Origin of the sequence: Plantibacter sp. CFBP 8775 (genome assembly GCF_014839505.1) — a bacterium.
GTDB lineage: Bacteria > Actinomycetota > Actinomycetes > Actinomycetales > Microbacteriaceae > Plantibacter > Plantibacter auratus.
This window is the reverse complement of the sequence record NZ_JACYNV010000001.1, coordinates 2,205,087-2,262,757: the sequence shown is the minus strand read 5'-3', so window position 1 is coordinate 2,262,757 and position 57,671 is coordinate 2,205,087. Positions and strand designations below refer to the sequence as shown.

The 57,671-nt window shown below is 69.3% G+C and carries 51 protein-coding genes (1 of these 51 only partly in view); 34 read left to right on the top strand and 17 right to left on the bottom strand.

Annotated features, from left to right (window positions below):
- A protein-coding gene (locus IFR14_RS10695) for an extracellular solute-binding protein (RefSeq protein WP_191941055.1) crosses the window boundary here: on the bottom strand, positions 1–219 show its 5' end (the start). Its footprint begins 1,041 nt before the window's first position; only the first 219 of its 1,260 coding nucleotides appear in the window; its start codon is at positions 217–219; the stop codon falls past the left edge of the window.
- 258 nt (positions 220–477) lie between these two features.
- On the opposite strand from IFR14_RS10695, the gene IFR14_RS10690 reads away from it, so the two are divergent.
- From IFR14_RS10690 to IFR14_RS10670, 5 genes are read left to right on the top strand one after another with little or no spacing between them, the layout of a single operon-like run.
- Positions 478–1,476, top strand: a complete 999-nt coding sequence (locus IFR14_RS10690; protein WP_124769272.1) for a LacI family DNA-binding transcriptional regulator — start codon at positions 478–480, stop codon at positions 1,474–1,476.
- Between the two features lie 52 nt (positions 1,477–1,528).
- Positions 1,529–3,739 carry an alpha-galactosidase gene (locus IFR14_RS10685; RefSeq protein WP_191941054.1) on the top strand — a complete coding sequence of 737 codons (2,211 nt, stop codon included), beginning with the start codon at positions 1,529–1,531 and terminating at the stop codon, positions 3,737–3,739.
- 37 nt (positions 3,740–3,776) lie between these two features.
- Positions 3,777–5,312: an alpha-N-arabinofuranosidase gene (locus tag IFR14_RS10680; protein ID WP_191941053.1), complete on the top strand. Its 1,536-nt coding sequence runs from the start codon at positions 3,777–3,779 to the stop codon at positions 5,310–5,312.
- Positions 5,309–6,607, top strand: coding sequence for a glycoside hydrolase family 27 protein (locus IFR14_RS10675; RefSeq protein ID WP_229938819.1), 1,299 nt, complete (start codon positions 5,309–5,311; stop codon positions 6,605–6,607). The genes IFR14_RS10680 and IFR14_RS10675 overlap by 4 nt, the downstream gene beginning before the upstream one ends.
- On the top strand, positions 6,607–8,997 hold the full coding sequence (locus IFR14_RS10670; protein ID WP_191941052.1) for a glycosyl hydrolase family 95 catalytic domain-containing protein: 2,391 nt from the start codon (positions 6,607–6,609) through the stop codon (positions 8,995–8,997). Before IFR14_RS10675 ends, IFR14_RS10670 begins: the two co-directional genes overlap by 1 nt.
- Before the next feature lie 20 nt (positions 8,998–9,017).
- On the opposite strand, the gene trxA is transcribed toward IFR14_RS10670, so the two are convergent.
- Both trxA and IFR14_RS10660 read right to left on the bottom strand, forming a co-directional pair.
- Positions 9,018–9,395, bottom strand: a complete 378-nt coding sequence (gene trxA / locus IFR14_RS10665; protein WP_056006082.1) for a thioredoxin — start codon at positions 9,393–9,395, stop codon at positions 9,018–9,020.
- A gap of 95 nt (positions 9,396–9,490) precedes the next feature.
- Positions 9,491–10,357, bottom strand: a complete 867-nt coding sequence (locus IFR14_RS10660; RefSeq protein WP_191941051.1) for a DUF2510 domain-containing protein — start codon at positions 10,355–10,357, stop codon at positions 9,491–9,493.
- A gap of 143 nt (positions 10,358–10,500) precedes the next feature.
- Here IFR14_RS10660 and IFR14_RS10655 point away from each other — a divergent pair, with 143 nt between their 5' ends.
- The 9 genes from IFR14_RS10655 to IFR14_RS10615 all read left to right on the top strand — a co-directional run bounded on the left by IFR14_RS10655 (position 10,501) and on the right by IFR14_RS10615 (position 20,234).
- Positions 10,501–10,881: a hypothetical protein gene (locus tag IFR14_RS10655; RefSeq protein WP_191941050.1), complete on the top strand. Its 381-nt coding sequence runs from the start codon at positions 10,501–10,503 to the stop codon at positions 10,879–10,881.
- Complete coding sequence (locus IFR14_RS10650) at positions 10,878–11,720, top strand: helix-turn-helix transcriptional regulator (protein WP_191941049.1); 843 nt, start codon at positions 10,878–10,880, stop codon at positions 11,718–11,720. Before IFR14_RS10655 ends, IFR14_RS10650 begins: the two co-directional genes overlap by 4 nt.
- 163 nt (positions 11,721–11,883) lie before the next feature.
- Positions 11,884–12,945: an ABC transporter substrate-binding protein gene (locus IFR14_RS10645; RefSeq protein ID WP_191941048.1), complete on the top strand. Its 1,062-nt coding sequence runs from the start codon at positions 11,884–11,886 to the stop codon at positions 12,943–12,945.
- Positions 12,942–14,051 (top strand): iron chelate uptake ABC transporter family permease subunit, encoded by a 1,110-nt coding sequence (locus tag IFR14_RS10640; RefSeq protein WP_191941047.1) that lies wholly within the window; start codon positions 12,942–12,944, stop codon positions 14,049–14,051. The genes IFR14_RS10645 and IFR14_RS10640 overlap by 4 nt, the downstream gene beginning before the upstream one ends.
- Positions 14,048–15,094 carry an iron chelate uptake ABC transporter family permease subunit gene (locus IFR14_RS10635; RefSeq protein ID WP_191941046.1) on the top strand — a complete coding sequence of 349 codons (1,047 nt, stop codon included), beginning with the start codon at positions 14,048–14,050 and terminating at the stop codon, positions 15,092–15,094. Before IFR14_RS10640 ends, IFR14_RS10635 begins: the two co-directional genes overlap by 4 nt.
- Positions 15,095–15,105: 11 nt before the next feature.
- Positions 15,106–15,894 (top strand): ABC transporter ATP-binding protein, encoded by a 789-nt coding sequence (locus IFR14_RS10630; RefSeq protein WP_191941045.1) that lies wholly within the window; start codon positions 15,106–15,108, stop codon positions 15,892–15,894.
- Positions 15,891–17,543 (top strand): ABC transporter transmembrane domain-containing protein, encoded by a 1,653-nt coding sequence (locus IFR14_RS10625; protein WP_191941044.1) that lies wholly within the window; start codon positions 15,891–15,893, stop codon positions 17,541–17,543. Before IFR14_RS10630 ends, IFR14_RS10625 begins: the two co-directional genes overlap by 4 nt.
- Complete coding sequence (locus IFR14_RS10620) at positions 17,536–19,347, top strand: ABC transporter ATP-binding protein (RefSeq protein ID WP_191941043.1); 1,812 nt, start codon at positions 17,536–17,538, stop codon at positions 19,345–19,347. Before IFR14_RS10625 ends, IFR14_RS10620 begins: the two co-directional genes overlap by 8 nt.
- Positions 19,344–20,234 (top strand): siderophore-interacting protein, encoded by an 891-nt coding sequence (locus tag IFR14_RS10615; RefSeq protein WP_191941042.1) that lies wholly within the window; start codon positions 19,344–19,346, stop codon positions 20,232–20,234. The genes IFR14_RS10620 and IFR14_RS10615 overlap by 4 nt, the downstream gene beginning before the upstream one ends.
- Before the next feature lie 30 nt (positions 20,235–20,264).
- Here the strand turns inward: IFR14_RS10615 and IFR14_RS10610 are convergent, their stop codons facing one another.
- The 4 genes from IFR14_RS10610 to IFR14_RS10595 form a co-directional block, all read right to left on the bottom strand.
- Positions 20,265–21,953 (bottom strand): glycoside hydrolase family 13 protein, encoded by a 1,689-nt coding sequence (locus tag IFR14_RS10610; protein WP_191941041.1) that lies wholly within the window; start codon positions 21,951–21,953, stop codon positions 20,265–20,267.
- A gap of 65 nt (positions 21,954–22,018) precedes the next feature.
- Positions 22,019–22,879: a carbohydrate ABC transporter permease gene (locus IFR14_RS10605; RefSeq protein WP_191941040.1), complete on the bottom strand. Its 861-nt coding sequence runs from the start codon at positions 22,877–22,879 to the stop codon at positions 22,019–22,021.
- Complete coding sequence (locus tag IFR14_RS10600) at positions 22,879–23,790, bottom strand: carbohydrate ABC transporter permease (protein WP_079002413.1); 912 nt, start codon at positions 23,788–23,790, stop codon at positions 22,879–22,881. The genes IFR14_RS10605 and IFR14_RS10600 overlap by 1 nt, the downstream gene beginning before the upstream one ends.
- On the bottom strand, positions 23,787–25,085 hold the full coding sequence (locus tag IFR14_RS10595) for an ABC transporter substrate-binding protein (RefSeq protein ID WP_191941039.1): 1,299 nt from the start codon (positions 25,083–25,085) through the stop codon (positions 23,787–23,789). Before IFR14_RS10595 ends, IFR14_RS10600 begins: the two co-directional genes overlap by 4 nt.
- 226 nt (positions 25,086–25,311) lie before the next feature.
- Here IFR14_RS10595 and IFR14_RS10590 point away from each other — a divergent pair, with 226 nt between their 5' ends.
- From IFR14_RS10590 to IFR14_RS10575, 4 genes are all read left to right on the top strand, one after another.
- Positions 25,312–26,517 (top strand): ROK family protein, encoded by a 1,206-nt coding sequence (locus tag IFR14_RS10590; protein WP_191941038.1) that lies wholly within the window; start codon positions 25,312–25,314, stop codon positions 26,515–26,517.
- A gap of 26 nt (positions 26,518–26,543) precedes the next feature.
- Positions 26,544–27,440, top strand: a complete 897-nt coding sequence (locus IFR14_RS10585; RefSeq protein WP_191941037.1) for an esterase/lipase family protein — start codon at positions 26,544–26,546, stop codon at positions 27,438–27,440.
- Positions 27,441–27,533: 93 nt separating this feature from the next.
- The gene (locus IFR14_RS10580) at positions 27,534–28,016 is read left to right on the top strand and encodes a DUF4396 domain-containing protein (protein ID WP_191941036.1); all 483 of its coding nucleotides are present in this window, start codon (positions 27,534–27,536) and stop codon (positions 28,014–28,016) included.
- 155 nt (positions 28,017–28,171) lie between these two features.
- The gene (locus tag IFR14_RS10575) at positions 28,172–28,846 is read left to right on the top strand and encodes a DUF6766 family protein (protein ID WP_191941035.1); all 675 of its coding nucleotides are present in this window, start codon (positions 28,172–28,174) and stop codon (positions 28,844–28,846) included.
- A gap of 61 nt (positions 28,847–28,907) precedes the next feature.
- Here the strand turns inward: IFR14_RS10575 and IFR14_RS10570 are convergent, their stop codons facing one another.
- From IFR14_RS10570 to IFR14_RS10550, 5 genes are all read right to left on the bottom strand, one after another.
- Complete coding sequence (locus IFR14_RS10570) at positions 28,908–29,621, bottom strand: HAD family hydrolase (RefSeq protein WP_191941034.1); 714 nt, start codon at positions 29,619–29,621, stop codon at positions 28,908–28,910.
- Positions 29,622–29,653: 32 nt separating this feature from the next.
- Positions 29,654–30,886, bottom strand: coding sequence for an allantoate amidohydrolase (locus tag IFR14_RS10565; protein WP_191941033.1), 1,233 nt, complete (start codon positions 30,884–30,886; stop codon positions 29,654–29,656).
- On the bottom strand, positions 30,883–32,037 hold the full coding sequence (locus tag IFR14_RS10560; RefSeq protein WP_191941032.1) for an FAD-dependent oxidoreductase: 1,155 nt from the start codon (positions 32,035–32,037) through the stop codon (positions 30,883–30,885). The genes IFR14_RS10565 and IFR14_RS10560 overlap by 4 nt, the downstream gene beginning before the upstream one ends.
- Complete coding sequence (locus IFR14_RS10555; protein WP_064293700.1) at positions 32,034–33,293, bottom strand: ammonium transporter; 1,260 nt, start codon at positions 33,291–33,293, stop codon at positions 32,034–32,036. Before IFR14_RS10555 ends, IFR14_RS10560 begins: the two co-directional genes overlap by 4 nt.
- A gap of 93 nt (positions 33,294–33,386) precedes the next feature.
- Entirely contained in the window at positions 33,387–34,541 is a 1,155-nt protein-coding gene (locus IFR14_RS10550; protein ID WP_307783395.1) for a tyramine oxidase subunit B, read from the bottom strand.
- A gap of 149 nt (positions 34,542–34,690) precedes the next feature.
- Here IFR14_RS10550 and IFR14_RS10545 point away from each other — a divergent pair, with 149 nt between their 5' ends.
- From IFR14_RS10545 to IFR14_RS10505, 9 genes are all read left to right on the top strand, one after another.
- Positions 34,691–35,596: a LysR family transcriptional regulator gene (locus IFR14_RS10545; RefSeq protein WP_191941031.1), complete on the top strand. Its 906-nt coding sequence runs from the start codon at positions 34,691–34,693 to the stop codon at positions 35,594–35,596.
- Positions 35,597–35,700: 104 nt separating this feature from the next.
- Positions 35,701–36,462, top strand: a complete 762-nt coding sequence (locus IFR14_RS10540; protein ID WP_191941030.1) for an SDR family NAD(P)-dependent oxidoreductase — start codon at positions 35,701–35,703, stop codon at positions 36,460–36,462.
- A 97-nt stretch (positions 36,463–36,559) separates the two neighbouring features.
- The gene (locus IFR14_RS10535; RefSeq protein ID WP_191941029.1) at positions 36,560–37,504 is read left to right on the top strand and encodes a GNAT family N-acetyltransferase; all 945 of its coding nucleotides are present in this window, start codon (positions 36,560–36,562) and stop codon (positions 37,502–37,504) included.
- Between the two features lie 249 nt (positions 37,505–37,753).
- Complete coding sequence (locus tag IFR14_RS10530; RefSeq protein WP_191941028.1) at positions 37,754–38,086, top strand: hypothetical protein; 333 nt, start codon at positions 37,754–37,756, stop codon at positions 38,084–38,086.
- Between the two features lie 194 nt (positions 38,087–38,280).
- Positions 38,281–39,291, top strand: a complete 1,011-nt coding sequence (gene adhP / locus IFR14_RS10525; protein ID WP_191941027.1) for an alcohol dehydrogenase AdhP — start codon at positions 38,281–38,283, stop codon at positions 39,289–39,291.
- Positions 39,292–39,307: 16 nt separating this feature from the next.
- Positions 39,308–39,949, top strand: coding sequence for a hypothetical protein (locus IFR14_RS10520; protein ID WP_191941026.1), 642 nt, complete (start codon positions 39,308–39,310; stop codon positions 39,947–39,949).
- A complete protein-coding gene (locus tag IFR14_RS10515; RefSeq protein ID WP_342365682.1) occupies positions 39,921–41,894 on the top strand; it encodes a heavy metal translocating P-type ATPase in 1,974 nt (657 codons plus the stop codon). Before IFR14_RS10520 ends, IFR14_RS10515 begins: the two co-directional genes overlap by 29 nt.
- A gap of 132 nt (positions 41,895–42,026) precedes the next feature.
- Positions 42,027–42,893 (top strand): universal stress protein, encoded by an 867-nt coding sequence (locus IFR14_RS10510; RefSeq protein ID WP_191941025.1) that lies wholly within the window; start codon positions 42,027–42,029, stop codon positions 42,891–42,893.
- Positions 42,894–43,017: 124 nt separating this feature from the next.
- Positions 43,018–43,878 (top strand): universal stress protein, encoded by an 861-nt coding sequence (locus IFR14_RS10505; RefSeq protein WP_191941024.1) that lies wholly within the window; start codon positions 43,018–43,020, stop codon positions 43,876–43,878.
- A gap of 3 nt (positions 43,879–43,881) precedes the next feature.
- Here the strand turns inward: IFR14_RS10505 and IFR14_RS10500 are convergent, their stop codons facing one another.
- Positions 43,882–44,784: a universal stress protein gene (locus IFR14_RS10500; RefSeq protein ID WP_191941023.1), complete on the bottom strand. Its 903-nt coding sequence runs from the start codon at positions 44,782–44,784 to the stop codon at positions 43,882–43,884.
- Between the two features lie 152 nt (positions 44,785–44,936).
- Between IFR14_RS10500 and IFR14_RS10495 the strand changes: the two genes are divergently transcribed.
- From IFR14_RS10495 to IFR14_RS10485, 3 genes are all read left to right on the top strand, one after another.
- On the top strand, positions 44,937–46,643 hold the full coding sequence (locus tag IFR14_RS10495; protein WP_191941022.1) for a GAF domain-containing sensor histidine kinase: 1,707 nt from the start codon (positions 44,937–44,939) through the stop codon (positions 46,641–46,643).
- Positions 46,633–47,289 (top strand): response regulator, encoded by a 657-nt coding sequence (locus IFR14_RS10490; RefSeq protein ID WP_064293689.1) that lies wholly within the window; start codon positions 46,633–46,635, stop codon positions 47,287–47,289. Before IFR14_RS10495 ends, IFR14_RS10490 begins: the two co-directional genes overlap by 11 nt.
- Before the next feature lie 112 nt (positions 47,290–47,401).
- Entirely contained in the window at positions 47,402–48,268 is an 867-nt protein-coding gene (locus IFR14_RS10485; RefSeq protein ID WP_191941021.1) for a universal stress protein, read from the top strand.
- Here the strand turns inward: IFR14_RS10485 and IFR14_RS10480 are convergent.
- Entirely contained in the window at positions 48,229–48,750 is a 522-nt protein-coding gene (locus IFR14_RS10480) for a BON domain-containing protein (protein ID WP_191941020.1), read from the bottom strand. The genes IFR14_RS10485 and IFR14_RS10480 overlap by 40 nt on opposite strands.
- A 189-nt stretch (positions 48,751–48,939) precedes the next feature.
- On the opposite strand from IFR14_RS10480, the gene IFR14_RS10475 reads away from it, so the two are divergent.
- The 4 genes from IFR14_RS10475 (at position 48,940) to IFR14_RS10460 (ending at position 53,677) form a co-directional block, all read left to right on the top strand.
- Positions 48,940–49,362, top strand: a complete 423-nt coding sequence (locus IFR14_RS10475; protein ID WP_191941019.1) for a pyridoxamine 5'-phosphate oxidase family protein — start codon at positions 48,940–48,942, stop codon at positions 49,360–49,362.
- A 285-nt stretch (positions 49,363–49,647) separates the two neighbouring features.
- Positions 49,648–50,658 carry a universal stress protein gene (locus IFR14_RS10470; RefSeq protein ID WP_191941018.1) on the top strand — a complete coding sequence of 337 codons (1,011 nt, stop codon included), beginning with the start codon at positions 49,648–49,650 and terminating at the stop codon, positions 50,656–50,658.
- Positions 50,655–51,188 (top strand): pyridoxamine 5'-phosphate oxidase family protein, encoded by a 534-nt coding sequence (locus tag IFR14_RS10465; RefSeq protein WP_191941017.1) that lies wholly within the window; start codon positions 50,655–50,657, stop codon positions 51,186–51,188. Before IFR14_RS10470 ends, IFR14_RS10465 begins: the two co-directional genes overlap by 4 nt.
- Entirely contained in the window at positions 51,185–53,677 is a 2,493-nt protein-coding gene (locus tag IFR14_RS10460; RefSeq protein WP_446728081.1) for a phosphoketolase family protein, read from the top strand. Before IFR14_RS10465 ends, IFR14_RS10460 begins: the two co-directional genes overlap by 4 nt.
- Before the next feature lie 45 nt (positions 53,678–53,722).
- Here IFR14_RS10460 and IFR14_RS10455 read toward each other — a convergent pair whose 3' ends face one another.
- Genes IFR14_RS10455 through IFR14_RS10445 form a run of 3 tightly spaced genes read right to left on the bottom strand, consistent with a single transcriptional unit; the run spans position 53,723 to position 57,563 of the window.
- Positions 53,723–55,270 carry a GMC family oxidoreductase gene (locus IFR14_RS10455; RefSeq protein ID WP_342365681.1) on the bottom strand — a complete coding sequence of 516 codons (1,548 nt, stop codon included), beginning with the start codon at positions 55,268–55,270 and terminating at the stop codon, positions 53,723–53,725.
- A 14-nt stretch (positions 55,271–55,284) separates the two neighbouring features.
- Complete coding sequence (locus IFR14_RS10450) at positions 55,285–56,667, bottom strand: alpha/beta fold hydrolase (protein WP_191941016.1); 1,383 nt, start codon at positions 56,665–56,667, stop codon at positions 55,285–55,287.
- Complete coding sequence (locus IFR14_RS10445; protein WP_191941015.1) at positions 56,664–57,563, bottom strand: SDR family oxidoreductase; 900 nt, start codon at positions 57,561–57,563, stop codon at positions 56,664–56,666. The genes IFR14_RS10450 and IFR14_RS10445 overlap by 4 nt, the downstream gene beginning before the upstream one ends.
- Positions 57,564–57,671: the final 108 nt, after the last annotated feature.

Genomic DNA, 57,671 nt, shown 5'->3' with positions numbered 1-57,671 from the left:
CGCCTGGGCGGTCTCCTGCGTGCTGCCGACCTCGGTGAGCTTGACGGTGATGTCGGGGTGCGCTTCCTTGTACTTCTCGACATCGGCCTTCTGGTTGATGCCCGTGAAGGACCAGAACTGGAAGGTCTTGTCATCGCCGCCGCCGGACCCGGAACAACCGGTGACCAGGGCGCCGACCATGACGGCGACGGTTGCTGTTGCTGCAAGACGGAATTTCACTGGAAATCCCCCTCCTATGCGGGATCGTGTTCCGCGGTGTCGCGCTACGTTGCGGTCACCGGCCGGAGATCGCTCTCCGGCTCGCGCCGATGTCGACTGGATCGGGGAGCATCCGGACCGTTCGGGCGTGGTGATCACCATAGGCAGCGGGGTTCCAGGGCACCAGGGCAATATTGCGCAAGTCGGAGACCGCTCTCTCGGATTCTGCGATGCTCGTTGCCAGACCACCGCCAGGTGGACGATCGCAAAGGAGCGAGGATGCGCAAACCGACCCTGGTCGACGTCGCCCGAGAGGCCGGTGTCTCCCGAGCGACCGCGTCGCGGGTCCTCGCCGGTGCCTCGACGGTCGACGCCTCGATGGTCGTCGCCGTGCGCGAAGCGGCCGCGAGACTGGCCTACCGCACGAACGTCGCAGCCCGGTCGCTCGCCGGAGGCAGGACGGGCGCCGTCGCGATCGTCCTCGCGGCGGGCGAGCTCGAACCGTTCTCCGGATCGTTCGTCGCGGCACCGCTGAAGGGCGCCACCGCCGCGCTCCTGTCGGCAGCCCAGCAGCCCGCGCTCTTCCTCGCCGACCCGCGCCAACTCGACGCGCTCGTCGCCTACCTGGCGGCGCACTACGTGGACGGGGCGGTGGTGATCCTGCAGCACGAGATCAGCACCATCACCCAGGCGCTCGCCTCGGTGGACCTCCCCATCGTCTTCGTCGGCCGCCCGATGGGTGAGCACACGGAGGACGTCACCTTCGTCGACTCCGACAACTACGCCGGCGGTCGGCTCGCGGCCGAACACCTGATCGCGCTCGGACGCACGCGGATCGGCGTCATCTCGGGCCCCGCCGACATGGCCGCGTCCAGCGACCGTGTCCGAGGCTGGCGGGACGTCCTCACCGAACGCGGCCTCGACACCCGTGCGGTCGCCCGAGGCGACTTCACCATGCCGAGCGGGTCGTCGGCCATGGCACGGTTGCTCTCCCGGTACCCGGACCTCGACGCCGTCTTCGCGGGCTCCGACCTCATGGCGGTCGGCGCGATGCGCGTCCTCGAGGCCAGTGGACGCACGGTCCCGGACGACATCGCGCTCGTCGGATTCGACGACACGGTCGTCGCGGCAACCGCGGAGCCACCGCTGACCTCGGTCCGTCAGCCGTTGGAGCAGATGGGCAGGGTCGCCGCGGAACTCGTCATGGAGCTCATCGCCGGCCGGACGACCGCTCCGCGCTGGCTCGACACCACGCTCGTCGTCCGGGACTCAGCCTGACCTTCGGCCCACCGGCCGTCACACCCGCTTCACCGACCGCTTCGGAGGAACCATGTCCGACCTCTCAGCGACGTTCGAACACCGCGTCGTCCATCTGCAGTGCGACGGCGTCTCCGTCGTCCTCGTCCAGCACGGCACCCGCCTCCCGACGATCGCGCACTGGGGTGCCGCCGTCGATGCCGACGACCTCGAGTGGCTGGCCGCGGCCGCAGCCACCGTGCGCGGCGACCTCGTCGACGGATCGGACGCGCCGTACGAGCCGAGCCTGTTGCCCGAGCACGCGTCGGGCTGGTCGGGTCTCCCCGGCCTCCGCGCGCATCGCGCCGGGACGGCCTGGTCGTCGCGCTTCGACGTGGCCTCGGTCGAGGTCGACAGTGCGGCCCTCCCGGCCGGCGAGGTGCGGCAGTACGGCGCCGCGCTGGTCGAGGTGACCGCGGTCGACGACCAGACCGGCATCGCTCTCCTCATGGCGATCGAACTGACACCGAGTGGCCTGCTGCGCACGCGCGTGACGGTCACGAACCGGGGCGACGACCTCCTGGAGATCGAGGGTGTCGTGCCGGCCCTCCCGATCCCGACCTCGGCTCGGGAGATCCTCGACTTCGCCGGTCGGTGGGGCAACGAGAAGCTGCCGCAGCGGCTTCCGGTCACGACCGGGACACACCTCCGCGAGTCGCGGCACGGTCGCCCCGGTCTCGACGCCACCGGGGTCACCGCGATCGGAACACCGGGGTTCGACAGCCGGACCGGTGACGTCTGGCTGTGCCACGTCGGTTGGAGCGGCAACCACACGATCGGCGTCGAACGCACCGACGGACACCTCGCGTTCCGTGGCGGCGAGCTGCTCCTGCCCGGCGAGGTCCGACTCGGCCCTGGCGAGGACCACCGGACTCCATGGGTGTACGGGGCCTACGGCGTCGGCCTCGATGTCGCCTCGTCGCGGTACCACCGTTGGCTGCGCTCGACCTCGCGGGCGGCTCGGCGTCCGCGCCCCGTCACCCTGAACGTCTGGGAGGCGGTCCTGTTCGATCACGACCTCGACGTCCTCTCCGAGTTGGCGACCCGGGCCGCGGCCATCGGCGTCGAGCGCTACGTGCTCGACGACGGATGGTTCCGCGGACGTCACGACGACACCCGCGGCCTCGGCGACTGGACACCGGACCCCGAGCGTTGGCCGGACGGTCTCGCGCCGCTCGCCGACCGGGTGCGATCGCTCGGCATGGAGTTCGGGCTGTGGTTCGAACCCGAGATGATCAACGAGGACTCCGACCTCGCACGCGAGCACCCGGACTGGATCCTGCGGGCGAGGGACGAGCTCCCGTCGCCCGTCCGGCACCAGCAGGTGCTCGATCTCGGCAATCCGGCGGCCTTCGACCACATCCTGCAGGCCATCGACACACTGGTCGGCGAGCTCGGGATCGCGTACCTGAAATGGGACCACAACCGCGACCTCGTCGATGCCGGGCATCCGTCGACCGGGCGGGCAGCCGTGCACGACCAGACCGAAGCCCTCTACCGGCTGCTCGACGAGCTCCGATCGCGGCACCCGCACCTCGAGATCGAGAGCTGCGCGTCTGGCGGAGGCCGCGTCGACCTCGGTGTCCTCGAGCGGTCCGATCGCGTCCACACCTCCGACAACCACGACCCGATCGAGCGGGCCCGGATGCTCCGGTGGACGGGGCTTCTCGTCCCGCCCGAGATGCTCGGGTCGCACGTGGCCTCGGCCAGATCGGCCACGACCGGACGCACGCACACGCTCCACACCCGGTGCGCGGTCGCCCTCCTCGGGCATTTCGGCGTGGAGTGGGATCTGCGCGAACTCGACGATGCGGATCGGACGACCCTCGCCAGATGGATCGCCGTGTTCACGCGTCATCGCGGACTCATCGCCACCGGCCGCGTCGTCGGCGACGGCGAGTGGGACGACGACGCTCCGACCCTGCACGGGGTCGTCGCGGAGGACGGTACCACCGCGCTGTACACCCTCGTGACTCCCCCGCGGTCGGCCGACTCCCGTCGTCGGGTCCGCCTTCCCGGACTCCGCCCGGACGGTCACTACCGCCTCGCCGTCGCGCAGGACGACTCCCTCGGCCCGCGCTGGGTGATCCCCCGGTGGCTCCGGGATGCGCCGCCACTCGACGCCGACCCGGCCACGCTCGCGGCGGCGCCCGTGCTGAGCGGTGGCCAGCTCGCCGTGATCGGCCTCGACCTCCCCACCTTCCAGCCCGACCGCGCGATCACGATCCTCGTGACCGCCGTCTGACTCACGACCCGCTGCACAGAACAGGACCACATCACCCATGGACTCCACTGCGACCGTCACCGTCGACCTCGACCGGCCGGGCCCCACGATCAATCGACACGTCTACGGCCACTTCGCGGAACACCTCGGGCGCGGGATCTACGACGGCTTCTGGGTCGGCGAGGACTCGCCCGTGCCGAACATCGGCGGCATCCGGCTCGACGTCGTGGAGGCGCTCCGCGAACTGCGCATCCCGAACCTCCGCTGGCCGGGCGGATGCTTCGCGGACCGCTATCACTGGACGAGCGGCATCGGACCTCGCGAGGACCGCCCGAAGCTCGTCAACACGCAATGGGGCGGGACGAGCGAGACCAACGCGTTCGGCACCCACGAGTTCATGGAGCTGTGCGAGCTCCTCGGCGCCGACGCCTACGTCTCGGGCAACCTCGGTTCGGGCACGGTGCAGGAGATGGCCGACTGGATCGAGTACCTGACCGGTGCCGGGGAGACCCCGATGGCCGAGTTGCGTCGGGCGAACGGCCGGGAGGAGCCGTGGGACGTCCCGTTCTGGGGGCTGGGAAACGAGCCCTGGGGATGCGGTGGCAACCTGCGCGCCGGCGCGTACGCGGACCTGGCACGCCAATTCGGCACGTTCTGCGAGAGCGGCGGGAAGGTCCCGCTCTACCGGGTCGCCGCCGGCGCCGACGGGTTCGACGTGGCCTGGACCAAGACGCTGATGGAGGTCGTCGCCGACGTGGCCACCCACCCGTTCTCGGCGACCCCCTGGGAAGCCGTCTCGGTGCACTACTACACGATCGGCGGCAGCTGGAAGGCGAAGGGCAGCGCGACCGGGTTCGACGCCGCGGAGTACTGGAGCACGATCACCGCAGCACAGGGCGTCGAGCAGCTGCTGTCGTCGCACGCCGCCGTCATGGACGTGTACGACCCGGAGGAACGGTTCGGCATGGTGCTCGACGAGTGGGGCACCTGGTGGGACGTCGAGCCGGGCACGCACCCCGGGCATCTGTTCCAGCAGAACACCATCCGCGACGCCATGGTCGCCGCCTGGCACTTCGACGTCTTCCACCGATTCGCGGGCCGGCTGCGCATGGCCAACATCGCGCAGACGGTCAACGTCCTGCAGGCGATGCTCCTGACCGATCCCGACGGCGGCGAGATGGTCCGGACGCCCACCTTCCACGTCTTCGAGATGAACAGCCCGCACCAGGACGCCACGTCCCTCCCGACGCACGTGGTCGGGCCGGTCCGCGACGCCGACGCCGCACACGCGGGTGGCATCCCGACCGTCTCCGCCTCGGCGAGCGTCAAGGACGGCGTCCTCCATTGCTCGCTGACGAACGTCGACCTCGACGCGCCACTCGTCATCGAGGTCGACGTCCGTGGCGGGTCCGTGGTCGAGCCGCACGGCCGGCTGCTCACCGCTGCGCGGCCCGACGCCCACAACCGTCCCGGTGAGACCGACGCCGTGTCACCGCGACCGCTCACGGGTCTCGACGTCACACCGACGGGTCTTCGCGTCACGCTCCCACCGCACTCGTTCGCAACGATCACGGCTCAGGTCGTCGCGCCATGAGCGAGGTTGAGATTGCGGTCACCGAGGTGCGTGCAGCACGTCGGGCGCGGGCGGACCGCCCGCCGATGGGCTGGAACAGCTGGGACTGCTTCGGAGGGTCCGTCACGGAGGCCGAGGTACTTGCCAACGCCGCGTTCCTGGCCGAGCACCTGCTGCCCGTCGGCTGGGACACGGTGGTCGTCGACATCCAGTGGTACGAACCGGCGCCCGGCGTCGGCGACTACGAGCGCGTCTCCCAGCCGACGCTCGACGCCTGGGGCCGACCGCAACCCGCTCCGAACCGGTTCCCGTCTGCGGCGTCGGGCGGCTTCCGCGCGCTCGCCGACCGCGTCCACGCGCTCGGGCTCCGCTTCGGGGTGCACCTCATGCGTGGCGTGCCGCGTCTGGCCGTCGACCTCGACCTACCGATCCTCGGTTCGACCGCCCGCTGCGGGGAGATCGCCGATCCGTCCAACGTCTGCTCGTGGAACCCCGACAACGTCGGCGTCGACATGACCGCCCCGGGCGCCCAGGCCTACTACGACTCGGTCATGGCACAGCTCGCGGACTGGGGTGTCGACCTCATCAAGCTCGACGACGTGCTCTACCCACCGATCCAGACCGCCGAGATCGAGGCCATCTCGCGGGCGATCGACGCGACTGGTCGACCGATGGTGCTCAGCCTGTCCCCGGGGAAGCGACTCTCGACCGAGCACCTCGACACCCTTCGATCGACGGCGCAGCTGTGGCGGATCTCCGACGATCTTTGGGACGACTGGTCGGCGGTGCTCGAACAGTTCCAGCGCCTGGCCCGCTGGGCGCCCCTCCAGCGTCCGGGGGCGTGGGCCGATGCGGACATGCTCCCGCTGGGGCGGATCGGCATCCGCGCCCACGTCGGTTCGGACCGGCTGAGTCGCCTCACCCTGGACGAACAACGGACGCTCATGACCCTCTGGTGCATCGGCCGGTCGCCGCTCTTCTTCGGCGGCCACCTCCCGGACACCCCGGCGCACACGCTCGCGCTCCTGACCAACCCGGACGTGCTCGCACTGCTCGGCAGCGACGGGAGCCGGGAGATCATCCGCGACGGCGACCTCGTCGTCTGGGCGGCTGAGTTCGGCGAGACCCGGTGGCGCGCGGTGTTCTGGCTCGGCGATGGGGACACGGAGCTGCGGGTGCACCTGGCCGATCTCGGTTGCGCCGATCGATCGTCCGTCACCGAGCTGTGGAGTGGTCGGCCGTTGCCGGTCGTCGACGGCGCCGTCGACACGTCCCTGCCCGCGCACGGTGCCGTGCTGCTCCGACTCGACCACTGATGGACCTCCGACAGCAGCGCGTCGAGCGTCATCGAATCGAACTCGACGGACCGGCCACCCGGTTCGTCGATCGGTTCCTCATCGGGAACGGGACGTTGGGCGCGGCGCTCGACGGTGTGCCCGGACGGGAGGGCATCGACCTCTCCCTGGACACGTTGTGGTCTGGAGGTCCGCGACGTCCTGGCGACGGGCCGGCGGGCCGCTCGCTTCCCAGTCCGCTGGAGTCCGTGCGCCGGGCGATCGCCGACGGCGATCCCGTGGCGGCCGATGCCCGCTCGGCTGCACTGCGCGGGACCACGTTCACCGAGTCCTTCCAGCCGCTCGGGCGCCTCACCATCGACTACGCGTCGCCCGACAGCGGTTCGCGCTCGACACGGACCTCCGATCTCGCGCGCGGCGTCGTCGAGACGACGTCCACGAGCGGTGGCGAGGCGGTCACGCTCCACGCGTTCGTGTCGGCGGTGGACGACGTGCTGGTCGTCGAGCTGCTGGGTGACGGTGTCCGTGAACCGCTGGTCGGGTTCGCGACGCCGCACCCGTCGACGACGGAGGAGCGCACGGTCGGCGACACCCGGTGGTGGTCGGCGACCGGCCGTGCGCCGGCGAGCGTGCGACCCTCATATCTCGGCGGTGACGAGGACGAGGCCGTCCGGTACCCGACCGACGTCCCGGACGCCGAGGGTCTCGTCGACGCCGGCATGGCCTGGGCGCTGGTGGTCGCGGTGCAGCCGATCCCGGGCGGGTTCCGCCTCGTCGCCGGTGCACGTTCCGGGCACCGCGGGTGGCGAGAACGACCGTCGGGCGACCCGTCCACGCTGCTGGAGCACGCCCAGGGGACGGTCTCGCGTGCGTTGCAGCGATCCGGCGAAGCGCTGCTCGATCGGCACGTCGCCGACCATCGGTCGCTCTTCGACCGCGTCGAACTGGACCTCTCGGCATCGGCGTCCGCGTCGGCCGACCTCGCGGAGCGCTACTTCGACCTCGGACGGGCGCTCCTCATCGGCAGCTCCCGACCGGGGAGTGAGCCGGCGAACCTCCAGGGGGTCTGGAACGATCAGGTCAGACCGCCCTGGAGCGCGAACTTCACCACCAACATCAACCTCCAGATGAACTACTGGCCGGCGGAGAGCACCGGCCTGGGTGACCTCGTCGAGCCACTCACCCGGTTCATCGGCGAACTGGTGGACGCCGGACAGCGCACCGGCGGCGAGTCCTACGGCCTCGACGGGGCGGCAGCCCACCACAACAGCGACCTCTGGCGACACACGGACGCCGTGCCGCTCGACGCGCACTGGGCGAACTGGCCGAGCGCGCTCCCCTGGCTCGTCGCGCACCTCCACCGCCGTCTGGACGACGGTGGCGCTGATCACGCCGCGCGCGTCGCCGTCCTGCAGACCGTCGAGCCGGTGGTCTCGTTCGTCCTGGGAATGGTCGTCACGGATGCCGCCGGATCGCTGGTCGTGAGTCCGTCGACCTCACCGGAGAACCGGTTCGTGGTCGACACGGATCACACGGCGGCGATGACGGCCGGCGCGGCGATGGATCAGGAGCTGGCGCACGAGTGCCTCCGCGAGTACCTCGCCCTCGCGGAGCGGGTCGGCGACGGCATCGCGGACGTCGGGCTCCTGGCTCGAGCACGCGACACCGTGGCCACCCTCCGACTGCCGCAGGTCGGCCGCGACGGAACACTCCTGGAGTGGGCCGAGGAGCGGGAGCCGACCGAGCCCGGCCACCGACACCTCTCCCACCTGTACGGCCTGTATCCGGGGACGCGGATCACCGAATCGGCCACGCCCGAGCACGTCGAGGCAGCCCGACGCGCACTGCGACGGAGACTCGCGAACGGCGGGGGCGGAACCGGGTGGAGCATGGCCTGGGTCCTCTGCCTGGCCGCACGACTCCGTGATCCAGGGCTCGCGTCCGAGGCGCTCGACACGCTGCTCGGTCCGCTGTCATCGGCCTCGCTGCTCGACCTGCACCCGATGGGCGACCTCGACGACGTGTTCCAGATCGACGGCAACCTGGGTGGGACGGCCGGTGTCGTCGAGTTGCTCGTCCAGGGACACGGCGGTGTCCTGTCGCTGCTGCCGACCCTCCCGGCCGAGTGGTCGGCGGGACGGTTCCGAGGGTTCCGGGTCCGGGGTGGACACGTCGCGGATGTCGAGTGGAGCCGTCATCGCCCCGTCGCGGCGACCCTGCTTCTCACGGCTGGCGGCGTGCTCGTCGAGCTGCCGGACGACGGCTCGACGATCGCCATCACGGGCCCTGGCGGCGCACTGCCGACACGGCTGGAGGACGGCGCGCCGGCCAGGCGGCTGCGGATCAGGCTCGACGAGCCCGGTGTCCACCGGCTCGAGTTCGCGCGTCCGCCCGGCGATCAGGAAGACTGACCGCCTCCTCAGGACGTCGGCTACTCGGCCTGTGCCTCGGCCTTCGCCGCTGCGATGGCGGCGTGCACCTCGGACATGTCGAGACCGCGCACCTGCGAGATGAGGTCCTCGAGTGCCGGCGCGGGGAGGGCACCGGCCTGCGAGAAGACGAGCACGCCGTCGCGGAACGCCATGAGCGTGGGGATCGACGTGATCTGCATCCCGCTCGCGAGCTCCTGGTTCGCCTCAGTGTCGACCTTGGTGAACACGACGTCCTGGTGCTGCTCGCTCGACTGCTCGAAGACGGGGCCGAAAGCCTTGCACGGGCCGCACCACTCGGCCCAGAAGTCGACCAGGACGATGCCTTCGGCCGACACGGTGTCCTCGAAGTTCGAGATGGTCAGTTCCTGCGTGGTCATCATGTGCCCTTCGGATCGGTGGTCGGACGCTTCGCATCCGACTGACGAGCCTACCCGCGGACGACGGGCCGTCCTCCCCTTGTGCCGCGCCGCGGTCAGTGCCCGGGCGGCTGCTCCGGGAGGAGCAGGAGCCGGCGCTGTATCCGCGACATGATCAGGAGCACCCCGCCGAGGACCGCGAACAGGACGCCGCCACCGACGACGATGCCGCCGATGAACCCTCCGAGGAAGCCGTAGCCGTCGCCGCTGCTGTTGACGAGGATGACCACGCCGACGGCCAAGGCGAGCACACCGATCCCGAGGACGACCCAGGACATGACGAGATAGGTGCGGAACGCGCGCGCTCCATGGAACGTCGGCCGGATGCCGTACTGGGTTCCGACGTACTGGGCCCAGCGTGAGCCGGTCCACCACCTCGTCGCCCGAGACGACACGGAGTACCAACCGGCACCGGGACCGTCCTGCTCACCGGGTAACGGACGGCCCACGTCCGTGACCACCGGGGTGCCGACCGGCTGCGGGATCCGCCGCACGGCGGTCGTCTGGGCGGCGATACCGAACCAGAGCAGCGTCAGGAGGAGCATCGGGAATCCGTTGAACGACAGGTGGGTGGACAGCGCGCCGAGGCTGAACTGCGCGATCGCCAGCACGAGGAAGACCGATCCGAACACCCAGGCCAAGCTCGGCTGCTCGGTGGTCGCCCAATCGGTCCCGGGCTTCCCGTTCTTGACCCTGAGCCCCGTCCAATGCGAGCCGTCCCACCATCGGAGCTGATCCGGCCCCGTCGGATACCAGCCCAGCTGCGGTCCGGACGGCAGCTGCGACGGCGACACCATGGGAGTCGGCGCCTGCTGCTTCACCCGTGGCGCGGCGTCGGCCTCCTGAGCAGTCCACTGCGTTCCATCCCACCAGCGCAGCTTGCCCGGCGTCCCCGCCTCGTACCATCCCGGTGCAGCGGTCATCGCTGCTCCTTCCCCCGAAGATCACGCTCATGACGTCCATGCAGCGACCCCAGTGTCCCGTCTGCGGGTCATCGCGGCAAGCCGCCGTTGTCGAACATCGTGCGAGCCAGGTAGGTTGACGGCGACGCGACGAAGGGACCACCGTGGCCAGACGCAAGACGCCGGAGCAGATCGCCGACGAGGAACGTCGCTACGAGCTCGCGAGATCGGCAAGCACGTTCGAGGAGTTCTCCGTCCTCGCGAACGACCCCAATCAGGCGATCCGCGCCGCTGCGGCGCACAACCCGGCAGCCGACCCAGCGGCGTTGGAGCTCTTCCTCAAGGATCGATTCTGGGGTGCGCGCATCGAGATCGCGCTGCACCCGAACGCGACCGAGGAGCTCTTGCTCCGCCTCCTCGAAGCCGATCCGCGCAAGCGTGGCGTCGTCCACCACGAGGCGGAACACCGTCTGGCCGCGAAGGGCGTCCACTTCGACGACGACGGCCTCCCGCTGATCGGCGACGCCGGCACGAGCGCTCGTTGAGCCCGTACAGCCAGGTCGACTGGGACGCGAGCCCCGAGCATCCGTCGTCCGTCGCCGAACCGTATCTGATGGGCACCGGCGTCGTCACCGACGAGGACACCGGGAGTCGACCGCTCTCGCCACCGCACCGTCATCCGGACGCCATGCTCGCCTGGTGCTACCGCGGCACCGTGTGGGTGCACCTCCCGAACGCGTTGTGGCGCCTCGCACCGGGTCAGGGCGTGTGGATCCCAGCACACACGCCGCACACCGCGCACCACGAGCGCGACTCCACCGGGTGCTACACCTACCTCCCCGCCAGCTCGCTGATCGCGCCCGTCGAGACCGTCACCCAGGTCCTGGTCCCGCGTGCGGTGCAGGAGATGTTGCTCCACCTCGGGATCAACGACATGCCGACCGACCTCCGGGTCCGTGCGCAGGCGGTCCTCATCGAGATGCTGCAGCAGCCCGCGCCGGAGACGGCGGACGGCTGGGGCGAGATCCCGATGCCGTCTGACGATCGTGTCCGTCCGCTCGTCCGTGCGATCCTCGCCGACCCGGGTGACCTCCGGGGCGCGCGCGAGCTGTTGGACGTGCACGGCCTCCACGAGCGCACCGTGCTGCGGATCTTCCAGCACGACACCGGGATGAGTTTCGCCCGGTGGCGGACGGGTGTCCGGATGACGCTGGCGGCGCGGCTGATCATCGACGGCATGCCGATCGGGGCGGCCGCGCACCGGTGCGGGTACGCGTCCTCGAGCGCCTTCTCCGCGAGCTTCCGAGCCCGGTTCGGCATGACCCCGCGGGAGTACGTGGAACGGGTGCAGGCGGACCCCGCCCATCAGCTCTACTGGCGCTGATCCACCCGGGCACGCATCGTCGTGTCGGATCGGCGACAGAACTCGTCGGATACTCGACACTGTCGCGCGCGGAAGCGCCCTACGATCGTTCTGTTAGGACATGCTTACCTAACTTCTGGATCGCCAGCGGTGATCCCACTCCCCCCCTCTTCAAAGGAGCCCCATGCCGCACGCTTTCGCGCGCCCGAACGTCCGCCGAGGATCCACCCTCCTCGCCGCCGTCATCGCCACCGCTCTCGCCCTCGCCGGATGTTCGGCCGCCACCGGCGACACCGGATCGACGACGGCATCGACCGACGGCGTCGTCATCGAACACGCCCACGGTGAGACCGTCATCCCGGAGAAGCCGGAACGGATCGTGGCCCTCGGGTGGATGACGCCCGACATCGTCGCCGCCCTCGGCACCAACCCCGTCGGCATCGAAGAGGTCTGGGGAGCCGGTGAGAGCGGCTACCAGCCCTGGTTCGAGGACTACGTCTCCGAGGCGTACGGCGAGATGCCCGAGATCATCCCCTTCACGGACGACGGCCCGAACTACGAGGCGATCAAGTCGTTGAAGCCCGACCTGATCCTCAGCCTCTACTCCGGTGTCACCGACATCGAATACGAGCGGCTCACCGAGATCGCCCCGACCGTCCCGTACATCGAGGGACCCTGGAACCCGGGCACCTGGGAGGGCATGACCCGCACCGTCGGGAAGGCGATGTCGGAGGAGGCCAAGGCCGAGGAGCTCATCGGCGAGACCGAGGACCTCATCAGCTCCCTCGCCGACGCACACCCCGAGTTCGACGACAAGAGCTTCGTCTGGGGCCTCACCCTGAACGAGGGCGGGACGGACCTCGGCGTCTACCTCGAGTACGACCCGCGGGTCCGCATCACCGAAGCGCTCGGCTTCACCTCGACGTCGGCGATGGACAGCTTCCTCGCGAGCGCCGAGGGCGACAACTGGTACACCGGCGTCAGCCTCGAGCAGCTCTACGACGTGGACGCCGACCTGTTCGCCGCGTGGGGCGGGAGTGCCGAGGAAGGGACGTACACGGTCGAGAACGCCGTGGTGTCGCGCTGGTCGCCGATCGCCGCCGGGTCCTACGTGATCTACGCCGACGCCGCCAAGGCCTCGGCCATCAGCGCGCCGACCGTCCTGTCCCTGCAGTACGTCCTGCCCGGCTACGTCGACGACCTCGCAGCGGCGCTGCAGGGCGAGCCGACCATCGACGGCAAGTGACGTCGGAGATCTCCCGGTCCGCCGCCCCGTCAGCAGCGCCGGCTGCGGGCGGGGCGGCGGACGTCCCGACGCCCGGTGGGGCCGGACGCGCGGACGTCTCGCCCCACCGCACCGGGACCCTCGCCGTCGGGCTCCTCGTCGCCACCGTGGTGCTGATCGCCGCAGCCGTCGCCTCGCTCGCCATCGGCAATCGGGCCATCGATCCACTGACCGTCGTCCGTGCGCTCGCCGCCTACGACGACGCGAACCCCCTGCACCTCATGGTCATGGAGCTCCGCGTCCCACGGACGCTGCTCGGCATCCTGGTCGGTGCGGCGCTCGCCGTCTGCGGCGGGCTCATCCAGGCCTTCACCCGCAACCCGCTCGCCGACCCGGGCATCCTCGGGGTGAACGCCGGTGCGTCGTTCGCCGTGACCTTCGCGGTCGGTGTCCTGGGACTGACGACTCCCGGCACCTACGTCCCGTTCGCCCTGGCGGGTGCGTTCATCCTCACGGTGATCGTCTACACGCTCGGATCCGTGGGAGCCTCGGGCGCGACCCCGATGAAACTGACCCTCGCGGGGGTCGCCCTCGGTGCCGCCTGCACCGGTTTCACCACCGCGATCGTGCTGCGGGACGAAGGCACCCTCCAGGTCATGCGCTTCTGGAGCGTGGGATCCATCGGTGGACGCACCCTCGACCAGCTCACGTGGGCTGCTCCGCTGATCGTCGCGGGCCTCGTGATCGGTCTGCTCTGCGCCCGGTCGCTGAATGCCCTGACCCTGGGAGACGAGCTCGCCCAGGCGCTCGGTGCGCGAGTGCGCAGCACCCGGGTGTGGGTCGTCGTGGCCGTCACCCTCCTGGCCGGCACGGGCGTCGCAGCCGCCGGTCCCATCGCCTTCGTGGGACTCATGATCCCCCATGTCGTGCGGTGGTTCACAGGCCCCGACCAACGCTGGGTGCTGACGTACTCGATGGTGATCGGCCCCGCGTTCCTGCTGCTCGCAGACGTCCTCGGCCGGATCGTGTTGCCGTCCGGAGAGCTCCGGGTGGGGATCGTCACGGCGCTCCTCGGCGCTCCCATCCTGATCATGCTGGTGCGTCGGAAGCGGGTGAGCGGACTGTGAGCGTCATCGACCATGGACGACGGCTGATCCGCGTGGAGACCGCGCACATCGCGACGCTCGTACCCGTGCGGTCCGTCCTCGTGTGCCTCGCTCTCATCGTGGTGATCATCGGAGCAGGGCTGTTCGCGACGACGATCGGAGCGTACGAGATCGGCTTCGACGCGGTGATCCGGGCGATCGTCGACCCCGCATCCGACCCGGACGTCCGCCAGGTCGTGACCGAGTGGCGACTGCCGAGGGTGCTGTTCGCGGTGCTCTGCGGAGCGGCGCTCGCGCTCGCCGGGGGGATCTTCCAGTCGCTCACCCGCAACCCGCTCGGCTCACCGGACATCATCGGATTCGGTGTCGGCGCGCAGTTCGGCGTCACGCTGACGATGCTCGTCCTCGGGCTCAACACCTACCTGTTCAAAGCCGCCGGGGCACTCGTCGGCGGTCTGCTGACCGCCCTGCTCGTCGCCGTCCTCGCGAACCGCCACACCATGTCGTCCTTCCGGCTGATCATCGTCGGCATCGGCGTCTCGGCCGGGCTCGGTTCCCTCACCTCCTGGATCCTCATCTCCGTCAGCGTCGAGCAGGCGATGATGGCGGCCACGTGGGGGGCCGGATCCCTCACCTCGCTCGGCTTCGACCAGCTCCTCCCCGCCGCCACGGCCTTCGTCGTGTTCGCCATGCTTGCTCGGCCACTCCGACGTTCGCTCCCCGTGCTCGAGATGGGCGACGACGCCGCCATGGCCCTCGGCGTGCGCCCTGGACGCACCCGGCTGATCGCCATGGTGGTCGGTGTGGCCCTCGTGGCGCTCGTCACCGCCGCCGCCGGCCCGATCTCGTTCATCGCCTTGGCCGCCCCGCAGATCGCTCAACGGCTCACCCGCTCGAACACCCCGATGGGCCTCGCGCCGGTGATGCTCACCGGAGCCGCCCTGGTCGTCGTCTCCGACGCCGTCGCCCAGCTGCTCGCGGTCCCGGTCGGCGTGGTGACGCTCTCGGTCGGTGGCATCTATCTGACCTGCCTGCTGGCCGCCCAGTTCGTGCGCCGCACGTGAAAGGAACTCCCATGACCACGTCGCTCCTCGCCCGCGACCTCACCCTGGGCTACGGCGATGCTCCGATCGTCTCCGAGCTGTCGCTCGAGGTGCCGGACGACTCGTTCACGATCATCATCGGACCGAACGCCTGCGGCAAGTCGACCCTGCTCCGCGGACTCGCACGGCTCCTGCGCCCGACCGCCGGTGCCGTCCTCCTCGACGGGGCGGACATCCGCGCGTCGAAACCGAAGGACACCGCTCGCCGACTCGGGCTCCTCCCCCAATCCGCCATCGCCCCCGACGGGATCACCGTCGCCGACCTCGTCGGGCGTGGGCGGTTCCCGCACCAGAGCGCGATGCGGACGTGGAGCAGCGCCGACGAAACGGCTGTCTCGGAGGCGATGGCCGCGACCGGGGTCACGGAGCTGTCCCGCCGGCTGGTCGACGAGCTCTCGGGCGGCCAACGGCAACGTGTCTGGGTCGCGATGGCACTCGCCCAGCAGACGAAGCACCTGCTGCTCGACGAGCCGACGACCTTCCTCGACATCGCGCACCAGATCGAGCTGATGGAGCTGTTCACGGATCTGCACCGCAGTGGCACCACCCTCGTCTCGGTCCTCCACGACCTCAACCACGCCGCCCGCTATGCGACGCATCTCGTCGCGATGCGCGACGGCGCGATCGTCGCCCAGGGCGATCCGCAGGAGATCATCACCGCCGACCTCGTGGAGGCCGTGTACGACCTGCCATGCCAGGTCATCACCGACCCCGTCTCTGGTACCCCGCTGGTGCTCCCGCTCGGACGGCGGAGCCGATGAGCAAGACGACGACCAGCACGCCGCGGCGCCTCTTCGGCATCGCGCTGGGAGCGGACGGTCGCGGCGCCATGCTCGTCGCCGCAACCGGCCTCCTCATCGTGCACGCCCTGTCGGAGGCGGCGATCCCCGTGATCATCGGGGCGACCATCGACCGTGCGGTGGTGCCGTCCGATCCGGTCGCCCTCGGGATCTGGATCGGGGTCCTGGTCGGAACCTTCCTCGTCCTGACGGTGAGCTACCAGTCGGCGTCGCGCCTCATGGTGTCGATCTACGGGCACGGCGAACAGGCGCTCCGACACCTCACGCTGTCCCGGATGCTTCGGCCGCAGCTCTCGCGACAGAACCTTTCGGCGGGTGAGGCGCTGACGGTCGTCACGTCCGACACCTACCGGGTGGCCGGGGTCGCCTGGTCGGTCGCGCAGCAGTCGGCGACCATCGCGGCCATCATCGGAGCCGCCCTGGCGATGTCGGTGATCTCGCCGGTGGCGACGATCGTGGTGTTCGTGTCGACCATCGGGATGATGCTCGTCATGCGCGTCGTCTCTCGACCACTGGAACGCCGAGGCTTCGCCGAGCAACGGGCGGCGACCGAGGCCGGAGCGGTGGCCGCCGACTTCATGAGCGGGTTCCGGGTGCTCGTGGGCATCGGCGGGCGTGCTGAGGCCGTTCGCCGGTATGACGCCGCCAGTGACGTCTCACGACGCGCAGCGACGGCCGCCGGGCGGTCCCTCGCCCTCTTCGACGCCGTGAGCGGCACGCTGGCGGCATTCGTCATGGCCGCACTCGTCGGCCTGTCCGCCTGGTTCGCCGCGGAGGGGCGGATCAGCATCGGCGAGCTCGTGACGGTGCTCGGCCTCGCGCAGTTCATCAGCGGATACCTCGCACAGGCGGGTTCCTTCCCCTCGAACTGGATCCACAAGCTCGCGTCCGCCAAACGCCTGGCCGCGGTCGTCGACGCCGACGACCTGCTCGAAACGGGCGGTCGGCTGGGCGAGACATCCGGCTCCGGCCCTGCGACCGACGTCGTGCTGTCCTTCCGCTCCGAACACCAGGCCCGACCGGTGGAGGTCCGTGCTGGTGAACTGCTCGGCGTCCGGCCGCCCGACAGCGACACGGCGCGGGCCCTCTCCCGCCTGCTCGGCATGCGGACCCCCGCCGAGCGCGGCAGCGTCTCGCTCGCCGTCGACGGCAGACTCGTCGACCAGCTGGACCTCGACCCGGTGGCGTACCGCCGTCGTGTGGTCGCGCCACCGCACGGCCAGCGCATCATGAGCGGCACCCTGGCGGAGGCGGTCCGCGGTCATGACGTGACCGGCGACCCGGATGCGGTGTTCGTGGGCATGGCGGCGCTCGACGACGCGGTCGTGCAGCTCGGCGGCTGGTCGTCACCGGTCGGTGAGGCGGGCAGACGGCTCTCCGGCGGGCAGCGCCAGCGCGTCGGCATCGCCAGGGCGCTCCATGCCGGTGCGGACGTGCTCGTCCTCGACGAACCGACGTCGGCCGTCGACGTCCTCACGGAGACCCGCATCGCCCGAGCGCTCGCGGCGCACGACGGCACCGTCGTCGTCATCACCACCTCGCCGGTCCTGTTGAACGCCTGCGACCGGGTCGTCGAACTCACTCCCGGTTCGGAGACCCGCCATGACTGATCCCGCCACGGAGCCCACCACCGCCGAGATGCTCCCCGTCGCCGACGGCTCCCGCGTCCGAACCGTCGTCGGTGCCCTCCTCAGACGCCACGGCGGACGGACCGCCGCCGTGGTGGTCCTCTTCCTCGCAGCCGCCGCACTGGGCGTCGTGATGCCCGCGTGTCTCGGGCGGATCGTGGACGCCGTCGCTTCCGACGCCGGGCTGAGCGTCGTCTCAGGCTGGGTGGCCGCAGCCGCCGTCGGGGCTGTCGGGGCCGTCGCGGTGACGCTGTGGGCGACTCGGGTGCTCACGGGGCTGGTGCAGGACCTGCTCGCCGAACTGCGCGAGGACGTGTTCGCCTCGGCCATGCGGCTCCCGGTGAGCACCGTCGACGACGGTGAGCGTGCCGATCTCCTGTCCCGGGTCACCGGCGACGTCGACGCGGTCGCGGAGGCCGGCGGGAACGTCGCCCCGACACTGCTCTCCGCCGGGTTCGCGATCGGGGTGTCGGCCGTCGCCCTGGCAGCCGTCGACCCGTGGCTCGCGCTCGCCGGTCTCGCCTCGGCGCCGTGCTACGTCCTCGGGACCCGTGCGTTCCTCCGGCGATCCCGCGTGGTGTTCCGCACGGTCAGGATCCGCGAGGCATCACGCAGTCAGGCCGTGCTGGACGCGGTCGACGGCGCGGAGACGCTCGCCGCGTTCACCGGGACGGACCACGCGCTCGAACGCGTCCGGGAATGCGCGGCCGCCTCCATCGACGCGCAGATCGAGGGTGTGCGCGTCGCGAACCGTTTGTTCCGATGGATCAACTCGGGTGAGCTCCTCGGGCTGTCGGCGATCCTGGCGACCGGCTTCCTCCTCAACCTGCAGGGCACGATCACCGTCGGGCTCGTGACCACCGCCGCGCTCCTGTTCCACCGGCTGTTCGATCCGGTCGGCCGGCTCATCTTCGGGCTCGACGACATCCAGCGGGCCACGGTCGGGCTGGCTCGGCTGGTCGGGGTCATCGACCTCGCAGCAGCGTCGTCCGCGATGCCGGAGTCGCCCTCGCCCGTCGGCGGTGCCGCAGGCGGCGTCGCCGCAGCGCCGGCGATCCGAGTGCGCGACCTGACGTTCCGGTATCCGACCACGGACCGTGGGATCGCGGAGGTCACCATCGACGTACCGCCCCGGACGACCACGGCGCTCGTCGGCACGTCCGGCTCGGGCAAGAGCACCCTGGCGCGGGTCGTCGCCGGGCACCATCCGCCGACGTCCGGGCGGGTGCTCGTCGACGACACCCCGTACTACCTGTCGCAGGAGCTCCACCACTTCCGTGGCTCGATCGCCGACAACCTCCGGCTCGGGGCTCCGGACGCCAGCCGGGACGAGATGGTCTCGGCGCTCCGTGCCGTCGGAGCCGAGTGGGCGGTCACCGCGTTGCAGGACGACCCGGCGGCGGACCCGACCGACTCGAGGGAGTCGCCCGTGCCGCTGGACGAGGGACGCATCCAGCAACTCGCGGTCGCTCGGGCGTTCCTGGCGGACCCGGCGATCGTGATCCTCGATGAGGCGACGGCCGACGTCGGCTTGCACCATCGCGACGCCGTCGAAGCGGCGATCGCCGTCCTCCGGACGGACCGGACCGCGCTGCTGATCGCGCACCGGTTGGAGCAGGCCGCCACCGCCGACCGGATCGCGGTCTTCGCGGACGGTCGGATCGTCCAACACGGCACGCACGCGGAACTCCTCGCCTCCCCCGGCCCCTACCGCGAGTCCTGGCTCGCGCACAGGCCGCACCCGACCCAGCACACCGAACCGACCCGAGAGGCCGAGACGCCATGAAGATCCACCGCGGCATCGTGACCGCAGCGACACCCCTGAGTCCGAACCTGATCCGCATCACCCTCGGCGGTCCGGGCGTCGAGGACTTCGTCAGCACCGGCACGGGCGATGAGTACGTCCGCGTCTTCTTCCCCCACGGTGCCGACCCGACGGAGGTCTCGCTCCCGGTACCGGCAGGCGACTGGTGGGAGACGCCGGAGGGCTCCCCGCAGGCACCGATGCGGACGTACACGATCAGCGCCGTGCGGCAGGATCCGGTCGAGATCGACATCGACTTCGTCGTGCACGAGGCCGGGGTCGCGGGGCCGTGGGCGGCTCGCGCCCAGCCCGGGCACGTGCTCGGCCTGAACTCGCCCACCGGCCTGTACGCGCCGCCCGCCGACATCGGTTGGCAGGTCCTCGTCGCTGACCTCACCGGTCTTCCCGCGGTCACGCGCATCGTCGCACAGACACCGCCCGGACTGCGGACCCGCGTGGTGCTCGAGGTACCGAGCGAGCGGGATCGGATCGCGGTCGAGACGAACGACGACGTGACGGTCACCTGGGTGGTGGGCGGCAACGGACACGGCCCGAGCGCCTTGGGTCGGCTCGTCCGGAGTGTCGTGGACGAGCGCCTCCCGCTCGATCAGGGCTACATCTGGGTGGCGGGTGAGACGGTGGCCCTCCGTGACGTGCGCAAGTATCTGCGCAAGGAGCTCGGGCTACCCGCCACCCGCTTCAAGGTGGTCGGGTACTGGACGCCGATCACCGCGTGGGACGAGAAGTTCGCCGCCCTCCCGGCGTCCGTCCAACAGGAGCTCGACGCGATCTGGAGCACCGAGGAGGACGCCGAGCCGGAGGACGTGCAGATCCGGTTCGAGGAGCAGCTCGACCGCCTCGGCCTCTGATCGCGGTGGGGCGTGTGCCCACGGCCACCATCACCCCAGCAGGCCGACCGGCGCGATCCAGACCGTGGACTCCCCCGGAACCGCGCCGGCCTGGAGGGCACCCAGGACGACGGCATCGTGCTCCGCCTCGAGCGGGAACGGCTCGGTACCGAAGTTCGTCACGACCTGCCAACCGTTCGGCCGCACGAACCGGATGACGTCCGCCCGCCCCGTCTCGATCCACTCGAGGCGCTCCTCGGTCTGCAGCAGCCTCCGCAGTCGGAGTGCCTCGCGGTAGAGCGAGAGCGTCGAGGTCGGATCCGCAGCCTCGACGTCGACCGCGTACTCGGCGAACCAGGCTGGTTGCGGCAGGTGCGCGACCGCACCTCCGAAGCCGAAGGCCGGTCGGTCCGCCGACCACGGCAACGGCACGCGGCAACCGTCGCGGCCCAGCCCGTCGTATTCGCCGCCGCGGAAGAACGCGGGGTCCTGACGCTGTTCCGCCGTGATTGCGGCGACCTCCTGCAGGCCGAGCTCCTCCCCCTGGTAGAGGTAGGTGCTGCCGGGAAGTCCGAGGAGCAGGAGCGTCGCCGCTCGCGCGCGTCTGAGCCCCTGGTCGCGATCGATGTCGGCCTCAGGTCCGCCCGCTGCGACCCACTCGGTGCCTTGCTTCACCGGTCGTCCGGCCAGGGGCGGGAGTCCGTACCGTGTGGCGTGACGGGTCACATCGTGGTTGGACAGCACCCACGTCGTCGACGACCCCGTCTCCGCCGCCTGTGCCAGGTTGTCGGTGATGACCGTGCGGAACTCGTCGGCATCGAAGTCCGCCTCGAGCAGGTCGAAGTTGAAGGCCTGGCCGAGTCCCTCGGCCGATGCGTACTTCGCCCGGCGCTCAGGTGAACTCACCCACGCTTCGGCGACCGCGGTGCGCGGCGGGTCGTACTCCTCGAACACCCGCCGCCATTCGGCGTAGACCTCGTGCACGTCGTCGCGGTCGAGCAGCGGGTGGGTGCCGTCCTGCGGCATCCGCTCCAGTTCAGCGCGGGTCGGTAGCGGTTCGGTGAGGTCTTTCGTGAGCATGTGCGCGACGTCGATCCGGAAGCCGTCCACGCCCCGATCCGACCAGAACCGCAGCGTCTTCAGGAAGTCGGCGCGGACCTCGGGGTGGTCCCAGTTGAGGTCCGGCTGCTCGGTGGCGAAGTTGTGGAAGTACCACTGGCCGTCCTCGACCCGCTCCCAGGCGGGGCCACCGAAGACCGACTCCCAGTCGGTGGGCGGTTCCTCCCCCGATGCGCCCTTCCCCTCGCGGAAGACGTATCGGTCGCGTGCCGCCGACCCGCGCCCGGCGGCGAGTGCCTCCTGGAACCACTCGTGCAGATCCGAGGTGTGGTTCGGCACGATGTCGACGATGACCCGGATACCGCGCTCGTGCAGTGCGGCGATCAGTTCATCGAAGTCCTCCAGCGTGCCGAGCCGCGGGTCGACGTCGCGGTAGTCCGCGACGTCGTACCCGCCGTCGGCCAGCGCCGAGGGATAGAACGGACTGAGCCAGATCGCGTCGATCCCGAGGCCGGCGAGATAGTCGACCCGGGAGCGGATGCCGGGCAGGTCGCCGAGACCGTCCCCGTCCGCGTCGGCGAAGCTCCGCGGGTAGATCTGGTACACGGCGGCCTGACGCCACCAGGTGGCGTCGGCGGACTCGGTGTCGGTGTCGGTGTCGACGAGTAGTGCGTCGGTCATGACGGCGTGGTCCTCGATTTCTCTGATGGTGGGTGGATCCGGTGTCGGTCCGTCGGTCGGACGGGTCACCCCTTGACGGCACCCTGGGTGACGCCCGACATCACCCAACGCTGCGCGAACAGGTAGGCGATGATCGCGGGGGCCATCGCCATCAGGTACGAGGCGAAGGCGACGTTGTAGTTGCTGCTGAACTGGGTCTGGAAGAGGTTCTGCCGCACCGGGAGGGTCTGGAGTCCCGCGTCCGAGATGATCAGCGACGGCATCATGAAGTCGTTCCAGGCGTAGAGGAACGCGAAGATGCCGACGGTGGCACTCATGGGAGCCAGGAGCGGGAAGATCAGCTTCCAGAACGTCTGCCAGGTGCTCGCACCGTCGATGCGCGCACTCTCCTCGAGTTCGATCGGGATCGATCGCAGGAACGCGGTGAACAGCAGCACGCTGAAGCTCAGCTGGAACATCGTGGCGAGGATGATCACGCCGAACGGGTTGTCGAGTCCGACACGACCGGTCAGCTGGATCTGCGGCAGGGCGACGACCGGGAACGGGATGAACATGGCGGCGAGCAGGTAGAAGAACGAGAAGCGGAACAGGCGGCGATCCCAGTTGCGCACGATGGCGTACGCGGCGAAGGAGGCCAGGATGATGGTCGCGACCACGGTCCCTGCGGTGACGAGGAGCGACATCGCGAAGCCCACCGGGAACTTCGTGAGGGTCCACGCCTGGACGAAGCCGTCGATGCTGAACGGTGCCGGGAGCGAGAAGGCGTTGCCGTCGACCGTCACGTAGAGCGGCAGGAGGACGGTCACGGCGCAGAGCAGCAGGATGATCGTCGTCGACCAGCTCACCCGCTCTCCCCTCGTCCGCTGTTTCGGGGTGGCGTTCGCCGTGGTGATGGACTGGGTGCTGAGCACGGTTGGCGTGGCCATCAGAGTGCGTTCCTTCCGCGCGTCGCCGAGAGTTGCACGAGGGCGATGATGATCGTGATGATGAAGAACAGGGTGGCCGTGGCCATCTGGTAGGCGTAGTCACCCGTCTGGAACCCGCGGATGATCGTCATCGAGATGCTCCGCGTGGAGGTGCCCGGGCCACCGTTGGTCAGGCCGACGATGATGTCGTAGGCGTTCAGGTAGTTCTTGAAGCCGAGGATCACGTTGATCACGACGTATCCCATGACCAGCGGCAGGGTGATCCGCAGCAGCTGCTGGCGCTTGTTCGCGCCGTCGAGCGACGCTGCCTCGTAGACGTCGCCGGGGACCGCGAGGAGACCCGCGATGTAGATGAGCAGGGTGCCCGGGATCGACTGCCAGGCCGTCACGATCACGATGCCGAGCCAGGCGAGGTCCGGGTTGGAGAGGATGCTCGTCTCGAGGAACGGGATCCCGAGCGCCGAGCCGGCCGCCGGCACCGAGTTCATGAAGAGGAACTGGAACACGTAGGCGATGATGATGCCCGAGATCACCATCGGGATGACGAAGATCCCGCGGAGCCCCATCTTGAAGCGGATCTTCGCGGTCAGGCCGACCGCGAGCAGGAACGCGATGACGTTCACCGCGATGACCGTCACGAGCGAGAACCCGAAGGTGAAGAGGAAGCTCGTGAGGATGGCCGGGTCGCTGAACGCGGCGATGTAGTTCGTGAAGCCGATGAACTCCCAGTCGCCGATCCCGATGGAGTCGGTGAAGCTGAAGAAGATGCCGACGACGCCGGGGAGCGTGATCGCGAGCGTGAAGAGGATGACGGCTGGGAAGAGGAAGAAGTAGTAGATCGGCTCGACCCGTTTGGTGCTGCGTCGGACCTTCGGGTTGCCCCCGGTCACGATCGATGTGGTGGCGCTCATTCGGAACCCTCCTTGCTCGTGACGGGCGGCTGTCGGAACGCGAGTCGTGCCCAGTCCGCGTCCATGGTGCGGAGCATCGACGCCGCGTTGGTGCCGAGGACCAGTGACTGCGCGTAGTTCTCGGTCGGGATGGCGCGGGGGTTGAGCACGCCCGGCCCCTGGTAGAACGCGCCGGCGTCGTAGTACGGGATCATGCCCGCGACGCGCGGGTCGTCGGGAGCCTTGCCGTCGTCCGTCGGGACGAACCCGAGCTGCGATTCGTTGTAGGCCTGGATGACCTCCGGCTGGAAGAGGTACTCGAGGAAGTCGCGGGCACCCTCGGGGTTCTTCGCCTCCTCGGGGATGATGGTGACGAGGTCGAGGTTGACGCGAACCTTGAGGTCCTTCGGGTCTTCGGTCATCGGCAGCGGGAAGGTCCCGAGGTCGAGATCCGGTGCGGTCAGTGCGATCTGGCTGAACGCCCACGGGCCCTGCAGGTACATGGCGCCCTTGCCCTCGGCGAAGGCGACATTGCCGGCGTCGTAGGTGCGACTCGGCGCATCAGCCTGCGTGTACTCCTTGGCGAGCAGCTGCATCTTCTCGATGGGCTCCAGGAAGTCCTTCTCGAACGAGACCGGAGCATCCGGTCCCACCTCGGTGCCTTCCTCCGCGAGCCGGTCGTAGAAGTCCGGGATGTCGACGGCGCCACCGACCGAGTAGTCGAACCAGCCCTGGTTGGCGGTCCAGGCATCGGCGAACGTCGCGTAGAACGGCGCCACGCCGGCCGCCTTCAGCGTGTCGGAGACGGCGATGAGTTCACTCCACGTCGTCGGTACCTCGAGGCCGTACTCGGCGAAGATCGTCTTGTTGTAGATGACGGAAGCGGCCATCACCGAGTAGGGCAGCGCACTCGTGCGTCCCTCGCAGACGCCGTACTGGTCGAGCAACGGCTGGAGGTCGTCGCGGATGGACGCCGCCGCTGTCGTGTCGGACAGGTCGGAGAGCGCGCACCGTTCGACGAAACGCGACACCTCGTGGTTGTAGTTCGAGAGCATGAGGTCCGGCGGGTTGCCACGGACGAAGCTCGCCGCGAGCGGATCGGGCCCCGAGGTGTCCATGACGACCTCGTACTGCTGCTGCGAGGCGTTGTAGTCCGCGACGGCCTGGTTCATGAAGGTGAACGCCTCACGCTTGCTGAACGTGAAGTGGATGGTCTCCCGGCCATCACTCGAGCAACCGACGAGGACGCTGGCCAGGAGCGCCACACCCGCCACTCCGGCTGTGGCGCGTATCGCGCGTTTCAGTGGGTTCGACATCGTTGTCCTTCCGCGGAACCCTCGATGGATCCGCTGACTAAATACAGAGAGTAAATCAACTGATGACGGAAACTCTGCCATCCGTTCGGCGTCTGGTCAAGCACCGGTTCCATCACGACATCCACGGGCCGGACGCCGTGATCGTTCACGGTTCTGCGCACGGTGCAGCGCCTCCCCGGCTCGGCATCCGCGCGCGGTCTGCGGATCGTGGATATCGTTGTCGGTCATGGAAGCGACGACGACGGAGCGGGCAGCGGAGCCGCGCTCCTCCAGCATCACCGCCGTCCTCGATCACGCCTGGGCGACGTCCGCGTTCACCGCGGCCGACGTCATCACCGCCACCGGGTTGTCACGATCGACGGCGATCACGCTCTCCGACGAACTCATCGGACTGGGTTGGCTGACGGAGCTCGATGACGCACGTCAGGCTGGTGCCGCCTATCGGAAAGGTCGCCCCGCCCGACGCTACGAGTTGCGCATCGACGCCGGGATCGTCGTCGGTGTCGACGCCGGAGCCCACTCCATCACCGCCATCGCCGCAGACCTGCGCGGTCGGGAACTCGCGAGATCGCACCACACCGTCGATCCGGCGGCCACCGCTGAGGCACGGGTCGAAGCCGTCGACGCGGCGATCGACGAGGCCGTGCAGCAGTGCGGACCGAGGCCGCCGCTCAGCATCGTGCTCGGCGTCCCGGCCCCCATCGACGCACTCGGACGGTCACCCGAGGGCAACGTCTTCTGGGACCGCATGAACCCTCGGCTCGGTGAGCGCATCCGCGACCACGGCTGCGCGGTCGTCACCGACAACGACGCCAACCTCGCCGCCGTCGCCGAGGGAGCGATCGGCGCCGGCGTCGGCGTCGACTCCTACATCACGGTCGTCACCGGTGAGCGGCTCGGCGCCGGATACGTCGTCGACGGTCGTCTCGTCCGCGGTCGCGGCCGGGCGGGCGAGCTGCACCTCCTCGACCTCGTCGACGGCGTCGGTTCGTCGCGAGGCATCGCCGCACTCCTGCGCGACTGGGGTCGCGAGTACCGCGAGAGCGGCGGGCTCCCGGAGAGCAGCCCGCTCAGTCACATACCGGTCGCGCAGGTGGATGCGCAGTCGGTCCTCGCTGCAGCGGACCATGGCGACACGGTCGCGCTCGACCTGGTGCGCCGGATGGGTGATCGCATCGCGCGGATGAGCGCCATCCTAGGCGGGTTGCTCGACGTCGAGCGCATCGTGTTCGCCGGCGGGATAGCTCCGTCGATGTCGCAGCTGCTCGAGGTCGCGTCGGAGCGCATCCCCGGCTACATGAGCGCGGAACCTCCCGTGCTCGTCGCGTCGGAACTCGGTGCCGACATGGTGGCGCAGGGTGCGGTCGCGACCGCGATCGACGACGTGCGTCGCAACGCACTGCGGATCGACCTCGCCCGACCAGTACGCTGACGTCGTAGCCAGCCGGAAGGAGCACCATGGCCGATGCGATCGTCCTCGTGTCAGGGGGTGCGGCCGTGACCCCGTTCACGGGTCCGGACCATGCCGCCGGCTCCGGCCTCGCCGCCGGGAACACCCTCACCGCGCTGCGTGCGCACCTGCTGGGGCGGGATATCCCGGTCTTCACCGCACCCGCACGCATCGGTGCTGGGGAGGTGCACGAGGACACGGGTTGGCAGGGGTTCGCCGACGTCTCGATCGTGCTGCCCGCCGAGGTGACCGTCAACGCCGTCGGTGGGATCGACGCCGGCGGAGCCAGCCTGGCCGCGTTCCTGCGGTGGCTGTCCGACAAACACGGTTTCGCGAGCGTCGACCTCGTCGCCCACTCCATGGGCGGTCTCTTCTCTCGTGCCGCAATCCGAGAACTGCGCGGCTCCGGGCCGTCGATCGGCCGGCTCGTCACCCTCGGCACGCCGTGGGAGGGATCGCTCCTCGGCGATGTACTCACCGGCGAGGTCTCGGTCCACGACGCCCACGGTGACGAGGGGACCACGACGATCCTCGAGCGGTCGAGCGGCTATGCCGCCGAGAACTCACGGGGCGCTGCCGACGAGGTCTCACGCCGGTTCCTGCACGAGTGGAACACGACACAGGCCGGGTTCCTCGACGACGTCGCCGTCACCGCCATCGGGGCGGGCCACTTCCACACGGCGGTCGAGCCGCGACAGCTGTGGCCGCACGACGGTCTGGTGGCACTGCGAAGTGCCCGAGCCGATGACGTCCCGGTCGACGTGCTCCCCCTCGTGGTCCGCCACTCCTCCGAGGAGGACGTCCACAGCATCTTCTTCGCCGACGCCTTCGACCTCCCGTGGGAGCGCGCGCTCACCTGGGATCCCGAGGTCTTCTCCGTGATCGACGAGGCGCTCGCGTTCTGAGTCGGCGTCGATGTCCGTGCAAGCGGACCAGCGCTTCGGAATATACCCCGGAGGGGTATCGTTCGGCTTGCTGAACGAACCGAAGGAGTGCTCATGAGCGACCACACCCACCACAACCACGGCCAAGCATCCGACAACGCGACCTCCTGGCGGATGGCGGCCACCGCCACCCTCCACTGCCTCACCGGTTGTGCCATCGGCGAGGTGTTGGGCATGGTGATCGGCACTGGCCTCGGACTGCACAATCTCGGCACCGTGGTGCTCTCAATCGCACTGGCCTTCGTCTTCGGCTACGCACTCACGATGCGCGGCGTGCTCCGCGCAGGCCTGTCCTGGCGCGCCGCCATCGGTGTCGCGCTGGCCGCGGACACCGTGTCGATCGCGGTCATGGAGATCATCGACAACACCGCGATGCTCGCCATCCCCGGAGCGATGGACGCCGGCCTCACCAGCGGCCTCTTCTGGGGGTCCCTGGTCGCCTCTCTCGCCCTGGCCTTCATCGTCACCACACCGGTCAACCGTTGGCTGATCAGCCGCGGCAAGGGGCACGCCGTCGTCCACGAACTCCACCGCTGAACCAGTCCGGGAAGCCGGACAGCCGGGCCGAGTCGTCGTGATCGGAGGGCGCAGTACGATCGTTGCCATGCGAGTCGTCTTCATCTCGTGGCTGGTCGTGATCGTGGCTGGCCTGCTGTACATGTTCCTGATCCCGCTCATGGGGAGGTGACGTGATGTCAGCCGTCCGCCGTCACAGTCTGAGCCTGTTCTTCGGGCTGATCTTCATCCTCGCCCTGTTCGGGCAGTCGATCGCCGGTCTCGTCGCGTACAACGAAGACCAGCTCGCGCACGGTCAGGCGACCGTCGATTATCTGCACTTCATCACCTCGTCGGCGTTCGTCGTCGACGTGGCCGAGAACTGGCAGTCGGAGTTCCTCCAGTTCTTCCTCTTCATCCTCGCGACGGTCTGGTTCGTGCAACAGGGGTCTCCGGAGTCCAAGAAGCTCGGCGACGAGGGTCTCGGGAGCGACGAGGACCAACTCATCGGAGTACATGCGCGCCCCGACTCACCTCGCTGGGCGAGAGAGCGCGGCGTGCGTCTGTGGCTGTACTCGAACTCACTCCTCCTCGTGATGGGCGTCATCTTCGTGTTGTCCTGGTCAGCGCAGGCCGTCGCCGGCACCGTCGTCTACAACGCCGAACAGGCTGAGCACGGTCAGCCGGCAGTGACCGTCATCGGATACGTGTTGTCGGCCGATTTCTGGAACCGGACGCTGCAGAACTGGCAGTCGGAGTTCCTCGCAGTGGGCTGCATGGTCGCCTTCTCGGTCTACCTTCGTCAGCGAGGATCGTCCGAGTCGAAACCCGTCGGGACACCACATCACACCGCCTCCGTCGAGAACGACTAAGCGCGTGCCCGATCAGCCGGTGATCGTCAGCAACGCTGTCCGCAGCGGCGGCCCGCCAGCTTCATCGTCGGCGGAGGTCGCGCGGTGTCTCCGGCAAGGGGGTGAGACTGCCGACGATCTCGCCGAGGCTGCTGATGACCGGGTGACGTCGATGCGAGGGCGCGTCCTGGTGACCACCGTCGAATCGCAGGAACCGCACGTGCAGTGCTTCGGCGATCTCCTCGTCGTGATTGGTGTCGCCGACCATCAACACCCGCCGAGGATCATGGCCCGAGTCATCCAACCACGCGGTCACGACATGCTCCTTCGACGCCGCATAGACATCGGTGATGCCATGCACGTGTGCGAAATGGCCGTGCAGCGAGTGGGGAGCCAGCTGACGCTCGAGGGTGACCTCTGGGGTCGCCGAGATGAGGACCTGCTCGACGCCGAGCGCGTCGATCGCCGCAAGGGTGGCGCGGGCCTGCGGTTGGAGCGACGCTGCTCCCACGCCGGCCGCGAACAGCGCGAGGTATTCGTCGGCCGCCTCCAGGAAGTCGGCTGCATCGACACCGAGCCGGGCGTAGAAGGCCCGGATGGGGAAGCCGAACACCGCCCGATACGCCTCCTGGTCGGACATCTCGGCAAGACCGCGCTGCCGGAGAACGGTGTTCATCGCGGCAAGCGCCACCTCGACATCGTCGAGGAGCGTGCCGTTCCAGTCCCAGCACACCGCGTCGATGGTCGTCGATCCGTTCTCGCGCACGAGGTCGAGTCTCACACGGTCGGCTGACATCGGCCGGGTCCGACGAGGCCGATGGCTCCTGCTCAGGTGATCCCGACGCCGACGGCCAGTCCCTCCAGGATGTCCGCGAGTGCCACGGCACCGGCCTCGGCATCGGCGTCCTCGGCGTACTCCTCCGGCGAATGGGAGACGCCGGTCGGGTTGCGGACGAAGAGCATCGCGGTCGGCACGTGCGACGCGAGCACTCCGGCATCGTGCCCCGCGCCGGTACCGAGCACGGGCGCGTCCGGCATCATCGTTTCGAGGCGCCCGCGGAGGAACGGGTCGAAGTCGGTCGTGGCGCTGAACGACTCCTCGGTGATCGCGGCCTCGCATCCCTCCTCCGCTGCGACGAGCGACAAGCGTTCGGTGATCCCCGCCACGATCGCGGCGGTCACGACGTCGTCAGGATGACGGACATCGATCCAGAAGTCCACGCTCGACGCGATCACGTTCGTGCCTCCCGGCAACGGAAGCACTCGGCCGACGGTCGCCCGAGCGTCCGGCGTCGCCCGTCCGATCGTGCGGATCTCGGTGATCATCCGTGCGGCCGCGACGAGGGGGTCCCGGCGATCATGCATGAGCGTCGTCCCCGCATGGTTCCCTTCACCACGGATCGACACCCGCCACCGTCCATGCCCGAGGATGTTCGAGCCGATCGCGACCGGGCGATCGAGGTCGACCAGCGCCCGCCCCTGCTCGACGTGGAGCTCCACGAACGCGTCGATCGCTCCGAGCCCGCCCGGATCTGGGCCTACACCCCGCGGGTCGACACCATTGCGTGCGAGGACCTCGGCGAACGTGTCCCCCTCCACGTCGCGCAGGGCCAGCGCACGCTCCGGACTGATCGCCCCGGTGAGGAGCCGCGAGCCGAGGCAAGCGACCCCGAACCGCGAGCCCTCCTCCTCGGGGAAGACCGCGACGACGATCGGCTTGGTCGGCTCGAAGCCTCGCGAGCGCAGGTGGTCGATCGCGATCAGCGCCGATGCGACCCCGAGTGGTCCGTCGTAGGCGCCACCGCCGGGGACCGAGTCGAGATGGCTCCCGGTGACCACCGCATCCGCCGTCGAACGTGACGGCACGTGCCACCAGGCGCGGATGACCCCGTTCTCGTCGATGTCCACGTCGAGGCCACGGCGCTCGGCCTGACCGACGAACCACTCCCGCAGCTCGAGTTCGGCGGTGGAGTAGACAGGCCTCGAGTAGCCTCCCCGACGCTGATCCCGACCGATCCCCGCGATCTCGTCCAGGAGCGAGACCACGGTGTCGCGTGTCACCGGACGGCTGCCAGGCTCGGACGGAACATCGCTGGCACGGCGTCTCGGCCCTCGATCAGCGCGTGGGCGTAGTCGCCGATGAGCGGGGCGAACTTGGCACCGTGGCCGGAGCAGGGCGCCAGGACCGTGATCCCGTCGACCCGGTCGATGACGAAGTCCTCCGTCGGGGTGTTCGTGAACAGGCAGGTGGTCTCGGCATACGGTTCCGGGACGAGGCTCGGGAGGAACTCGCGGACGTAGGCGACGACCCGTCGGCGGTTGGCGTCGTCGACGACGCCGTCATGATCGGCGGCCGAGGGGATGCGCCTGCCGCCGTTGTACTCGGCGACCTTCTGACCACGCCAGTCGGCGTCACGCCCTCCGGGGAGCCCGTAGACCTGCATCCGCTCGGACTTGTGGATGAAGGTGGGCCACACGGCTCCGGATCGCGCCGGGTCTTCCGCGTCGACGCCGATTCGGTCCCGATACGGGAAGTGGTACGCCTGCTCCTGACTGACCTCGAGGGCCGGGAACGCGTCGAGGAACTCTCCCGGCAGCGCGAGGTCGCCGAGCAGGTCCGGAAGCCAGCCCCCGGCTGCGACCACCACCTGCTCCGCATCGAACGCCCTCCCCCCATACCCGAGCACCCGGTACCCGGTGGCAGTCCGCTCAACCCGCTCGACCGGCTGATCGTTCAGGACCGTGGCCCCGGCGCGGACGGCGGATTCGAGCATCGCCATCACCGCCTGCTCCGCGTCGATCACGCCGGCTCCCGGATGCCACAGGGCGGGCGTGTCGAAGCCGATGTCCCAACGGGCTCTGGCTTCGTCTCGCGACAGCAGCTCGTGATCGATGCCGTGCTCGGCGAGCACCGACGCGAGGTGCTCCGGGCGACGGGTCGTCCCGAAGTCGAGCGCCCCCGTCTGCGTGATCAGTGGACGCCCGTGCTCCAGGCCGAGCTCGTCCCACCCTGATGCCGCCGCGAGGACGAGACGGGTGTAGGACGCCTCCGGGTAGGCGTAGCGGAAGATCCGGGCCGATCCGTGGGACGATCCCCACTCGTTGGCCGGGCGACTCCGCTCGAGGACGGTGACGTCGTGCCCGGCCTGGGCCAGGCGCCAGGCCGCCGCGGCACCGGCGAGCCCGGCTCCGACGACGATGACGCTGGTCATGCGCGTGCTTCCAGGTCTTCGTCCTCGTAGGCGCGCTCGGCGTGGGCGTGCTCGTCGATCCCGGCGACCTCGTGCTCCTCGGGGATCCGCAGACCGATCGTGATCTGGATCACCTTCGCGATCACCCAGGTGACGATGAACGAGTACGCGAGGACCGCGACGGTCGCGATCGTCTGCACGCCGAGCAGTTCGAATCCGCCGCCGTACAGCAGACCGGAGCGTCCGTTCGGAGCCGCATCCGTCGCGAACACTCCGATGAGGAGCGTCCCGATGATGCCCCCGACGAGGTGGACCCCGACGACGTCGAGGGAGTCATCGAACCCGAGCCGGAACTTCCACTCGATGGCGAGGCAGCAGACGACGCCCGCGATGGCCCCGATGATGATCGCACCGATGGGCGAGACGGCGCCGCAGGCGGGGGTGATCGCCACGAGGGCGGCGATGATCCCCGATGCGCTGCCGAGGCTCGTGACCGCTCCGTGGCGGAGTCGATCGACGATGGACCAGCCGATGAGCCCGGCACAGGCGGCGACGGTGGTGTTGAGGAACACGACGCTCGCCGCATTACCGGCTGCGAGCGCTGAACCGGCGTTGAAGCCGTACCAACCGATCCAGAGCAACCCGGCGCCGACGAGGACGAGCGGGCGGTTGTGGGGACGGAGCTTGCCGCCCCAGTCCTTGCTCTTCCCGAGCACGAGGGCCAGTGCGAGCGCCGCGACGCCGGCGTTCATGTGCACGGCCGTCCCGCCCGCGAAGTCGACGGCACCGAGGGTGTTCGCGATCCATCCACCGGTCGCCGTGTCGTTCGAGAAGGCGAACACCCAGTGCGCGACCGGGAAGTACACGAGCGTCGCCCAGAGCCCGGCGAACAACAACCACGCGCCGTACTTCATGCGACCGGCGGCGGCACCGGCGACGAGCGCCGTCGTCACTCCGGCGAACAGCAGTTGGAACGCCGCGAAGAGTGCGAGGGGAATGCCGGCATCGGGGTCGTCGACGAGTGCCTGGTCGAGCCCTGCGAACTCGAACGGGTTCCCGATGAGTCCGAGCCCGCCGACGGAGTCACCGAAGACGAGCGAGTACCCGAAGGCCACCCAGAGCAGCGCGACGAGGCTGGCCCCGCCGAAGCACATGATCATCATGTTGAGGATGCGGCGGGACGAGACCATCCCGCCGTAGAACAGAGCCAGGGCCGGGATCATGAGGGCGACGAGCGCCGAGCTCGTCAGGATCCAGGCGACGTTTCCAGCGTCCACAAATCACTCCATCGTTCGAGGTGCACAGCGGCCGGACGGCCGCGGCGTCGGGTTCGGGTGGAACAGGTGTCGGTGCTCGGTGCCGGTCGGCGGTCAGGCCAGGTCTGGGGCTTCCCAGAGGTTGAGCTTCGTGCCGATCCCCTGCTCGACGGCGTTCTCGTAGATCGTCTTCGCCCAGGCGACGTCCTCGACGCCCATCCCACCGACGCTGAAGAGCACCGGCTGCTCGGGGAACTCGCGCCCGACGGCGCTCCCGTCGAAGACGTCTCCGATGTTGACCACGCGGGACTCGTCGAGTTCGCCGGTCCCGATGAGGTCCTGCCAGTAGAGGCCGATCATCCCGAACGCGGTCTCGTGTGACGGCGCCGGGTACTCCTCGGCCCACGCCTCGTAGATCTTCTTCGCGTCGGCGATGAGGCGGGCCTTGCCGGAGAGGGTGTACTCCTTGTCCATGCGCAGGTTCGCGGGCAGGCTCAGGAAGGCGCCCGGCTTGATCCAGTCGCCGTCGATGAACGGGTAGTTCTCCGAGCCGACCAGGCCGGTGACGGCTTCGGAGACGATGTCCGAGTCACGCACGGCGGCCTCGACCGTCTCGGCGATCTCGATCGTCGTGAACTGCGGGTAGTGCTCGCGGACGTAGTCGGCGAACGCCTCGGACGTCGACCGTCGGCGCCCGTGGATGCGGATGGTGTCGAGCGAGGGACGGGCGGTGGTCATGGCGTGCAGGGCGCTCTTGTTCATGGCGCCGGGCCCGATGATGCCGAGCGACTTGGCGTCCACCGGCGCCAGGAGCTTCGCGGCGGCTCCCGGCACGGCAGCGGTGCGGTAGGCGCTCTCGAGGTTGCCGGACATGATCGCGTAGGGCGCACCGGTGTCCTTGTCGTTGAGCACGATGAGGTGGATGGAGCGCGGGAGGCCTCGCTCGCGGTTGTCGACGTTCGAGCCGTACCACTTGACGCCGGCGGTGTCGAAGCGTCCGCCGAGGTAGGCGGGCATCGCCATGAACCGACGGTCGGCGGCGTCCAGCGGCATGCCGGGGAACGGTGAAGTGGCGGGGAACCCGATCGGTGCTCCGTGCGAGTTGGCGGTCGGGCCGGCCATCCGGTAGTCACCCTTCGCGACGAGCACCAACACCTCCTCCATGACCTCCATGCAGTGGGCCATGTCCTTCATGCCGGCGGCGATGACCTCCGGTTCGCTCAGGTAGAGCATGTCGATCCGGGTGTTCGGGGAAGCGTCTGCGGTCACGGGTGGTCCTCCAGGTCGGGGTGTGTGGTCCTCAGCGAACACGGTCGCGATCGTCCTGGTCAAATACCGATTCGAACCTCGATTGAGAGCGTTTCGCTCGCAATCTGGACGAAACAGCGCGGTAATACGAGGGTCGTATCGTCGATGGGATGGAGCTCCGCCAGCTGCGCTACTTCCTCGCCGTCGCCGAGGAGCTCCACTTCGGGCGCGCCGCTCGACGGCTGCACATGTCGCAGCCACCGCTGAGCGTCCAGGTCGCACGGCTCGAGCAGGAGGTCGGCACCGCACTGTTCGACCGTTCGACGAGGCGGGTGGCGCTGACCCCCGCTGGACGACATCTCCAGGCGCGGGCGAGACACATCGTCGAGGAGCTCGACACGGTCCGGGGTGAGATGCGCGACTTCGTCGACGGTCTCGCCGGGGAGCTCACCGCGGGGTTCGTGAGTTCGGCCAACTACACGGTCCTCCCCGGTGTCGTGCAGCTGTTCCGGGCGAGCCGCCCCGGGGTGACGCTACGCCTGGTGCCGTTGACCTCAGGAGAACAGTTCGACCGGCTCCGCGACGGCACGCTCGACGTCGGGATCGTCCGTGACGAGGTCCCGCAGACGCCATCCGACAGCTCTCCAGCGCTCACCACGGAGGTCGTCTTCGAGGAGCGTCTCGTGGCGTGCCTCCCGGTCGGTCATGCACTGGCGGGCCGACCCAAGGTCACCGCGGAGGAGCTCATGGACGTCCCGATGATCTCCTACCCGCGGGCGCTCATGCCAGGATTCGTGGACCGCGTCGCGGAGGTCCTCGGCACGTCGAGTCGGACGCAGGTGGTCGAGGAGGTCGTCCATCAGGAGACCGCACTCGGGTTCGTCGCGGCCGGCGTGGGTACGACGATCCTGCCCGAGTCGGTGCGGCAGCTGGTGCCGCCGTCGATCGTCGTCGTGCCGCTCGCCGGGTCGCCGACGACACGCCTGCTGGCCGCTCGTCAGGAACGGGCGGACGACAGCCCGGTCCACGAAGCGTTCATCGCGTGTCTCCACGACGCGGCCGCACAAATCGGGTGAGGGGCGGCTCGAAGGCCGCCTGGACGCGACGGGTATCCTCGGAAAGGCCAGGCTCGGCGAGGCCGGGAACCCGGTCGGCAGCTCACCACCAGGAGAGGAACAGCATGACGTCTCTCGCGTTCGCAGGACAACGGGTCGCATTGGTGACCGGTGCTTCCAGAGGCCTCGGCGCGGGGATCGCCCGGCGACTCGGGGCCGAGGGGTACTTCGTCGCCGTGAACTTCCGCTCTGGGGCGGACCAGGCTGCGGAGGTCGTCGAGTCCATCCGTCAGGCCGGCGGTGCCGCCGAAGCGTTCAGCGCGGACGTGACGGACGAGGAAGCCGTCGCCTCACTCGTCGAACGCGTCACGGGAACCGCGGGTCCGATCGCGGTCCTGGTCGCCAACGCCACCGGGCCGCAACCGGCGGTGGCGATCGACGACCTCGACTGGGACGACCACCTCGCCCAGTTGGACTTCTTCGTGAAGAGCCCGACGCTGCTGGTGCGGGCGGCTGTCCCACACATGCGCGAGCACCGATACGGCCGGATCATCCAGATCGGCTCCGATATGTTCGAGCGGGCCCTGCCGGGGATGTCCGCCTACGTCGCGGCGAAGGGGGCGCAGCTCGGCCTCACCCGCTCATGGGCTCGGGAGCTCGGACCGTCCGGGATCACCGTGAACCTGGTTGCACCCGGGTGGATCCCCGTCGAGCGCCACGCCGATGCCTCGCCGCAGGAGATCGCCGCCTACCTGGCCGAGGTGCCGATGGGGCGGATGGGCACCATCGACGACATCGCGGAGACCGTCGCCTTCCTCGCCTCGGACCGGGCCGGCTTCATCACCGGGCAGCGGATCACCGTCAACGGCGGCCACACCATCGACTAGGCCGGGGCCTCCGCCGTGCGCTCCACCGCCTACGACGCCGCTCCGGTGTTCAGGCAGAACCTGGACAAACGAGTCGACCCTGTCCAAGCTGGAACCGATGACCGACACCCGCGACGACTTCACCATCCGACGAGCCGCCCTGGACGACGTCCCCCTCCTGCAAGCGTGGAGCTGCGACGAACCCGTCGCCTGGATTGACTCGGAACGACTCACCGCCGAACTCGCGAGTCGGAACTATCGGCCGGAATGGTCGTGGATCGCCGAGCAGGACGGTCGCCCGGTGGCACGAGCACTCTGGTGGGGCAAGGCGGATGCCAACCGGCCCGCCACGCTCGACTGCCTCACCAGCACGGTCGAAGTCGCGGAGCCCGAACGTGTCGGTGCCGCGCTCATCCGTGCCGGACTAGACGCCTTCGGCGCGGGACCCGCACTGGAGTTCAACGTCGACGTCTCCCCTGCGTGGGCAGATGACGCTGCGAGTGTGGAGGCGGTGCGGTGGCGCCATGAGGCTGCACGCGCGGGCGGGTTCTCGCGCACGACCGAGCGGGTCAGTTTCGCGAGGTCCAGCTCCGATCCCGTGCCGGCACGATCGCAGCGGCTCCGTTTCGTCGCCGCCCCGGACGACACGTTCCACGAGCTGTTCGCCCTGGTCGCGACCGGCACGCTCGATGCGCACACGCAGGACATGGTCGCGCGCGAAGGACTCGAGGCGCTCGCGGACGACGACCTGGCGTTCTACCGTTCGCTCCCCGGCGAACGGGACGCCTGGCGGGTCGCAGAGCTGCTCGACGGGACGATGGTCGGGTTCATCATCCCGACGAGGACGGCGTACGACGCGAGCATCAGCTATCTGGGCGTGTTGCCCGAGCACCGCGGACACGGGTACGTGCACGACCTCCTGGCGGAGATGGTCCACGTGCACCACGGGTCGGGGCAGGACCGGATCGTCGGCACCACGGATGCCGCGAACACTCCGATGCGCGGCGCCTTCGATCGGGCCGGTTTCTCGGTCACGCGCGTTCGGATCGTGCACGAGCAGTAGGTTCAGCGAGACCTTGTCCGGCTCGCGCGCGACCGCTCCCGAGCATCAGGTCTGGCTGCTCCCGGCTAGCCCATGCGGGAGGACCAACGGCTGTCGCGGAGCCTTCGACCGCTAGCCTTGCGTCATGCAACGCAGGGGTGTGGGCGCATGACGATCGATGATCTTCTCGCGGAATCAGACGACGGATGGTCTCGTAAACCACGGACCGTGCGTCAGGTGCTGGGAACGCTCGGGGTAGCCGTCGGTTGTATGTCCGGCTTCATCGTCCTCGTCGTCGCGCTACTGGGGTCGTTTCAGGGCAGCTACAGCTCGTTCCTCGAAGGCGACGTGTCCGTCTGCGGCTACGCAGGCGTGGATTCGGTCTGCCAGCAGGAGCTGCGGGAGCAGGTGCGCACCACGATGCACATTCCACTCGCCGAGGACGTCCGCGTCGAGAAACTCCGTCGCTACGGGTTCCCTGATCCGATCTACCAGGCTCAGCTGTCGTACCCGAGCGCCGCCGATGCGAGCGCCGCCGGCCACACTGTGCTGGAGGTGAGAGCGAGCGGCGCAGCAGTCGTCACCGTGAAGGTGAACGGGTGACTCGCATTTCGTCGTCGCTCTGACGAGGATCATCCGGGCCGAGCAACCGTTCCAGGTGCGCGGCATGCGCAATGGGACCACGTCGAGCATCGGACGCTGACGGCGGCAGGACGTTCGGCCCGGCCGCTCCAGGTCGGACGGTGGAGAGTGCAGGGAGAGGACGGGCGATCCGTCCTCACCACGGAGGAGTTCCCATGCACGCAGCAGTCGTCACGTCGTTCACCGAGCCGCTGGAGATCCAGGAGCGGGACGTCCCCAGTCCGGGGCCGGGCCAGGTGCTGATCCGCCTCGAGACGTGCGGGCTCTGCCACACCGACATCCACGCGGCTCACGGCGACTGGCCGGTCAAACCCCAGCCCCCGTTCGTGCCCGGACATGAAGGTGTCGGCATCGTGGAGGAGCTCGGATCCGGGGTGGCCGACCGGTCCGTCGGCGAACGGGTCGCGATCCCCTGGCTGGGATACGCCTGCGGAGAGTGCCGCTTCTGCATCGACGGCCGCGAGACCCTCTGTGAACAGCAGCAGAACAGTGGCTACTCGATCGACGGCGCCTTCGCTGAATACGCTGTGGCGAGCGCGCGGTTCGTCGTGCCGGTTCCGAGCGGGCTGAGCGCGCTTGACGCCGCCCCGCTGAGTTGTGCCGGTGTGACGACCTACAAGGCGATCAAGGTCGCGAAGGTGCAACCGACCGAACACGTCGCGATCTTCGGGATCGGCGGACTCGGTCACCTCGCGGTGCAGTATGCACGGATCGTCGGTGGATCGGTGATCGCCGTCGACATCGAGGACGAGAAGCTCGACCTCGCGAAGGAACTCGGCGCGGAGCACGTCGTGAACGCGGCCAAGGTCGACCCGGTCGCGGCGATCCAGGCAGTGGGAGGCGCGGACGTCGCCGTGGTCCTCGCAGCCTCCCCACGCGTCTTCGAACAGGCCTTCGCCTCCTTGAATCGCGGCGGTCGGCTCATCTGCGTCGCACTCCCCGCCGACCAGGACATGCACGTCTCGATCTTCGAGACGGTGCTGAAGGGCATCTCGATCATCGGGTCGATTGTCGGCACGAGGCAGGACCTCGCGGAGGTCTTCGCCCTGCACGCCGCCGGGCACACGAGGATCATCGCGGAGACTCGGAGACTCGACCAGATCAACGACGCGATGGCCGAGGTGCTCTCCGGCAAGGTCCTCGCAAGACTCGTCGTCGAGTACTGAACCGGCGGCGATCCCGATGAACACGGCTCAAGGACCACGGGCGCAACCGAGGCTCGGCGTCATCGGTGACGGTTTCCTCGGCAGGTGCGAGTGGGACACGTGGTTCACGCCAGGCCTGGTGCTGGACCTCCGGGGCGCAGCACTCTCGGCCGACGGCCTTGCACCACTCACCGTGGTCCTTGTCCGCGTCGAGCCGGCGGCGTTGATCCTCTCGACCGGCAGCGCCGACGGTGCATGCGGGATCGTCGACCTGACACACCCTGGCCGGATGCTCACCTCCATCGAGCACGTTCTGCGAACGCTTCACGCAGCGCTTCCCGGCACCCGTCTCGTGCTCCAAGCGCTGCCGCCCGCCGATGCACGCCACGCCCCGGCCATCGAAGCGCTCAACGACGCGCTCGCAGGACTGTGCGTCGCCCTGGATGTGGGGTTCCTCCCCCTTCACCCGCACTTCGCCCAGCTCGACGGCTCGATGAACCCGGACCTCGTGTCGTCGAGTGGACAGCTCAACCGCGACGGGTTCGAGACCTGGATCGAGATGCTCGACCTCGCTGCGCTGCTCCCAGAGGCCGTCAGGCCACGGCGGCTTCCCGCCCCCCATCACGTCTACCGACCACCGGGAGCCTCGGGTGTCCGGCCAGAGCCAACCTTCGGCTGACGCACGGAGCGGAGACGCTCCGATCCGTGACGACCATGACCCGGACTCACCACCGCTCGGAGGACGTCCAGCTCGCCAGCACGGACGCGCCACACTGCAGACCGGTCTGCAGGCGGCCCGCCGATACCCCCTGGTCCTGACGACACTGTTCGCACTCGTCGTCGGAGGGGCGTCCGCCCTCCTCGGCGCGACGACGGTCTCGTCCGTCGTGCTCGCGGCCACCGCGTCACTCATCGCGGTCGTGCAGCTCGCGCGCATGATCCGTCGCATCCGCTCGGGCTCCTGGGGACTCGATGTCCTCGCCATCGTCGCGATCACCAGCACGGTCATCCTCGGTGACGTCTGGGCCGCGGCGATCGTCGCGCTCATGTTGACCGGCGGCCAGGCGCTCGAGGACTTCGCGTCGACGCGAGCCAGGCGGGAACTGACCGCCCTGTTGGCGACGGCTCCGTCCTTCGCGCACCGCCTCCGCGATGACGGCACGGTCGACGAGGTGGAGGTCGCCGACATCGGGATCGGTGACATCCTCCTCGTGCACCCCGGTGAGGTGGTGCCGGTGGACGGCGAACTGCTCAGCGCGACCGTCGAGGTGGACGAGTCCTCGCTCACCGGCGAGAGCCTTCCGGTCACCCGAACCCGAGGAGCATCCCTGCTGAGTGGGACGGTCAACGGGCAGCTCGGTGCGACCATCCGCGCAACCGCGACGGTCGCCGGCAGTCAGTACCACCAGATCGTCCAGCTGGTCGAATCGGCCGCCGACAGCAAGGCGCCCTTCGTCCGACTCGCCGACCGATATGCCGTCCCGTTCACCGTCTTCGCCCTCGTCCTCGGCGGCCTGGCTTGGGCGCTCAGCGGCGATCCGGTGCGATTCGCGGAGGTGCTCGTGGTCGCCACGCCGTGTCCGCTGCTGATCGCGGCGCCGGTGGCGTTCATCGCGGGCATGAGCCGAGCGGCGCGGAACGGCGTCATCGTCAAGAGCGGCGGAACGCTCGAACAACTCTCCAGGGTGAGGACGATCGCGTTCGACAAGACGGGAACGCTCACCCGTGGGGCGCCCGTCGTGGATCGGGTTGAGTGCGCGGCGAACCGCGGTGAAGACGAGGTCCTCGCCATCGCGGGAGCCGTCGAGCTGGGGTCCACGCATGTCCTCGCCGAGGCTGTCGTCGACGCCGCGGCGGCACGGCTGGGGCCGTCGGCGCGGCTGCCGCGAGCGCACGACGTCTCGGAGCTGCCCGGGCGCGGCGTCAGTGCGATCGTGGGGACCGAACGGATCGAGGTCGGCAAGGCTGCGGTCGGGACCGCGCTACCCGATCACTTCGCAGCCCTGGTGCCGGGCGAGATGGCGATCTTCGTGACCGCGGACGGCGCACTCATCGGCCGGATCGTGCTCCGTGACGGCGTCCGCGACGAAGCGGCAGACGTCGTGTCGCAGGTGCGCGGCCTCGGTGTGCAGCGCCTCGTGATGGTGACCGGCGACGCGCAGGGCACCGCCGCGCACGTGGCCGCCGCCGTCGGCGTCCCCGAGGTGCACGCCGGGCTGCTCCCGGCGGAGAAGGTGGTCGTCATCGCGGGCATCGCCGATCGGCCGGTCGTCATGGTGGGCGACGGCGTCAACGACGCACCGGTCCTCGCCGCAGCCGATGTCGGCGTCGCGCTCGGTGCACGCGGCGCCACCGCCGCCTCACAGGCCGCCGACGTCGTCATCCTCGTCGACGACCTGCGTCGAGTCGTGAGCGTGATGCGGATCGCCCGACGCGCCGTCCGGGTGGCGCGTCAGAGCATCGGCATCGGCATCGGGCTGAGCGTCGCGCTCATGCTGGTCGCGACCTGGGGCGTCCTTCCGGCCATCATCGGTGCCACCCTCCAAGAGGTCATCGACGTGATCACGATCCTCAACAGCCTTCGGGCCCATCGGCCGCCTCGCGGCCACTCCGACGAGGCATGACCGTGATCGCCTCAGCCTCCGCCGCGCCGTCCACCCGAGCGGACGCGCAGGACCTTCGGCTCTGAGTCCGCGTCGCTCGGGCCGCAGGCTGATGAGAGGCCCGTACCGGGCCGACCCTCGAAGGAGCAGATCATGACCGAACACACCCTCGTCGGATGGGACGGTTCCGCCGTAGCGCGTCGCGCAGCGGAATGGGCGACACATCGCGCCCTCGCGACCGGCGAACCCATCACACTCATCCAGGTCGTCGCTCCAGGTCCGGCCGGTGCCGACGACGTGACGCTCATCCGCGCGGTGGAGTCCGCTGAGGACGAGGCCATCAGTATCCGACAGCGGTATCCGGTCCTCGACGTCCGCTCCGAGGTACTCGTCGGTGAACCACTCGCCGACCTTCGAGCCTGCTCCGACGAGCATCGCCTCCTCGCCGTCGGCACGGACGAACTCGGCACGACGTCCCGGACCTCAGGCTGGTCGTTGGGCAGTCGGTTGGCTGCGTCGTGTTCCGGCCCGGTCGCGGTCATCCCCCAGGTGGCAGCGGGTGAGCGTCACGGTGTCGTGCTCGGGATCGAGAACCGAGAGGAGGACAGGCCTGCGATCGAGCTGGCCGCACGAGAGGCGATCGCCCGTGAGGAACCACTCCATGTGGTGCATGCCTGGCATCAACCGACCGCCGCGGGAGCACGCGGGCTCAATCCGGAGTTCATCGCTTGGCTCGGCGACGCGCACACGACCGCTCTCTCCGAGGCTGTGGAGCGTATCGAGCGGGACTTCCCCGAGGTCTCGCTGCAGCAACACCTGTCCGAGGGCTGGCCGGCCGACGCCCTGCATGCGTTCGCCGGTTCGGCGACGGCACTCGTGGTCGGAACCCGAGGCCGCGGCGCGGTCCTGAGGTTCTTCCTCGGGTCGACCAGTCATCAACTGCTGCTGACCATCGACGCCCCGACCATCGTGGTTCCTCGTCGGCCGGTCTCCACCCCGGACGACGAAGCCCCGAGGTGAGACGCAGGAGGACCAACGCCTCTACGGTCGTCTCGCGCGACGAGCCAAGGTGGTGGAAGGACGACGATGACACCTGCGCGATGGGCCCCCATCTCGAGACCATCGGCGATGAGGGAGGACCATCATGAGCAGGCGAGCGATCATCGGCTGGGACGACACGGATGCTGCCCGAAACGCCCTCGACTGGGCGCTCCGCTGGTGGGGTGCCGAGGACGTCGAACTCGTGACCGTCGGGACCCGGGACGAGTCGAGCGCCGAGTACTTCGTCGCCGGTTCGCTCGCAGCCGAAGCGAGGATCCGGCTCATGGACGCAGCCGAACAGGTACGGGAGTCGCATCCCGATACGAGCATCTCGTCCAGATTCGAGCTCGGGGACCCCGTCGAGGTGCTCGCCGGTCTCAGCAGCGCTGATACGTGTGTCGTGCTCGGTACGAACCGGAGCGGTGAAGCGCCGTTCCGGTTCGCCTGGTCCGTCGCGACGAAGGTAGCCGCGACGGCGGTCGGCCCGGTCGTCATCGTGCCCACCTTCGTCGACGACCCACGCACGTCGGTGCAGCAGATCGTCGTCGCCGTCGATGGATCCATCGGCGAACTGGAGCTGGTGCGGATCGCAGCGGAGGAAGCCGAGCGGACCCGATGCGGGCTGACCGTCCTGCACGCTTGGACACCACCGATCTGGGAGTCCGAGGACGTCTTGGACCGAGACATGCTGCAGTGGCTGGCGCAGGAACACGCACGCTTGCTGGACGCCACCGTGGCCGACGTCGCGGCGAGCCACCCGACGGTCACGATCGCCAAGCAGCTGATCGAGGACGAACCGGGGCCGGCCATCACCGCGGTGGCCCGATCGGCTCAGCTCCTGGTGCTCGGCAGGCACGGAGTGAGCCGGCTCCGCCGACTGTTCCTGGGTTCCGTCAGCCACACGGTCCTGCTCGACATCCCCGCGCCCACCCTCGTCCTCCCCCTCGGCGTTCCGGAGCGATGAAGTTCAGACGGTCGACGCCACCGATGGACCCTCGGACGGGCCCGGACGCGGCACGAGTCGTGCGTCGCCCGCCGAACGCGGCACGATGAGCAGTGGGCACGGCATCAGGGACAGCAGCGAACGGCTCACCGAACCGAGTGCCAGCGACGCCAGGACGTGTCGGCCATGGCTCCCGATGACGAGCAACGATGCGTGCTGCGCCGCCGTGCGCAAGGCATCGACGGCGCCCCCGACGACGAGCTCCACCCGCAGCTCGATGCTGGCGTGCAGATCCGACTCTCGCGCGAACGTCCGCGTGATGATGTCGGTCATTGCGTCGGACACCCCGAGGGGCGGGTGCTGCTCCTCGGGCCTGACCTCCGCCAGGAACGGCGGTGCAGGCTTCCATGCATGGACCAGGTCCAGCGACGAACCGGACCAGGCCGCCACGTCGATGGCCACGGCGAGCACGGACGTGGCCTGCACGTCGTCGTCGATGCCGACCACCAAGGCGGCCCCCGGACCCGGTTCACGAGCTGGGATGACGGCCACGGGACACGGCGCCGACGTCACCAGCCGGGCGGCGAGCGCCCCGTACGGTGATGTCCTCGTCTGCTGCGGGCCTCGATCCGTTCCCAGGACGATGAGGACGGTCGCTTCGGATGCACGCGCGAGCTGGGTCACGACGTCGCCGTACGCCAGGCGCCGTTCGACGCTGAGACCCGGATGACCAGTCCTCGCCGTCGCCTCCGCACGGATGAGCGTCTGGGTCCCGCCCGCGGATCGGACTCCTCGCGAATCCTGCTGCTCGAGCACCAGTACGACCAGCAGCACTGCGCCGAGACGCTCGGCGGCAGACGCGGCCCATCGCACCGCGCGTCCTGCGGATGCTGAACCGTTCGTCCCGACCACCACGTGTGCACTCATGGCTGCGCTCCCTCGGTCGTGCGTCGCTTCGTATCCTGGGGGAACGACGGGTCGGCTGGTAGGGGCGTAGGTCCTTCGGCGGTTGGATGGCCCGGTGGCACGGGGCTATGCTGCTCGCACAGGCATGCAGACCGATGCACCAGGGGGTGTGGATGGACGCCGACGCTCCGCCGCAATTCCCCGATCCCGCGCACGCAGAGTTCGACAGCGCGCTAGCCGCACTGGTCACGCAGGCCGCGCTCGTCCTGAAGACGCAGGGGCGCCTCCACGCGCTCATCACCGCCAACCGGGCGATCACCGAGGAACTCAACCTGAGCAGCGTGCTGCGCACGATCGTGGACGCCGCCGTCGAGCTCGTCGACGCGGAGTACGGAGCGATGGGGGTCATCGCGACTCATGGCGGCCTCGAGCAGTTCATCCATGTCGGGATGCCCGTCGAGACCGCAGCACGGATCGGTCATCTCCCGGAGGGCCACGGTCTCCTCGGCGCGGTGATCGAAGACCCGCAACCGATCCGGCTGGATTCGCTGACCGACGATCCACGCTCGTCGGGCTTCCCTGCTGAGCACCCGCCGATGAGCTCGTTCCTCGGTGTTCCGGTGCGTGTCAGGGACGAAGTGTTCGGCAACCTCTACCTGACGAACAAGCGTGGGGGTTCGTTCTCAGCCGAGGACGAGCAACTGGTGACCTCGCTCGCCTCGACGGCGGGCGTCGCGATCGAGAACGCCCGTCTCTACGAGGAGAGTCGAAGCCGGCAGGCGTGGACGGCGGCATCGATGGAGTTCACCAACGCGGTCCTGACCGACTCGGCCGAATCCGCAGAGACGTTCCTCTGTCGGATGAGCGTCGATCTCGCCGGAGCAGACGTGGCGTCCATCATCGACGAAGAACGCCACGTGCTCGCCGCTCGCGACACGGAGGATGACGTCATCATCGACGTCCTGCCGGGACGCGCTCGACGACTGGCCGCCGCCGCGTTCACGAGCGGCGTCGATCGGGTCGCCGATTCGCCAGGCGCCGCGGCCACCCGCTCGCGCTCGGCCGAGCCCTACACCGGGCCGATGCTCGCGGTGCGACTGCCGTTGGCACCGCCGAGGGTCCTGCTCCTCGGCCGATCACCCGAGCGGCCTCCGTTCACACCGTTCGACGCGCGGATGACGACGGACTTCTGTTCGCAGGTCGCCGTGGCGATCGAGCTCGCCTCCGCCCGTGAGAATCAGGAACGTCTGGTGGTGATGGAGGACCGAGGGCGGATTGCCCGGGATCTCCACGACCACGTCATCCAGCGACTGTTCGCAACCGGTCTGGATCTGCAATCGCTGGCCTCCGCGACGTCGGGTCGGACGAACGACATCCTCGACAACGCCATCGAGTCGCTCGACGCCAGCATCACTCAGATCCGGACCGTCGTCTTCGCCTTGACCGGGAGATCGACCGGAGCCACCGGCTTGCGGTTGCGACTGATCACGCTGGCCGACGAGCACAGCGGGGCCCTCGGGTTCTCCCCCGCGGTCACGTTCACCGGGGCGATCGATCATGCAGCGACCCCGGCGCAGGCTGATGAGATCCTCGCGGTGTGTCGAGAGGCCCTGAGCAATGTGGCACGGCACGCTCACGCGACGACGACCAGTGTCAACCTCTCGCACCAGGACGAGACCCTGCGATTGACGATCTCGGACGACGGGCGAGGATTCGTGCCGGACGACGTCGCCCGGCGAAGCGGTATCGCGAACCTCGAACAGCGCGCGCAGCGGTTGCGCGGAGGCTGCGTCATCGACTCGTCGGCAGCAGGGACGACGGTCCGTTGGTGGATCCCGTTGTCCGCCACAGCCAACTCTGGAGGCACCCGTGGCCGCTGAACCCATTCGTGTGTTCCTCGTCGACGACCACGAGATCGTGCGCCGCGGCGTCGCGGAACTCGTGTCGGCAGAACCCGACCTCGAGGTCGTCGGGGAAGCGGCGACGGCGCGGGACGCGCTGCAGCGCATCGCGGCGACCCGCCCGCGGATCGCGCTCCTGGACGTCCGGCTCCCCGACGGGAACGGCGTGGATCTCTGTCGCGACCTCCTGTCGGAGCACGCTGACCTCCGCTGCATCATGCTGACCGCCTACGACGACGACACCGCGATCACCGCGGCGGTCCTCGCGGGTGCTTCGGGCTACGTCCTGAAGGACATCCGCGGTAGCGGCCTCATCTCGGCCATCCGGAGTGTCGCCGCCGGCCGCCGACTGCTGAGCAGCACCCTGGCGAAGAACCTGTCCGCATCGCTTGCTCAGGAGCACCGCGACGATCCACGACGCGAGACGCTGGGTCTCCGCGAAAGCCAGATCCTCGCACTGATCGCCGATGGACTGACCAACCGCCAGATCGGCGATCACCTCGGCATCGCCGAGAAGACCGTGAAGAACTACGTCTCCTCGCTCTTGAGCAAACTGGGCATGCAGCGGCGCACACAAGCCGCCGCCTACGAGGCCGAATCCCGCGCGCGCTCCCATCCCGGGTGATCCGGGGTCCTGCCATCCGTGGGACGTTCGCCTCTGTGCTCGTTCGCGACCACACGCGACGATCGGATCCCAGCCGGGGTGCAGCCCCGCGCACGACGCAGGGAGTCTCGACATGATCGAACAGACCGTCATCGCCTGGGATGGTTCCGATGCTGCTCGACGCGCATCGACCTGGGCCGCCTCACGCGCCGCGGCCACGTCGGACGCCCTCCGCGTGGTGCAGGTCGTCGACCGGTCGTCTGCGGATGATGGTGAATCGCTCGAGCGAGCGGTGGCATCGACCGAGGACGAGGCGTCCCGCCTCCGCGTTCTCCATCCCGAGCTGCTCGTCCGGGCCGACGTCGTCATCGGTGACCGGTACACCGAACTCCGCGGTTTCTCCGACGACACCCGCCTGGTGGCGCTCGGCACGGACGAGCACGGATCACCGACCCGGAGCTCAGGCTGGTCACTCGGCTCACGGCTCGCGGCAGCATCGTCGGGCCCCGTCGCGGTCATACCGGAGCTCGCCGAAACCGGACGCCACGGCGTGGTCGTCGGTGTCGATGGCACGACCGACTACGCCGCCCTGTCGTTCGCCGCGCGTGAGGCGATCGCCCGGCAGGAGCCGCTGCACCTCGTCCATGCCTGGCACCGGCCGACGACGACAGGCGTGCACGCGCTCAACCCGACGCTCGTCGACTGGATCCGCGAGACCCACTCCGAGACGCTCGCACGCACGACAGCCAGTCTCGTCGAGGCGTTCCCGGAGGTGTCGGTCCAGCAACACCTCACGGAGTCGCACCCGGCCGGCGCCTTACATGCGTTCGCCGCATCGGCGTCCGCGATCGTGGTCGGAACCCGTGGGTACGGACCGATCCGACGGTTCATGCTCGGATCGACCAGCCACACGCTCCTGCTCTACATCGACGCCCCGACGATCGTGGTTCCCAGCGCCCCTCAGGGCCCGTCGGGTGCCACCGACCCGCTGCTCGCGTGAACCGCGCGGGCGGACGCCTCATCCGTGACGACGAGGTGGTTCTCCACACGCTCGACGCCGCGCAGCGCCGACACCAGCGTTTCGGCCGTCTCGGCATGGTCTCGGGTGCTGACCGACCCGATCAGTTCGACCGCACCACCGGTCACACGGACCTGGATCGTCTCGACATCGACGCCGTCCGCCCATCCCAGCACGTCGACGACTCGGTGGGCGAGCATGGTGTCGGTCAGCGTCATCGGTTCACACGGACCGACCACGAGCTCGTCAGCGATGCCGTGCACCCCGGGAACCGCCAGGACACGACGTCGGACCGCCAGCACCTCCTTGAACGTCCGAACCTGCCCCGTGAGTGTCACGATGCCGTCGGTGACGGCGACTCCGACGCTGGCGGCGTCGATGTCCGATTCCCAGATGAGGGCCGTCCGGACGGCACCCTGCACGGCGATTCCGGCTTCGGTCGGCCGGTTGCGCGAGTCGCTCATCGGAGTGCGTCGTTCAGACGGTCGACGATGCGGAGGGTCGCGTGGCGCAGGGAGCGGCGGGCATGCTGCGGTTCGACGGTCGGATCCATGCGAGTAGCCTGCGTCGTTCCAGCGATCCTGGGCAGGGGCGAAGGTCCTGCGGGACGTTCGGCCCTGCCCTTCGCCACCCACGACCGGGACATTGTTCCCATGAACGACCAGACCCCTGTTTCGATGCTCGGCGAGGATGCTTGCTGGGAGCAACTGTCGCGTGTTTCGATCGGCAGACTCGCCATGAGCGTCGGCGGTCGGCCCGACATCTTCCCGATCAGCTACGTCGTCGACGGGCACACGATCATCATCCGCACGAACCCTGGCGACAAGCTCGTCGAACTGACGATCAACGACCAGGTCGCCCTCGAGGTCGACTACTACGACGACGCGGAGGCTTGGAGCGTCGTCGTGAAGGGCACCGCCGAGCAACTCCAGCACGGAGTCGACATCGACCTCGCCGAACGACTCGCCCTCACCACGCTCATCCCGATCTCTACCGAGGTGTTCGTGCGCATCACGCCCGAGCAGGTCTACGGTCGCACCTTCGACCTGACCGCCGAACGACCTGAGCCGGTGTGAGGCGTGAAACCCGTGATCGTCCGCGGGACCTTGGTCCCATCGCCCGTGGGCGTTCGTCCGTAGCTTCAGCAGCGCGGGTTCGACCCGTTCAGCCGACAAGGCCCAGGAGACGATCCCGTGGGAGATCCTCCTGAGGGCCGCACTCGGACGACACCGCATGGTGCCGGGGCAGGCTGGGGTAGGGGTGACGGACACCCGAGCGTCGTCCCTACCCGTCGGTCGGCATCCAGGGCGGCAGGACCTTCGACTCTGGGCGTCCCCGCGGACACACGGGACACTCCTGACATGAACAGCGGCACAGACTCCCCCGTCCGAACGGCGACGACCCCGATGACGGCCACCTCCGAACCTCCGACGATGCCGGTCGTCGTCGGAGTCGACGGTTCCGAGGCCTCCATGGCCGCGTTCCGGACGGCAGCGCGACTCGCCCCGGTCCTCGATGCCCCGCTGCGGGCCGTCCTCGTGTGGCAGTTCCCCAATGTCGGGTACGCCGGCTATCCGACCGTCGCCGGCTGGGCACCTGACGCCGACGCCCAGGAGCTCCTGAGGGCCATCACCACCGAGGTCTTCGGCGACGCCACGCCCGACTGGTTCTCCACCGAACTCGTGATGGGCACGCCTGCCCAGGTACTCGCCGAGGTCGGCACCACCGCGCAGCTGCTCGTCACCGGCGGGCATGAACACGGCGGTCTCGCCGGGATCATGCTGGGTTCGGTCAGCGAGGCGATCGCGCGACACGCCCCCTGCCCGGTCCTCGTCCTCCGCGGTGACGACCACGACCTCATGACGACGGACGGCGACGACCGACGGCCGGTCGTCGTCGGCGTCGACGGCTCGGTGGCGTCCCTCGACGCGCTTCGGCTCGCCGCCGACTTCGCGGAGCGGTTGGGGGCCCCGCTGCGGGTGGTCCTCGCGTGGCACGAACCGATCTCGTTCAGCGGGTACCCGCTGGCACTGGCCTGGTCGCCGCGGGAGGACGCACGGACAGCGCTCACGACGTGCACCGCCGAGGTGTTCGGTCCCGAACTCCCGGCACACGTCTCCACGGAGGTCATCGAAGGTCGAGCGGCCCCGGTGCTCATCAACGCCGCTCGCGATGCACGCCTCCTGGTGATGGGTGCACGCGGACGGGACGGGTTCGCCGGACTCATGCTCGGATCGGCCACGGAGGCCTGCGTGCGCCATGCTGCCGCGCCGATCCTGGTCGTCCCGGACCGACAGACCAGGATCGGTCGCCTCGCCGACAGCACGGACACCGCGCAGGACGCCGACCCCGTCGGCGTGGACGAGTCATGACCGAGACCCCTCGGGCCGGGTCGACCCCCGGAGCCACACGCGCATCATCGTCCGACAATCCGTACTGGCGCGACACCTCCGTGGTCCACCCCGTCGACGCGAAAGCGACCGAGGTGGAACACCTCGACGAGGACGCCTGCTGGGCGCTCGCCGTCGCCTCCAAGATCGGCCGCATCGCCGTCGTCAACGACGATGGAGGCCCGGACCTCCTCCCGGTGAACTTCCTCGTGCACGATCGGCGCATCTACATCCGGTCGGCACCCGGTTCCAAACTCATGGACATCACGAGTCGGCCGCGCGTCGCGTTCGAGGTCGACGGACACGACGCCGACAGCTGGTGGAGCGTGATCGCGCACGGCAGCGCACGGCGTCTCGCCATCGATGCGGAGATCGACGAGTCCGGGGTGCTGGGTCTCGACTCCTGGAGTCCGACGGTGAAGAGCAACTTCATCCGCATCACCCCCGCTCGCCTGACCGGTCGCCGATTCCCCCGGCGCATCAGACCGGCGACCGACGAGTGGCTGTCGTGACCAATACCCCAGCAGTGACGACAGCGGTCGGGGCCTGGCAGGCGGACGGTTCGGGCGCTCTCGAGGCCGACTCGCTCGCCTCACTCGACGCCTGGTGGCGTGCCGCGAACTACCTCTCCGTCGGGCAGATCTACCTCCTCGACAATCCGCTCCTCCGGGAACCCCTCCGTCCGGAGCACATCAAATCGAGACTGCTCGGTCATTGGGGCACCACACCGGGGCTCAACTTCGTCTACGCCCACCTCAACCGCGTCATCCGGCTCCGTGAGCTGAACGCGATCTTCATCGCGGGACCCGGCCACGGCGGGCCTGGCGTCGTCGCGAGCACCTATCTCGACGGCACCTACAGCGAGGTCTACCGGCACATCGATCGGAGCGAGGACGGCATTCGGAGGCTCTTCCGACAGTTCTCCTTCCCAGGCGGGATCCCGAGCCACGTCGCTCCCGAGACCCCCGGGTCCATCCACGAGGGTGGCGAACTCGGCTACTCCCTCTCCCACGCCTACGGTGCGGTCTTCGACAACCCGGATCTGCTCGTCGCCGCAGTCGTGGGCGACGGCGAAGCCGAGACCGGCCCGTTGGCCACCGGTTGGCACTCGAACAAGTTCATCGACCCGCTGCACGATGGCGTCGTCCTCCCGATCCTGCACCTCAACGGGTACAAGATCGCCAACCCGACGGTGCTCGCCCGGATCCCGGAGGCGGAACTCGAACAGCTGATGCGCGGTTACGGCCACACACCCCACCTGGTGTCGGGTGGGTTCGACGGCGAGGACCCGCTGTTGGTCCACCGACGGTTCGCCACCGTCCTCGACGAGGTGCTCGACGAGATCGCGCAGATCAAGGCCGATGCGGCTTCGGACGCGGCAGCGGGCGCGCCCGTACGACGACCGGCCTGGCCGATGATCATCCTCCGGACGCCAAAGGGTTGGACCTGCCCGCCGGTCATCGATGGGAAGGCGGCCGAGGACAACTGGCGCTCCCACCAGGTGCCGTTGGCGAACGCTCGCGACACGCCGGAGCACCTCGCGGTCCTCGAAGGGTGGTTGCGCTCCTACCGGCCCGAGGAGCTCTTCGACGAGTCCGGCGCCCCGGTGCCGTCGGTCACCGCGCTCGCCCCGCTCGGCGATCGCAGGATGAGTGCGAACCCGGTCGCCAACGGCGGGATACTCCGGCGCGAGCTCCGGCTCCCCGACTTCCGCACATATGGCGTCGATGTCACCGAACCCGGCAGGACGAGCTCCTCTGCCACCACCGTGCTCGGCACCTGGCTCCGCGACGTCATCGTGCGGAACCCCGACACCTTCCGGATCTTCGGACCGGACGAGACGGCGTCGAACCGTCTTCAGGCCGTCTTCGAGGTGACCGACAAGCAGTGGGACGCCCTCTCCGAGTCGGCCGACCTCGACAACCATCTGGCCCGTTCGGGGCGCGTCGTCGAGATGCTCAGCGAGCACCAGTGCGAGGGGTGGCTCGAGGGGTACCTCCTCACCGGACGCCACGGGTTGATCAACTCGTACGAGGCGTTCATCCACATCGTCGACTCGATGTTCAACCAGCACGCGAAGTGGTTGAAGACCGCGCGCACCATTCCGTGGCGCCGTCCGGTCTCATCGCTGAACTACCTCCTCAGCTCCCACGTCTGGCGCCAGGACCACAACGGCGCCTCGCATCAGGACCCCGGCTTCATCGATCACGTCGTCAACAAGAAGGCCGACGTCGTCCGGGTCTACCTGCCGTTCGATGCGAACACGCTGTTGTCCACCTACGACCATTGCCTGCGGTCGGTCGACTACGTGAACGTGGTCGTCGCGGGTAAACAATCGCAGCCGGACTGGCTCACGATGGACGAGGCGATCGCGCACTGTACCCGCGGCGCCGGTGTCCTCGAGTGGGCCGGCACTGAGCGGCCTGGCGAGGAACCCGACGTCGTGCTCGCCTGCGCGGGTGATGTACCGACACTCGAGGTCCTCGCCGCGGCGCAGCTATTGCACGAGAACCTGCCATGGCTCCGGGTCAGGGTGGTGAACGTCGTCGACCTCATGCGTCTGCAGAGCGAGGGCGAGCATCCGCATGGCCTCAGTGACACTGAGTACGACGCGCTGTTCACGGCGGATCGACCCGTGATCTTCGCGTACCACGGGTACCCGTGGCTCATCCATCGGCTGACCTATCGGCGTCGCGGCCACGACAACCTGCACGTCCGCGGCTTCATCGAGGAAGGGACCACGACGACACCGTTCGACATGGTGATGATGAACCAGCTCGACCGGTACCAGCTCGTCATCGACGTCCTCGATCGTGTTCCCGGGCTGGCCGTACGCGAGGTGGCACTCCGCCAACGGATGCAGGACGCACGTGCGCAAGCCAGGGCGTACACGCGCGAGCACGGCGAGGACATCCCCGCGGTCGCCGACTGGACCTGGGACGCGAAGCGTCGACATTTGTCCCGAACCGAGCGGTCCGAGCGATCGGCCGAACTGGAGTAGATCCGGAGGACGCGCGTGCGATGATCCGGCGACGAGCGCCCCTCTTCAGCGTGCCGCGAGCATCCGATCGGCCGTGCGCAGCGACAGCGCCATCTGCGCCAGGCCCGGGTTCGCGGAGAGCGCGCTCGGGAAGGTGGAGTTGTCGCAGATCCACAGGTTGTCGATGTCGTGCGATCGACCGTCCCCGTCGACCACGCCGTCACTCGGATCGTCGCTCATCCGGCACGTGCCGAGCGTGTGCGCCGTGCGCGCGAGCACCCTGGTGCTCCGTGCCCCGGCTGCCGTGAGGATGTCCGTCATCGTGCGGATGGCGTGGCGGTCGATGGCCTGCTCGTTGTCGCCGGGCGAGAACGAGATGGTCGCACGCGGCAGACCCCATTCGTCCTCCTCCGACGAGAGCTCGAGCCGGTTGCCGTCGGCGGGCAGACACTCGGCGTTCATCCCGATGCCGGCGTTGTACCGGGACGCGTCGAGCTCGTCGACGAGCTCGGTGCCCCAAAGACCGCCGCCGCGCACGAGGGTGGTCGCGTAGTTGAACGGCATGACGCCGAGGCTCTGGAGCAGATATCCTCCGGCGAAGTCAGCACCTTCAGGGCGGACGAAGTCCTCGGTGATGAGCGCCGACGGGTAGCCGCGGTAGCCGCGGATCTGCTCGTCGAACCGCCCCCACACCTGCACCGCACCATGGGCGAGGAAGTTCCGGCCGACCTGACCGCTGGCGTTCGCGAGGTCGTTGTGCAGCAGGAGCCGAGGGGTCTCCACCCCGCCGCCGGCCAACACGAGCACCTCGCAGCGTTGCCGCTTGTCGACGCCGTCCTGGCGATAGACGACGCCGGTCACCCGACCGCGGGCATCCCGCTCGATGGTGTGCACGACGGCGTCCGGACGGATCTCCGCTCCCGCCGCGACCGCCGCCGGCAGGTAGGTGATGGCCGTCGTCGCCTTCGCACCGTGGCGCTCGCCCTGGTGGATGGAGCCGACGTTCGTCGTGGCGCGTCGGAGGCCGTGGTGCGGCTGATCGCGGTCGCGCGTGATGATCGCGGCGGGTGCGTCGGTCGCCCGGATGCCGAGCGACTCTGCGCCCTTCGCCATGAGGTCAGCCGGGGCGTTCCGCTTCGGCGGCGCGTACAGGTAGGTGCGCGACGGGTCCCACGGATACGGCGTCGGCCCGGAGACACCGATGGTCGCCTCGACCTCCTCGACGTAGCGGGTGAACTCCGCATGGTCGACGGGCCAGTCACGCCCGAGACCGGTCTCGCTGCGCAGACGCAGGTCCCGGGCGTCCGGCCGGGGCGTGAACGCGCCCCAGTGGACGGTGCCACCGCCGACGCCGAACCCGCTGTTGTTCGGGCCGAACGCCGTCGGAGCGTCCCCGCCGCTGAACCGGCTGGACATCCAGTTGATCGTCGTCGCGTCGACCTCGTCCGGCGTGGACTCCGCGGGGTCGTGATTTGGCCCTGCCTCGAGAGCGACGACGCGCAGCCCCGCCTCAGCGAGTCGCGCGAGCAGTGGTGCGCCACCCGCACCGGTACCGACCACCACGACGTCGACGCTGTCGTCGAGGTCGTAGATCTTCATCGCGTCCAGGTTCACGCTGTGTCCTCCTGCTACTGTGCGGGTGTGGGGGCGGGTGCGGCGCCGAGGTCGGAGGGCTCCCAGTCATCCCGGGTGTCGGCACCGAGCTCGCGATAGCCGGCGAAGTCGACGTCTTCAGCGCCGGTCGCGAACCCGTCGTACCCGACCCGGGCCAACGACGCTGGGTGGATGAGCCACTCCCGCGTGACGTCCACGCGCAGGTCCTCGAACCAGCGACGCAGATCATCCGCATCGATGGCACCCCCGGGAACGCCCTGGCCGTCGATCACGGCGCCGACCAACGCATCCTGGTCATCGGCCGAGTCCGGCCAAGCGGTTCGGAGGGCATCCAGTCCGGCGCGGTAGGCCTCGTCGTCCGTGAGTCCTCCGACCGGCCGCCATCCGTCGCCACCACCGGCTGCGAGGTCGGCGTCGACCCGCGCGGCGAGGTCGATCCGCCCACCCGCCGGCTGCGGAACCAGGCGATCGGCGACGGCGCGGAGCAGGTCCAGCTGTTCCCTGCTCAGGGTGCGGGACCGATACCGGGGGTCGTCCGGCAAGGCGCGTCGTGCCAGCGCACGCCGCACCCGCGGCGTGGTCCGCGGGGACGCGATGACGAGCCCCCACTCCGCGGGGACGACCGCACTGTGTGCGACGATCTCGTCCCACAGCTCGGTGATCGCCCGAGCGACATCGACGGGGCGCTCGAAGGAGAGCAGATGCCCCGCGCCGGCCAGCGGCACGAACCGTGCGCGGGGGTAGACGCCCGAGAGCAACTCCGGCTGCGCAGCGGCTCCGAGCGCCTCGTCCTCCTCCCCTGCCAGCACGACGCACGGCAGATCGAGAGTCCCGATCGAAGAGGAGAGGTCCTCCACACTGCCCTGCTCCAGCCATCGTCGCCAGGCGACGGGCGACATCGCCCGCACGGACGCCACCGCGGCCGCCTGCAGTTCGGCCGGCAGGGGCGCACCCACGTTGTCGTCGACGAAGGTCCGAGCGTCCGCCTCGGCGATGGGCCCGTCCTCGATCCAGCTGAGCATCTGGTGGCGCTTGGCGTCCGGCATCGGCTCAGGCGTGGGCGGTGACGGCGCGAGGAGCACGACACCGAGGAGGCCGAAGACGGGCACGTCGCCCCCGCGGACCCGGGCGGCGATCCCCGCGGCGACCTTGCCGCCCATGCTGTGGGCGCACAGCATCCAGGGTCCGCCGTCGGCCTGCGCCGCGATCACGGAGAGGGCAGCGTCGACCTGCGACTCGACCGAGCCGTCCGGCGCGTCGGCCGTGTCGCCCTGGCCAGGCAGTTCGACGGCGATCACCCGGAACCGAGCGTCGAGTTCGCGAGCCACGGGTGCGACCGCGGCGGCGTCGAGGCCGAGCCCGGGGAGGAAGAAGACCGTGCACGCAGCCGCGGTCACGGGGTGACCATGCCGCCGTTGACGTTCAGCGTCGCCCCGGAGACGTAGCCGGACTCCGCCGAGGCGAGGTAGACGTACGCCGGCGCGAGCTCAGCCGGCTGACCGGCACGCTGATACGTGTTCTCGTCGTCGAAGTGCTCCATCTGCTCGTCGGAGACGCCGTCGGAGACCTGCAAGGCGGTCCACACGGGGCCGGGAGCGACCACGTTCACGCGGATCCCGCGCGAAGCGAGCTGCAGCGCGAGCCCCTTCGAGAGGTTGTTGATCGCGGCCTTGGTCGCCGCGTAGTCGAGCCGGTCTGGTGACGGCTTGTACGCCTCGAGCGACGCCGTGTTCACGATGCTCGCGCCCTCGCCCAGGTGTTCGAGCGCCGCCTTGGTGATCCAGAAGTTCGCGAACACGTTCGTCCGGAAGGTCTCCTCGAACTGCTCGTCGCTGAGGTCCTCCACCCGGTCGACCGCGACCTGCTTGCCCGCGTTGTTGACGAGGACGTCCAGGCCTCCGAGGAAGTCCGCGGCCTCCGCGACGAGCCGACGGCACTGGTCGGCGTGCGAGATGTCGGCGACGATCGCCTTACCTCGGCGCCCTGCGTCGGCGATGAGCGACAGCACGTGCTCGGCGTCCTCCTCCTCACCCGGGAGGTGGGCGATGACCACGTCCGCACCTTCGCGGGCGAACGCGATCGCCGTGGCAGCACCGATACCGGAGTCTCCGCCCGTGATGAGTGCCTTCCGACCGTTCAGGCGTCCGCTGCCCCGGTAGCTCGCTTCACCGAGGTCGGGAACGGGGGTCATCTTGGCCTGCACGCCGGGCTCCGGCTGGTGCTGCAGCGGGGGCTCGACCCGGTCGTACTGGGTCACGGGGTTGGTCAGGTCGTACTGGTCGCGGGGAGACATGACGACCACGCTAAACGAGACGCAGGCCGGAACCGGTGGGGTTGCACTCAGCGCGCCCGGTGGTGCAGACGTCCGACGGAGGGCCGGCGTTCGGGCCGCGTGAATGAT

What these genes read in the sequence shown, in the direction of transcription:
- IFR14_RS10485 (WP_191941021.1), top strand. Translation starts at nt 47,402, where the DNA reads ATGATCGAACAGACCGTCATCGCCTGGGATGGTTCCGATGCTGCTCGA.
- IFR14_RS10680 (WP_191941053.1), top strand. Translation starts at nt 3,777, where the DNA reads ATGGACTCCACTGCGACCGTCACCGTCGACCTCGACCGGCCGGGCCCC.
- IFR14_RS10540 (WP_191941030.1), top strand. Translation starts at nt 35,701, where the DNA reads ATGACGTCTCTCGCGTTCGCAGGACAACGGGTCGCATTGGTGACCGGT.
- IFR14_RS10625 (WP_191941044.1), top strand. Translation starts at nt 15,891, where the DNA reads ATGAGCAAGACGACGACCAGCACGCCGCGGCGCCTCTTCGGCATCGCG.
- IFR14_RS10500 (WP_191941023.1), bottom strand. Translation starts at nt 44,784, where the DNA reads ATGAGTGCACACGTGGTGGTCGGGACGAACGGTTCAGCATCCGCAGGA.
- IFR14_RS10630 (WP_191941045.1), top strand. Translation starts at nt 15,106, where the DNA reads ATGACCACGTCGCTCCTCGCCCGCGACCTCACCCTGGGCTACGGCGAT.
- IFR14_RS10610 (WP_191941041.1), bottom strand. Translation starts at nt 21,953, where the DNA reads ATGACCGACGCACTACTCGTCGACACCGACACCGACACCGAGTCCGCC.
- trxA (WP_056006082.1), bottom strand. Translation starts at nt 9,395, where the DNA reads ATGACCACGCAGGAACTGACCATCTCGAACTTCGAGGACACCGTGTCG.
- IFR14_RS10600 (WP_079002413.1), bottom strand. Translation starts at nt 23,790, where the DNA reads ATGAGCGCCACCACATCGATCGTGACCGGGGGCAACCCGAAGGTCCGA.
- IFR14_RS10605 (WP_191941040.1), bottom strand. Translation starts at nt 22,879, where the DNA reads ATGGCCACGCCAACCGTGCTCAGCACCCAGTCCATCACCACGGCGAAC.
- IFR14_RS10670 (WP_191941052.1), top strand. Translation starts at nt 6,607, where the DNA reads ATGGACCTCCGACAGCAGCGCGTCGAGCGTCATCGAATCGAACTCGAC.
- IFR14_RS10510 (WP_191941025.1), top strand. Translation starts at nt 42,027, where the DNA reads ATGACCGAACACACCCTCGTCGGATGGGACGGTTCCGCCGTAGCGCGT.
- IFR14_RS10570 (WP_191941034.1), bottom strand. Translation starts at nt 29,621, where the DNA reads ATGTCAGCCGACCGTGTGAGACTCGACCTCGTGCGCGAGAACGGATCG.
- IFR14_RS10615 (WP_191941042.1), top strand. Translation starts at nt 19,344, where the DNA reads ATGAAGATCCACCGCGGCATCGTGACCGCAGCGACACCCCTGAGTCCG.
- IFR14_RS10480 (WP_191941020.1), bottom strand. Translation starts at nt 48,750, where the DNA reads ATGAGCGACTCGCGCAACCGGCCGACCGAAGCCGGAATCGCCGTGCAG.
- IFR14_RS10660 (WP_191941051.1), bottom strand. Translation starts at nt 10,357, where the DNA reads ATGACCGCTGCACCGGGATGGTACGAGGCGGGGACGCCGGGCAAGCTG.
- IFR14_RS10580 (WP_191941036.1), top strand. Translation starts at nt 27,534, where the DNA reads ATGAGCGACCACACCCACCACAACCACGGCCAAGCATCCGACAACGCG.
- IFR14_RS10645 (WP_191941048.1), top strand. Translation starts at nt 11,884, where the DNA reads ATGCCGCACGCTTTCGCGCGCCCGAACGTCCGCCGAGGATCCACCCTC.
- adhP (WP_191941027.1), top strand. Translation starts at nt 38,281, where the DNA reads ATGCACGCAGCAGTCGTCACGTCGTTCACCGAGCCGCTGGAGATCCAG.
- IFR14_RS10530 (WP_191941028.1), top strand. Translation starts at nt 37,754, where the DNA reads ATGTCCGGCTTCATCGTCCTCGTCGTCGCGCTACTGGGGTCGTTTCAG.
- IFR14_RS10465 (WP_191941017.1), top strand. Translation starts at nt 50,655, where the DNA reads ATGACCGAGACCCCTCGGGCCGGGTCGACCCCCGGAGCCACACGCGCA.
- IFR14_RS10495 (WP_191941022.1), top strand. Translation starts at nt 44,937, where the DNA reads ATGGACGCCGACGCTCCGCCGCAATTCCCCGATCCCGCGCACGCAGAG.
- IFR14_RS10445 (WP_191941015.1), bottom strand. Translation starts at nt 57,563, where the DNA reads ATGTCTCCCCGCGACCAGTACGACCTGACCAACCCCGTGACCCAGTAC.
- IFR14_RS10690 (WP_124769272.1), top strand. Translation starts at nt 478, where the DNA reads ATGCGCAAACCGACCCTGGTCGACGTCGCCCGAGAGGCCGGTGTCTCC.
- IFR14_RS10560 (WP_191941032.1), bottom strand. Translation starts at nt 32,037, where the DNA reads ATGACCAGCGTCATCGTCGTCGGAGCCGGGCTCGCCGGTGCCGCGGCG.
- IFR14_RS10675 (WP_229938819.1), top strand. Translation starts at nt 5,309, where the DNA reads ATGAGCGAGGTTGAGATTGCGGTCACCGAGGTGCGTGCAGCACGTCGG.
- IFR14_RS10545 (WP_191941031.1), top strand. Translation starts at nt 34,691, where the DNA reads ATGGAGCTCCGCCAGCTGCGCTACTTCCTCGCCGTCGCCGAGGAGCTC.
- IFR14_RS10575 (WP_191941035.1), top strand. Translation starts at nt 28,172, where the DNA reads ATGTCAGCCGTCCGCCGTCACAGTCTGAGCCTGTTCTTCGGGCTGATC.
- IFR14_RS10520 (WP_191941026.1), top strand. Translation starts at nt 39,308, where the DNA reads ATGAACACGGCTCAAGGACCACGGGCGCAACCGAGGCTCGGCGTCATC.
- IFR14_RS10590 (WP_191941038.1), top strand. Translation starts at nt 25,312, where the DNA reads ATGGAAGCGACGACGACGGAGCGGGCAGCGGAGCCGCGCTCCTCCAGC.
- IFR14_RS10535 (WP_191941029.1), top strand. Translation starts at nt 36,560, where the DNA reads ATGACCGACACCCGCGACGACTTCACCATCCGACGAGCCGCCCTGGAC.
- IFR14_RS10685 (WP_191941054.1), top strand. Translation starts at nt 1,529, where the DNA reads ATGTCCGACCTCTCAGCGACGTTCGAACACCGCGTCGTCCATCTGCAG.
- IFR14_RS10585 (WP_191941037.1), top strand. Translation starts at nt 26,544, where the DNA reads ATGGCCGATGCGATCGTCCTCGTGTCAGGGGGTGCGGCCGTGACCCCG.
- IFR14_RS10475 (WP_191941019.1), top strand. Translation starts at nt 48,940, where the DNA reads ATGAACGACCAGACCCCTGTTTCGATGCTCGGCGAGGATGCTTGCTGG.
- IFR14_RS10620 (WP_191941043.1), top strand. Translation starts at nt 17,536, where the DNA reads ATGACTGATCCCGCCACGGAGCCCACCACCGCCGAGATGCTCCCCGTC.
- IFR14_RS10595 (WP_191941039.1), bottom strand. Translation starts at nt 25,085, where the DNA reads ATGTCGAACCCACTGAAACGCGCGATACGCGCCACAGCCGGAGTGGCG.
- IFR14_RS10505 (WP_191941024.1), top strand. Translation starts at nt 43,018, where the DNA reads ATGAGCAGGCGAGCGATCATCGGCTGGGACGACACGGATGCTGCCCGA.
- IFR14_RS10470 (WP_191941018.1), top strand. Translation starts at nt 49,648, where the DNA reads ATGAACAGCGGCACAGACTCCCCCGTCCGAACGGCGACGACCCCGATG.